Origin of the sequence: Rhodococcus sp. IEGM 1241, from assembly GCF_033142365.1 — a bacterium.
Classification (GTDB): domain Bacteria; phylum Actinomycetota; class Actinomycetes; order Mycobacteriales; family Mycobacteriaceae; genus Rhodococcus_F; species Rhodococcus_F erythropolis.
Map to the genome: position 1 here is coordinate 226,169 of NZ_JAWLSE010000005.1, position 56,400 is coordinate 282,568.

Below are 56,400 nucleotides of genomic sequence, written 5' to 3' on the forward strand. Positions count from 1 at the left end.
TTTTCACGCGGGCAGGGGGGTGACCTGTGCTGCGCACCGTGGGGGCCGCGTTTAGCCCGGGGGGGTTTTCTCCACCGCCCCACAGCAGGGTTAGGCGACTACTGCAGTCTCGATGGTGATCGGGGTGTTGGGTGCGCCGCCACCGGTTGCGCCCATGCCTCCGTCGTCGCCGTCGGCTGCGATCTTCTCGATCGTCGCCAGGCCGGCGTCGTCGATCTTTCCGAAGACCGTGTAGTTGGGCGGCAAGACCGAATCCTCGTAGACGAGGAAGAACTGGCTGCCGTTGCTGCCCGGTGCACCCGAGTTGGCCATTGCGAGCGTGCCGCGGGGGTAGACGGCAGGCAAGGAGAGCGCCGGATCGTTAGCGGAGTACGCAGTGGTCGGGTACTCGTTGTCGAATCCGTAGCCCGGTCCGCCCGTGCCCTTGCCCGAGGGATCGCCGCACTGCAGGATCTGAAGACCGGGTGTGGTGACCAGTCGATGGCACGGGGTGTCGTCGAAATACTTCTGCTCGGTCAAGCTCACGATGCTGTTGACCGTGCATGGGGCTTCTGCCCGGTTCAGTTCCATCCCGATCGGGCCGGCCGTAGTCGTGAGCGCGACGTTGACGGTTCCCTCGGTGGACACGCCCGTGGAGTTCGGCGGATTGACGGTCTTTGCAGCGCCCGCCGCGCTCGGGTACGAGCAGTCGACAGTCGCCGACGCCGGAGTCGGGACAGGCGGGAGTGCGTCGAACTGTGACATGTCGAGCGGCGGCATGGCAGCCGTTGTCGTCTTCGCCTTGGAGGTGCTGGACGGCGAGTCCGAGCTACCGGAATCACTGGAACAACCAGCCAGAAGCAGCGCTGCGGCGCTTGCAGCGGCAATAACTACAGGAAAGCGCATCACAGGATTACGTCGCATCAGTCGAGCCTTACTGTCTTGATGTCGGTGGTCAGATTCGGCTTGCCGTCACCCTCTGGTGTCGATCCGCCGGCCGCGACCTTGTCCAAAGTGGCGAGACCGGTCTCGTCGATCGTGCCGAAAACCGTGTACTGCGGCGGGAGTTGTGAGTCGCCGTAGACGAGGAAGAACTGGCTGCCGTTGCTACCGGGTGCCCCGGTGTTGGCCATCGCAACCGTGCCGCGCGCGTAGGTGACGGGCTCTTGCGCTGCCGGGTCGGTGGTGGCGTACGCCGTGGTGGGGAACTCGTTGTCGAATCCGTAGCCCGGTCCGCCGGTGCCGGTGCCCGACGGGTCACCGCACTGCAGAACCTGGAGCGAGGGGCTCGTCGTCATGCGGTGGCAGGTGGTGTCGTTGAAGTAATCCTGCTGCGCCAAGCTCACGAAGCTGTTGACCGTGCACGGAGACTTCGTTCCGTCGAGCGTGAGCCCGATGTTTCCCTGCGAGGTCTCGACGCTGATGCTCGGCGTCGCGTCCGGCGCGGTGGTGGGAATCCCGTCGGTACGAGGAGGGTTGTTGGCCTTGGACGCGGTAGCGCCGTCAGCCGGGTACGAGCAGGAAACCGTGTCGGCCAGCGGCGTCGACAGACCGGCCGGCATTGCGCCCGCGGTCTGCGGCGTGAGGCTCGAATCGTCGGCAGCAGTGTTGGTGGTGTTCGCGTCGTCGTCACTGCGATTGCTGAACCAGATGAGTCCACCGACGACACCGACTACGACGACCACGCCGAGCGCAGTTCCGGCTATCGTCATCTGCTTGCGCTTGCGGGCACGTTCTGCGCGACGTTCGAGCTGACGCTCGAGCTTGCGTTTCGCCGCCTCGCGGCGTTGCTCGTTACTCGGCACTGCTGTAGTCCTCCGTATCGCGGGTGGATCGTGGTCGGCCCGCCGAGCGACACCCTGGGGTCGGCTTCGGCAAGCGGCTCTACTCGTCGTCAGAGTCTCCCATTGCAACCTGAGAACTTACTGGCGGGGCAGCAGCTTAGGCTGTAACCGACAGCGTGTTGTTCGTTTCCACCCTTCGAAGAGGAGTTGCCCCCGTGCTCGTCACTGGTTTTCCGGCCGGGATGTTCCAAACCAACTGCTACATACTCGCTCAGGACGACGCGTGCGAATGCGTAGTCGTCGATCCGGGTCAGGATGCAGCCGAGCCGCTCTTCGAATATCTCGACTCCAAGGACATGTCGGTCAATGCAGTACTTCTGACCCACGGTCACCTCGATCATGTGTGGTCGGCCCGCGAGGTCTGTGAGCGGTACTCCGTGCCCGCCTACATCCATCCCGAGGATCGCTACATGCTCAGCGATCCGGCACGGGGGATCGGCCCGACGATGAAGGAATTCATTCAGGGCATGACGTTCGTGGAGCCGGACGAGGTGATCGAACTGAGCGACGGAGACAAGATCACCGAGGCCGGAATGACGTTCGTCGTGGACCACACGCCCGGGCACACGCAGGGATCGGTGGTGTTCCGCACCCAGGCGAACACCGAGAGCGGGCCCGTGGACTTGGCGTTCACAGGTGACACCCTGTTCCAGGGTTCCATCGGGCGCAGCGACCTGCCAGGCGGAAATCACGAGCAGTTGCTCGCTTCGATCGCCCGCAAGCTACTGGTACTCGGTGACGAGACCGTGGTCCTGCCCGGGCACGGTGGCAACAGTTCGATCGGCGCCGAGCGAAGCTCGAACCCGTTTCTCGTTGGACTCAGCGCACAGAAATAAGGAAAAGTACCTCTCGTGAGTAAAGCCAGCACCTTCTCTGCACCCAAGGGAATTCCGGACTACGTTCCGCCGCAGTCAGCCGAATTCGTCGCCGTTCGTGACGGTTTGACGCGCGCCGCCAGGTTGGCCGGGTACGGCCACATCGAATTGCCGATCTTCGAGGACACCGGCCTGTTCGCGCGCGGTGTCGGCGAGTCGACCGACGTCGTCAGCAAAGAGATGTACACGTTCGCCGATCGCGGTGACCGTTCGGTGACGTTGCGTCCCGAGGGAACCGCCGGTGTCATGCGTGCCGTCATCGAGCACAGCCTCGATCGTGGACAGTTGCCGGTCAAGGTCAGCTACGCGGGCCCGTTCTTCCGCTACGAGCGCCCGCAGGCCGGCCGCTACCGCCAGTTGCAGCAGGTCGGCGTCGAGGCCATCGGGATCGACGACCCCGCGCTCGACGCTGAGGTCATCGCGATCGCCGACGCCGGATTCCGGTCGTTGGGGCTCGACGGCTTCCGCCTCGAAATCACCTCTCTCGGCGATGACACCTGCCGACCGCAGTACCGCGAACTGCTGCAGGAGTTTCTCTTTGCACTTCCGCTCGACGAAGACACACGTCGACGCGCCGAGATCAACCCGCTTCGGGTGCTCGACGACAAGCGCCCAGATGTACGCGAGATGACGGCCGGCGCACCGCTCATGCTCGATCACCTCTCGGAGAGCTGCAAGGCGCACTTCGACGAGGTACTAGCGCACCTCGACGCATTGGGAGTTCCCTACGTCGTCAACCCGCGCATGGTCCGCGGCCTCGACTACTACACCAAGACGACCTTCGAATTCGTGCACGACGGACTGGGCGCGCAGTCCGGAATCGGTGGTGGTGGTCGTTACGACGGACTGATGGAACAGCTGGGCGGACAGCCGCTCTCGGGGATCGGGTTCGGAATCGGCGTCGACCGCACGGTTCTCGCGCTCGAGGCCGAGGGTAAGTCGGTTGCGCCACCGGCACGTGTCGACGTCTTCTGTGTACCGATGGGAGCCGAGGCGAAGGCGGCACTGGTGAAGATCGCACACCAGTTGCGTGCCAATGGGATTCGCGTCGACCTGGCGTACGGAAATCGTGGCGTCAAGGGCTCGATGAAAGCGGCCGATCGCTCGGGCGCCGCAGTCGCGTTGGTTCTCGGCGAGCGAGAGCTCGAAGAGGGCGTTGTCGTTGTCAAACAATTGGCGACAGGTGAGCAGGAGACGGTGCCGCTCGACCAAGTTGTCGACAAGCTCGGGGATCTCGTTGAGCACTGAGGCTGAACCGGTTTCGCTCGATCTGGTTCCCGTGGCGTTGATCGCGCCGCGGCTGAAGAAGTTCGCCGTTGTTGTTGTGGTCTTCGGTGTGGTCGTCGGGTTGATCGTCAGTGTGTTCTCGACGATGACGGTCGGAGTGATCGTCGGTGCCGTCATCGCGGTTCCGACGTCACTGGCGATTCTGATGACGCTGCGCCGGCATATCACCTTGTATGGCAACAGGATTCGAGCACAAGCTGGTTTTCGCACCAACGACGTCGATGTGGCCGAGGTGCTCACGGCGGCGTTGACGGTGCGATCCGGCCGGATCAGCGAGGTCAGCCTGACACTCGGTGACGGTCGGTCCACCGTGCGAATACCGCTCGCGCTCTACACGGCAGGGGGCGGGCGCGAATTGGAGATCCTTGCACTCCGCAAGCTCGCCGACGCCCTGGCGGCCAGTGAGTTGGTACCGGCTGCCGCGTTGTCCTCGGTGCTGATCGAACAGTTGCGTGCCGAAGCCCGCGGCGCCGGACTGGCCGAGCGTCCGCTCTACCGCGCCGTCGAACTCGTGACGGCGGAGGGACGAGTGCCGAGAACCACACTGACAGACCACGAAGTGGCCGGATTACTCGACTAGCGTGGAAACCGTTCTTACAGCGTTGTAGAACGGACAGTCGTGAAAACGGCAGGTGAGGAGTCGGCAATGAGTATTGCGCCCGTAACCGTCACGGTGACCGGAGCGTCGGGTCAGATCGCCTACGGCATGCTTTTCCGCATAGCTGCGGGGGAGATGCTCGGCGCTGACGTACCGATCAAACTTCGACTGCTCGAGATTCCCGCCGCCGTGTCCGCTGCCGAAGGCGTCGCGATGGAGCTCGAAGACGGCGCATTTCCCTTGCTGAGCTCCATCGACATCACCGACGATCCCGATGTCGCCTTCTCCGGCGCGAACGTCGGGATGCTGGTCGGTGCACGTCCGCGGAGCAAGGGGATGGAGCGCGCCGACTTGCTGAGCGCGAACGGCGCTATTTTCACAGCGCATGGGAAGGCGATCAACAACAACGCAGCCTCGGACGTCAAGGTGCTGGTCGTCGGAAACCCGGCCAACACCAACGCTCTCATCGCGATGAACAACGCGCCGGATGTACCCGATACTCGGTTCAGTGCGCTGACGCGCCTCGACCACAACCGAGCGATTGCGCAGGTGGTGAAGAAGACCGGCGTTCGTGCGTCGTCGGTGCGCAAGGTGTCCGTCTGGGGAAACCATTCGGCGACGCAGTACCCGGACCTGTCCCACGCGACCGTCGCGGGTGAGCCTGCGCTCGCGGTGATCAACGACCGAGACTGGGTGGAGAACGATTTCATCCCGACTGTGCAGGTACGAGGCACCGCCATCATTGCTGCGCGTGGATCGTCCTCTGCGGCAAGTGCGGCCAGCGCGTCGATCGACCACGTCCGCGACTGGGTGATCGGAACGGCCGAGGACGACTGGGTATCCATGGCCGTCTGTTCGGACGGTTCCTACGGGGTGCCCGAAGGATTGATCTCGTCCTTCCCGGTGACCTGTGCCGATGGTGAATTCGCTATCGTTCCGGATCTCGCGATCGACGACTTCTCACGCGAACGGATTGACCTGTCCGTCAGCGAATTGGAGCAGGAGCGTGCGGCGGTACGGGAGTTGGGCTTCGTTTGAGGTTGTAATGCCGCCCCGGCCGGGGAGTCCCGATCAGAGATCTCGGAACAGGTACTGATCGGGATTCTCGGCACCGAGCACGGGCGGTGACACCATCGGTAGATCGTCGACCATCGAGTTTTCGTCACCGGCGCTGACGAGATACCCCGGAGTCGTGCGTGACGACTCGTCGTCCCGCGTTCCGCGAGGACCGCCGCCCATCATGCCGCCCGGCGATATGCCGCTACTGCCGACCGCCGAAGATGGTGCACCCAGGCCGGGCGTTGCTACCGGAACCGGTTGAACTGCAGCAACTCCCGCTGCGCCTCTCATCGTTCCACCGGTAGTGCCGCTTCCACCCACCCATGCTCCGCCGGAGCTCGCTGTCGCACTGGGCGACGGCGACCCGCCGGCTGCGAGTGACGTCGATGAATTGCCTGCGCCCCACAGCTTGTCGACGCCGGTCGGAAGTCCGGCGCCTGCCTGCGCTGCCGCGGTCCGAACGGCATCGGTTCCTGAGTGCGCGGATAACGGTGCGTCGCCGGCATCGGTCGATCCAGACAGCTGCGATCCAGACAGCGGCGATGCCGACGCGGCTGATGCCGCCAGAGGTTGGGCGATCTGACGGGCGGCGTCGGCGAGCGCCTCCGGAGTGGCAAGGTTGGCGAGAGCCTCACCGATCGGTGGAGTCGGCACGGGGATCGACCCGGCAAGGGCGTTCATGGCAGCGGTGTGCCCGAGCATTTCCCCGCGAGTCTGTGTCACCGCCGCGACGGCTGCCTGCATGTGTTCGGCTGCGGAGGCAATCAGCATCGCCTGTCCTGGTGGTGTCCACGCGATCGGTGCAGCAGCTGCAACCGTGGTCGCGAAGGACTGCGCGATCGCCGCGAGATTCGCGTTGCCTCGCTGCACCGATTCCGCGGCGGCAGCAGCGGTTTTCGATATCGCGGTTCCGCGTTCGCTCAATTCTGCGCCGCTGTTCTGGGCGGATCGCGACAGTTCGGTCGCGGCTTCGCTGCCGGTGCTGTTCCAGGTCTGGCCCACCTCGGCGACCGCGCTTTGGGACAGTCCCATGGCTTGGTCGATGAGAGTGGACGCCTGGTTGAAGATGCCGACGGGATCGATGCCGGCAAAAGTGCCGGTGCCGAGGCTCTTCCCGAGTTCGATCAACGGCGCGAACAGATCTTCGATTCCGGGTAATGCCGGAACCGGTATGCCGGCGAGCATCGATTCGACCGTGTTGTTCGGCAATGCCGGGGCCGGAGCACCACCTTGAAGGAATTCGAGGACCGTCGTCGGGTCGTCTTCGGTGTTCATGCGATCGGTGTCGATGCGATCGCTGTTCACGCGGTCACGTCCGTCGATCCAGCGATGCCGGCCAGATCTGACGCGGTTGAAAGATCTGTGGTGTCGTAGGCCTGAGCGGCTGCACTCGCCGTTGCTGCGTTGCCGGCGTAGAAGGTCGCCAGTGCTGCAACATCTTTGGTGTGGGTTGCCTGGGCGCGCGCGAATGCCGCGAGAAACTCGATGCCGACAGGACCGACGGCTGGTGCGACTGCCGCGATGTTGGCGCCCAGATCGACGGCGGCGGCCTGCGCGATGTGTCCTGCAGCTTCGGCCGACGTCGAGCCGTACCTTCGGATGTCGTCAGTGACGACAGTCAATTCGCTCATCATTACCCCCCCAGTTGGTAAGCGTCGTGAGAACTGTATCGGAGAGAAGCGGCGCCGGAGGGGAGTGGACACGGCTCACCCTGCGCTTTCCGGACAACCTGGACGAAGTGGCAGAGATTACATTCTGATCCGGTGTTGGTATTGCGGGTGCGATCGATTTGGCACACTCGAACCATGCGAACCGCTTCGGACGTCATCCTCCGACTCACGTCCGATCCAGCTCGGTGTGGGCTGGTGATGGATTTCGACGGCGTGCTTGCACCTATCGTCGACGATCCGTCGGCCAGTGCGCTCCTGCCCGGTGCCGAGGAGGTGCTCGCGACTTTGTCGAGGCACTTCGGCGTGGTGGGCTTGCTCTCGGGACGGCCGGCGTCGTTCTTGCGAGAACGACTGAGTCTGGATTCGGTTGTTCTCATGGGTTCCTACGGCGTCGAGACCTGGACGGAGAACGGAATCGAAGTGCTTCCGGCCGTCGCTGCGTTCAGTGATGCCGTCGCCGAAGCAGAAGCCGAACTGCGTCGCCTGTTCGACTCTCAGTCAGTTCCTGGCATCCACGTCGAGAGCAAAGGCCTTGCGGTGGCTGTGCATTGGCGTCGGGCCGCGGATCGAGCGGTCGCGCAGCGCCTGGTGGAAGCAGCGACGACAGAAATCGCGAGCCGGACCGGGTTGCGGCGTGAGCCCGGCAAGTTGGTCGAAGAATTGCGTCCACCCGTTGAGGAGGACAAGGGGACAGGCCTCCTTCGCGCGATCGCCACCGCAGGCGTCGACGTCGTCGCGTACGCGGGCGACGACCGTGGTGACCTACCTGCCTTTGCTGCTGTCCTTGCCTCGGGTGGAGAAGCGTTGGTGGTCAAGGGCGATGACATTGCACCGGAAGTGGCTGCTGTCGACGGCGTCCAGTTCGACGGCCCGCCGGCATTCCTCGATTGGATGAAAGAGCTTGCCGCGCACCTGGAACGCTGACACGTGAGGTCAGTCTGCCAAGAACTCGACCAGCGCGCGGTTGACCTCTTCCGGATTGTCCTGTGTGCATTGATGTCCGACGCCGGTGATCACCACCCGGCGAGTCAGGTCCGGTAGTTGATCGCTCAGGGCGTCGTAGATTCGATCGAGTTGGCGCGGCATGTCAACCTCTCCCCGCATCAGGAGGGTCTCCTTTCGGGGTGCCGTATCCACCGGGCAGAGTGACGCGAACCCGCTTGTTCCCAGATCCAGCCAGGTCTGCCGTCCGGCGGCCAGCATGCAGTCTGCAACGTATCTGCGAGTTGCGGGATTTCGACTCGACCACCGGCCACTGTAAAAGGCAAAGGGACCCCACGGAATCCGTCGATACAAATGCGTGCCGATTTTGATTGCCGAGGCAGCGGCTCCACTCATTTCCCGGTGCTGGCCAGGGCTGCCGATCATGACGAGCTTGTCTACTCGATTCGCATGACGATGGGTGAACTCCTGCGCGATGTTTCCGCCGAACGAGTGTCCGACGATGCTTGCGCGATCGATTCCGAGCGAGTCGAGCATGACCTTCACGTCGTCGATCACAGTGTCGAGAGTGGCGCGGTGGCCTTCCTCGAGAATCGACAGCCCTTGACCGCGTAGGTCGGGCAGCACCAGGGAATAGGCGCCCGCGAGTTCCGCGACCTGGTCGTCGAACATTCGATGATCAACTCCGGCGCCATGCAGGAAGACCACGCATTTCCGATCGAGCGCCGGCGTGCGCCACACACGCATTTCGGTGCCCGGAGTGGAAATAGTCTGGGTTGTCAGAGTCTGCATCGCTGTCCGTTGCCTCAGTTCGTTGCCGAATCAGATGGAAGTGAGCCTATCCTAACTTCTATGGACCGCGGTTGTGGCAACAAGAAACTGGCCGCACCGGAACATCTCCGGTACGACCAGTCTTGGTGTTAGGTCAGGCGTCGCGCTTGTTGACGACGGCGATGCTGATTCCGAAAACCACCAGCACAAATGCTGCGAAGTAGAACAGGCTTCCCCAAGGGCCCCAATGGAAATTGGTGCTCGAACCCGAAGAGAGGAAGTGGTCGGCGTTGGCGAACGGGAGGAACGGTGTGACGTTTCTACCGAAGGATCCGAACATGCCGAACAGGCTCTCGATGAGCAGCGGCCAGAGCAGGAGCAATGCAATAGCGCCGGCAGATTGCCGGAGGAGTGCTCCGACGGCGATGGCAAGGACAACGCAGAGGAAGGCGAAGATCGGTACGCCGTAGACGGCGCGCCAGGCATCGGCGGTGTCGAGTGCCAGATTGGTGGAACCTTCAGAGCCTGCAGCAGCTTTGGTGATGAATACCGCGCCGAGCATGAGAACGAAGGACAGCGCCGCGCCGAAGGCGCCGATCAGGCCGGCTTTGGCGATCAGGACCGAAGCCCGGCTCGGGATGGCCTGGAAGGTGGTGCGGATGATGCCGAAGCGGTATTCGCTGGTAATCGCGAGGGCCGCCATGATCATCAGGACCATGACGCCGAAGCCGGAAACTCCCAGTCCCGCTTCATTGAACGTGGGGAGGAACTTCTCGAAATCAGGAGTTCCTGATGCGGCTTCGTCGTTGTACGCCTGAATGCTCGAACTCGACGAACGCCCGATCATCCAGGCGACGCCCAACCCTAGGACGATGATTGTGATCGTGCACCACAGCGGCGACTTGGTCGTGGTGATCTTGATACGTTCAGCACTGAGAACAGCCATTACAGTGCACCTCCCATAGCGTGCTGTGTGTTTGTGTGGTGGGCTCCGGCACCCGGATCGATACCGGATGCGTGGTACTGGACATCGTCTCCGGTCAACTTCATGAACGCATCCTCGAGCGATCCCTGCACAGACGCCAACTCGTGCAACACGATTCCCTGCGAACCAGCCAGACCGCCGATCACGTCAGTCGTCGAATCCACGACCACCAACACCGCCTCCGATCCTGAATGCTCCTCGCGGACAGTCAGTCCGTGGGCAGTTAATGCGGCATGGAGAGCGTCCAATTGTGGGCTGCGCACGCGCACCGTCGACTCCGACGAGCGATCCACGAACTCCGCCACCGTCGAATCCGAAATCAACCGACCCCGACCGATCACCACCAACTGCTCCGCCGTCAACGCCATCTCCGAGAGAAGGTGACTCGACACCAGCACCGTGCGGCCCTCGGCCGCCAACCGCTGCATGAACTTACGAATCCAGACGATGCCCTCCGGATCGAGACCGTTGACCGGCTCGTCGAACAACAACACCTTCGGATCACCCAACAACGCACCCGCCAACCCGAGACGCTGCGACATACCGAGCGAGAACCCGCCGGCCTTCTTGCCCGCCACCTCGGACAATCCGACCAACCCGAGTACCTCGTCGACGCGGGACTTCGGGATCCCATTCGAAGCGGCCATCCACTGCAGATGCGCCCGCGCACTGCGATTGGGGTGCACCCACTTCGCATCCAACAACGCGCCCACAGTCCGCAGCGGTGTCTTGAGCTCGCGGTACGGCTTGCCGTCGATCAACGCCGCACCCGACGTCGGCTGATCCAAACCCAGAATCATCCGCATCGTCGTCGACTTACCCGCACCGTTCGGGCCCAGAAAGCCCGTCACGATGCCCGGCTTGACCGTGAACGACAAATCGTCCACCGCTTTCGTCGGTCCGTAAACCTTGGTCAATCCCCTCAGTTCAATCATGAGGAGAACTGTGCCCTACGGCGCTGACCAGCACATCGGTCCGGAGGATGACATGGACCCTGAGATGTGGAGACGGCAGTTCAGGGAAAACCCTGTCCTCGACCGGAAGTCGGAACTGCCGCGGCATGAGGGTAGGGCGCGTCGAAGTCGCCGTCGAACAATCGCCAGTAGAAGTCGTTCATTCTCGCAGCGGCGGGCGCGTGCCGGGTCAAGATCGCGGCCACCTCCGGTGCCACATCACCTGGGACATGACCTGTGGCGCATCGTCGTACGTACTGGTTGCGGGCGACTGGTCCGCCGTGTTTCGGTCTCGGCACTCCGCAGACCTCGGTGACCAGCCAGTTGACCAGAAGCATGGCGGCGTAGTCGGCGTCATGGGTGGCATGGCGCCGGACGAAGTCATGTTCGGTAGTCGACAGGTCGAAGTGTGGGGATGTGGCCAGTCCGAAGTCGGTGAGATAGATCCGCTCCATATCTGTGCGCATGTTGCCGAAATGTCCGTCCATGTGCAGCAACTGTCGATCGCGTAAGAACGCCACGATCTCCGAAAACTGTCGCTCGACTTCGGCAGCTTTGGCGGCCGGGTTGTCATGCAGCCAATCCGAGATCGGGTGTGCGACGTACTCGCAGAACAGTACGAGGCTGCACGGCGCAGTGGCGAGTGCTTCGAGGCGGACCCGCGCTTCACTACTGGCGCAGGCGGTGGGAACGGAAGCGATGTCGGCGTGTTCGGGTGCAACCGGCGATCGACCGGGCAGCACCCGCCAGTGGTAAAGCATTGGGAACGACTGTGTTTCGCCGGCCAGAACGGCCTCGGTGACCATGACGTTCGCGGCCAGCTCTCGCCAGGCGTTGAAGCTCGGGCCCCCAATGCCGTACTGGCAGAACGTCGGCAAGTCGAAATGGTTGGAAGTAGAGCCCACGTCGGCGAGTTCCTGTTCGGTCAGTGGGATGCGTTTGGTGAATACCGGAACGCTGTCGAACCCGTTTTCGCAGACACCGACGAGTCCTGCGGCGCCGCCCACGCCTACGCTCGAGACTCGAGCGGTGTCGACCAGTCGGGCCAGTTCGACATCGTTCTGGGAAGACAGGAATGCTGATAGTTTCCGGTGGCGGTCAATCCTGACGTCCGTCATTCCGCGACTGTGCCACAGGCTCGTCCGGCTTCGATTTCGCGGAGCCGTCTGTCGAAGTCACCGATTCTGGCGGTGTCCTCGTAGTAGTCCTCCTGCTCGACGATTCTTCCCCACTTGGTTCGAACGAGAAGCACTGTTCGATTTTGATAGATGACGGCGCCGTCCGGGCCTAGGGCTCGGTCGTCGAATCGGACGAGCAGTGTCATGCGCCAGAGCGGACCACCGAAATACGCTTCGGTGACCGCGCCTTGAAGCCCCGCGTCGACAAATTCCTGGAGAAACGTCTCGATTTGGTCCCGTCCGGCATGCACTCCTGCCCACCGATGATCACCCTCGGCGAATCTGAGCACCGCGTGGTGGTGATAGGAATTCAACAGCGGCCGGTAGTTGCCGGAATTGAGTGCACGTACGTCGCGTCGGAACTTGAAGATGAGTGCTTTGCGCAGAAGTGATCGCGAGACGATCGCCGTTCCGAAGCCCGCCGCGAACCATCGTTTCATCTTCGAAGCTTGTCGTGGCATCGAATGCCCTGTCAACGAAATGCCGGGGTCTGCTGATATCTGACAGAGAATTGGATATTGACAGTGACTGTCACAATGGGTGAGACTCGCATTATCGAGAATGGCCGGATCTCGGCCGAGGCGGGAGGACGTTGCTGATGTCACTACGGGAGAGACAACGGTTGCAGGTGCGAGCAGACATTCAACGTGCGGCATTCGATCTGTTCGCGCGTGACGGTTTCGAGGATGTGACCACCGAGCAGATTGCGGCAGCAGCGGGGGTGTCGGCGAGTACGTACTTCCGGCACGTTCGTAACAAGGAGGATCTGCTGTTGGACCCGGTCAGGCAGGGCGGTGCCGGGATCGTGACACTGCTCGAGGATCGCCCGGCATCTGAGTCGGCTGATCTTGCGATCTCGCGGGCAATCCTCGAGCGTTCCAATGCTTTCGAGTCCGCGGAGATCGATCAGTGGCGAGCAGCGTTCCGCACCGCGCCGCACCTGATGGATCGAGTCGCGCTGATCGCGCCCGAGCATCGTGATCGGTTGGTGGAGTTGGTGGCACAACGAATGCAACTCGATCCTGAAAATGACAGCCGACCAGGACTACTCGTTCACTTGATGTTGGCGGCGGCGGAGTTCGGCTATCGGCAATGGATACGTAACCCCCAGAAGCGTGGGGCATCACTTCCCGTGTGCGTCGAGGGGGCACTCGACGCGGTTCAGGGATCCCGGTGGCGCACGCAGGATGACGATGACATGAAAGGTCGTGATCAGTGATGAACGAGAACTCTCGAAACTCCGAGCGCTCGGTAGTGGATGTGCCAGTGGTGGATGTGATCGTTGTGGGATCGGGGGCTGCCGGCATGTCGGCAGCCATCACTGCAGCCCGCAACGGACTCTCGACAATTCTCGTGGAGAAGTCGGAGTACTGGGGCGGTTCGTCGTCCCGGTCCGGGGGCGGAGTGTGGATTCCGGGAAACTCGATACTTCGCCGCGAGGCGCCGGCGGATGATATCGACTCTGCGCGAACATATCTGAAGAGCATTGTCGGAGAGGATGCAGACACCGACCGTATCGACACGTATATCGATCGAGGCCCGGAAGCCCTCGATTTCCTGATTCGGCACTCTGCACTCGAGCTCGAATGGGTGAAGGGTTACTCCGACTACTTTCCCGAGGCACCTGGCGGACTTGCAAGCGGCCGCTCGTGCGAGCCGCGCCCGTTCGACGCGCGAGCTCTGGGCGACGATCTCGCGACCCTTCATCCGCCGTACATGAAGGTGCCGCTCAACATGGTTGTCCAACAATCTGATTACCGTTGGCTGAGCACGGGGGTTCGGCATTGGCGGGGGCCGGTGCGAATGCTTCGGGTGGGAATGAGATCCCTGGTCGCAAAAGCTCGGAAGAAGAAGCTGATCGGGCTCGGGCCGGCGCTCATGGCGGAACTGATGCTCGGAGTTCGGGACGCCGGAGTGACGGTCGAGCTCGGAACGAGGCTTGTGGATTTGGTTACCGACAATGATCGTGTCGTGGGTGCGCGACTCGAGTCCGGGGGAGTGCGGAGAACCATGCACGCTCGATGCGGTGTCATCCTCGCATGCGGCGGGTTCGACAACAACGACGACATGCGAGGCGAGTACCAGCGCCGGCCGAGTAGTGCGCAGTGGACTCTCGGGGCACCGACCAATACCGGGGATGGTATCCGTGCCGCTCTGCGCGTCGACGCGGCAATTTCGTACATGGACGACGCGTGGTGGGCCCCGTCGATTCCGCTGCCCAAAGGCCCGTGGTTCGCCTTGGCGGAACGCTCGTTGCCTCGAAGCCTGATGGTCAACGCCAGCGGTCAGCGCTTCATGAACGAGTCGCTTCCCTACGTCGAAGCCGCGCACGCCATGTTCGGCGGAAAGTACGGCCGAGGTGAAGGACCCGCTGAAAACATCCCGGCTTGGCTGATCTTCGATCAGACGTACCGTGACCGTTACCTGTTCGCGGGAGTGCCGGCGCGCAGGCCGATACCTCGGTCGTGGATCGAATCGGGTGCGATCGTGCGAGCTGGATCGATTGCCGAACTCGCTGCCGAGATCGGAGTGCCGGGCGATGCGCTGTCCGCGACCATCACACGATTCAACAGTCACGCGCGCGACGGAGTCGATCGCGACTTCGGCCGTGGGACAAGCAGATACGACCACTACTACGGCGACTGCACCAACAAGCCCAACCCCAGCCTCGGAGAACTCACGAAGGGTCCGTTCTATGCCGCGAAGATGGTGCCCGGAGACCTGGGGACCAAAGGCGGCATCAACACGGACGCTCGCGCGCGAGCGTTGCGCGCCGACGGTTCGGTCATCGACGGGCTCTACGCAGCAGGTAATACCAGCTCGCCGGTTATGGGTCATACCTATGCCGGTCCAGGTGCAACTATCGGTCCCGCAATGGTTTTCGGATATCTGGCGGCGCTCGATGCGGTCGGACGATCCCATGACGGTCGTGAACTCGACAGCGAAGGCAGGAATAATGGTTTGGCAGATCGCCGCGGGTAGGGTTCCCTTGAGAGCGTGACCCACCTCAACATCGCCGACGTCGACTACTTCCTTCCTGATGGTCGACAACTGCTCAGCGGTGTCAGCTTTCGGGTCGGAAACGGTGCAAAAACTGCACTGATCGGGCCCAACGGGACTGGTAAGACGACATTGCTTCGCATTGTCGCCGGAGACGCCGTCGCTGACGAGGGCGCTGTCACTCGATCCGGAACACTGGGCGTGATGCGGCAATTCGTCGGCCAGGTTCGCGACGAGTCCACCGTGCGCGATCTTCTGTTGTCCGTCTCTCCGGCGCGGATCCGGGATGCAGCACTGGCGCTCGATACGGCAGAAAACGCGATGATCGAGCGCGACGAGGAATCAACTCAAATGAAATATTCGCACGCGCTGGCCGATTGGGCCGATGTGGGCGGCTACGAGACCGAAGACTTCTGGGACAAGGTCACTACTGCGGCTCTCGGTGTTCCTTATGACCGTGCGAAGTGGCGCGCGGCCAACTCGCTCAGCGGTGGCGAGCAGAAACGGTTGGTTCTCGAAGCACTGTTCGCTGGGCCCGACGACGCACTCCTGCTGGACGAGCCGGACAACTACCTCGATGTTCCGGGCAAGCGATGGCTGGAAAAGACGATCTCGGAATCGTCGAAAGTGGTTTTGTTCGTCAGCCACGACCGCGAACTGATCGCCAACGCGGCCACCCACATCGTGACGCTCGAGCCTGGAATCAGCGGCGCAACGTCGTGGACCCACGGCGCTGGGCTGGCCAGCTACCACCAGGCCCGCGAGGATCGCAACGCTCGATTCGAAGAACTGCGTCGACGCTGGGACGAGGAGCACGCGAAACTGCGTGCCCTGGTTCTGCGATTGCGTGAAAAGGCCAAGTTCAACGACGGCGTCGCTGCGCGGTATCATGCCTCGCAAACCAGGTTGGCGAAGTTCGAGGAGGCAGGGCCACCCGAAGCGATTCCACTTCAGCAGAAGGTGACAGTTCGGCTGGCGGGCGGGCGAACCGCCAAGCGCGCGTTGGTATGTCAGGATCTCGAGCTGACCGGATTGATGAAGCCTTTCGACACCGAGATCTGGTACGGAGATCGGGTTGCCGTGCTGGGCTCCAATGGATCCGGGAAGTCACATTTCCTTCGTCTCTTGGCGGGTGGTGGGACCGATCCGGGGACCGAGCATCTGCCCGTCGAGGCGCTCGACATCGCCCCGGTCGAGCACGGGGGTACTGCGACGCTGGGTGCCCGGGTACGTCCCGGATTGTTTGCGCAGACCCATTCCAGGCCTGATCTGACCGGGAACACGCTGCTCGAGATCCTGCACATGGGCGACGAACACCGAAACGGAATGGGGCGTGAAGCGGCGAGCCGCGCGCTCGACCGTTACGGATTGTCCCAAGCAGCCGAACAGAAGTACGACGACCTGTCCGGCGGACAGCAGGCGCGCCTGCAGATTCTGCTCCTCGAGCTTTCCGGCGCCACGATGTTGCTGCTCGACGAGCCGACCGACAACCTCGACCTTCATTCGGCTGACGCGCTCGAACAGGGCATCGCACAGTTTGCCGGCACCGTCATCTCGGTAACCCACGATCGTTGGTTCGCGCGCGGGTTCGACAGGTTCCTGGTATTCGGATCGGACGGGAACGTGTACGAGAGCGACTCTCCGGTGTGGGACGAGGCCAGGGTCGAACGAGCGCGCTGAGATCGAGTAGCCGCTTGCTATCTGGGGAGTGGAGGCAACTCGTTGATCATCGCGCGCAGGAGGCCCGGATCGCTGCGATCCGATCGAGGTGGGGGACAGCGCGAAAGATCGAGCAGTGTCGGGAAGCCCCACAGAACGCGACCTGGATCCACCCTGTCCACCGCCGAGTACCAGTGGGTGAGCGGCTCGGCGAGCGCCGCGTGAAGCTCGAAATGCCGTCGTCGGCGGCTGGGGTCTCCTTCGCGCTGCAGTCGAAGTTGCTTCGGTGACGGTATCGAGATGACGGTCAGATCCGCGAGACCCAGTTCGAGGCGCGTAAAAGCCGTCTCGACTGCCTCGAGCTCGTACTCGAATCGCTCCCGAGGTGCGGCGCCCACCGCGGCGAGACACCAGCTGTAGTGCAGTTTCAGCGGGTCGCTGTCGCAGAGCGCGATCCCGGTTCTCGATTCGAGTTCTTCCGCTTGCGACCATCGCTTCGAATTGACCGTTGCCCAGTAACTTGCCTGGACGTCGAGATCCGTGCCGTCCGGCTCGCGCCCCGTGGGCTGATACTCGGCGACGAATCCTTCCGCTGCGGTTTGTCCACCGAGTTGGGTTCGGCACCAGGTGGTCTTGCCGGCGGCGCTGGGTCCTTCTACTGCGACGATCACCAGTTCATTCTCCATAATGATTGGGGCGGTTGGTTTTTGCTCGTTGCCAGGACTCTCTTAACATTTGAATGGGGCTGTTTTGCGTTCCGACACGCCCGTTTCGGTGCGGTGGGTCACAAAATCGCAGTGACGGTTGCCACATAACGAACGGATAACGATCGGTATGGTTGAAGCTCGAATCAACTAGTTGACCTGTGGTTATTTCTTGAATCTCGACTGAATCTGGTACGGCAGTGCCGGAAAACTGCCCCGTGACCAATCCGTGACCATCGCCTACGGTCGTTGACAGCCCGAAACTACCGGGCAAACACCGACCCGCAACTGCGTGCTTCTGCCCCGCGGGTCCGGTACTCCCGAAACCTTCGCGGGGCAGGAGTGAAACAGGCGAGTCGATCGACGAGACGTGAAAGCGTCCGGGCCGACCTCGTCCGCGGTAGCGGAGAGGATTTACCCAATGACCAGCATCACCTTCAAGCGCGCCCTCGGCGCAGTTGCAACCGCAGGCGCAGTCGTCGCAATCCCGCTCGCCATGAGCACCGGCACCGCTTCGGCAGCCGGCCACGACTGGTCCGGAGTCGCAAACTGCGAGTCCTCCGGTAACTGGGCCGCCAACACCGGAAACGGCTTCTACGGCGGACTGCAGTTCACGCAGAGCACCTGGAACGCGTTCGGTGGATCGGGCAACGCTGCCAACGCCAGCCAGTCTGAGCAGATCCGTGTCGCCGAGAACGTTCTCGCAGGCCAGGGCGTCGGCGCATGGCCCGTCTGCGGTCAGTACCTGACCACCGGCACCACCGCAGGCAACTACGAGGCCGCAGCAGCCCCCGTCACCGCTGAGGCTTCCGTCGAGTCGGCTCCGGCAGCAAGCACCGGAAGCGGCAACTACGTGGTCAAGGCAGGCGACACCCTGTCGAAGATCGCTGCTGCACACGGCATCTCGCTCGAGAACCTCGCCAGCCAGGTCCCGAACATCAACCTGATCTTCCCGGGACAGTCCCTCTCGGTCTAGTCTCGTGGCCGTTTAGGTCCTCATTGCGTCGAAATTGTCCGGAGCTGATGCAGCCCCGGACAATTTCGGCGTTTCTGCGTTCGCAATGAGCTCTGCCGCTCCCGTGTGGATGGGATCAAGATCCTGGCGCCACCCCAGAATGTGCAGTGCCGACCCGGCGATGACGGCGGCGTCGGGGATCGGGGTGCCTTCGAGTGCGTCGGCTCGCGCGCTGATCACGCTTTCCACCAGGCGAAACGGAAGCTCGGCCAGGTGAGTTGATGCTGGATCGTCAATCGCGTCGAGCACTGCCTGGGCGAGGGCCCTGTATTGCTCGCGAAGCCGATCGCGATCGGCTCGGAACGACATGAACCTGTCGCTTCTCAGTTCCGGTAAGAGATAGAGGACGCCGAGGTTCCACCGTCCGGTGATCAGTTGGGCCGCGTCGATGTACGAAAGCGCGTACAGCTTCACCTCGGGTGAGGTGCCGAGTGGCCTGAGATTCTCCGCGAAGTCGAGCGCCGGAGTCACGGTGTCGGCGAGCAGTGCAACCAGGATGTCGTCCTTGGTGGCGAAATGGTTGTACAGCGACGCCTGACGCATTCCGACTGCTTCGGCGATGTGGCGTGTCGACGTCGCGGCGAAGCCTCGGGTGGTGAACAGTTCAGCGGCTGCATCCAAGATCTCCGCCCGGGCAGTCCCACCCGGGCGTCGGCGAGCGGTCAGGCGGGGTCGTCCGGGGCCGGCGTTGGTCACGCCTTCCATAGTGGCAGGCTCTGGCCTTACATGCGGGGTGGCCGTCGCTGTGAGCATTCGGTCACGTGCTCGAAACGTACTCAACGAGCCTGTTACAGAATCAGGCGAATCGTATACGCGGGCGTCACCTGCGGCGAGTGGATTTCGCGAAAACTATCAATCGACAGTTATTCGCCTCTGAATCGCTTCGCCGAAGGAGTACGCCGTTGAGTGCAACCACCCCGGCTGCGCAGCCCACCACCGCATCCGCACTCGCCTCTTCGCCTCACGACGACGGTGACCTCGCGGAGTTCGGCTACGAGCAGCAGCTGCATCGATCGCTGGGAAAGTTCGCGTCGTTCGCCGCGGGCTTCTCCTTCGTTTCCATCCTGACCACGATCTTCCAATTGTTCGGCCTCGGTTTCGGTTTCGCGGGTCCGGCGTTCTTCTGGACCTGGCCTGTCGTATTCATCGGTCAATTCATGGTGGCCCTCAACTTCGCGGAACTTGCTGCCAGATATCCGATTTCGGGTGCCATCTACCAGTGGTCGCGGCGGATGGGTGGCGAAATCGTCGGCTGGTTCGCGGGTTGGTTCATGATTCTCGCTCAGATCGTCACCGCGTCGGCCGCCGCGATCGCCTTGCAGGTCGTGCTCCCGAATGTGTGGAGCGGGTTCCAGATCATCGGTGAGGACAGTGCACTCACCTCCTCGAGCGGTGCTGCCAATGCCGTGCTGCTCGGATCGGTACTTCTGGTTCTGACCACCTTCATCAACTGCATCGGCGTCAACTGGATGTCGCGTATCAACAACATAGGCGTGACCTGCGAAATCGTCGGTGTCATCGCGGTGATCGGGATGTTCTTCACCCACGCTCAGCGCGGACCGGACGTCGTCCTCGACACCGGCAGTGCCGGCGGTCAGCCCGGATACGCCTGGGCGTGGATCATGTCCGGACTGATGGCTGCCTACGTCATGGTCGGCTTCGGTTCGGCAGGCGAACTGGCCGAGGAGACCCGCAACCCCCGACGCGTCGCACCTCGTACGATCCGCCTTGCACTCTCCGCTTCCGCGCTCGGCGGCGGCTTGATGATCCTCGGCGCGTTGATGGCAGCGCCCTCACTGACCGACGGACGCCTGGCCACGGAAGGTTTGCCGTACGTACTGACCTCCATTCTGAGTTCGCCGTGGGGCACGGTCTTGTTGATCGACGTCTCGATCGCAGTGTTCGTGTGCACCTTGGCCATTCAGACTGCTGCTTCACGGCTGATGTTCTCCATGGCCCGCGACGGGCGGCTTCCTGCCTCGCAGGTACTGGCAAAGGTCAACCCCCGCACCGGAACACCTATCGCGCCGTCCGTCCTCATCGGTCTGGTCTGCATTGCCGTCCTGGCCGTCAACGTAGGCAACTCGGCAATTTTCGCAACCCTGTCCAGCGTATGCATCATCTTGATCTACTTGGCCTACCTCATGGTGACGGTGCCGCTGCTGGTTCAGCGTCTCAAGGGATGGCCTCGCACGGCAGTCGGCCCCAAGTTCGACGCCGAAGGCAAAAAGCTTTTCTCCCTGGGCATCTGGGGAGTTCCGGTCAACATCGCCGCGGTTGTGTACGGCGCGCTGATGGTGATCAACCTGTCCTGGCCACGAGCCGAGATCTTCAACCCCACCGGGGAGTACCCCATTCTGCAGTGGGCCGCGCCCATCACGGTAGCGCTGGTCGTGGGGCTGGGAGTCGCTTGCTTCCCACGTGGCCGCGCCACCCCGAATCCCGTCACGATCGGAGCCTGACCATGAGTACTCAGACCACCGCCGGAGCGCGCGAGCATGCCCGGTCCCAGGCCGGAACGATCACCGATTCCATGCCGGTGTTGCCGGCCACTCGCTGGCCGAACCCGCCCGAGGACGTCGCTCCCGAACGTCTGACCTGGGCTGAAACAGTGCCGGGTGGGCGATACACGACCAAGGTTCTCGCCCGTGGAACCCGATTACGACTTCGCGACATCGTCGGCAGCGCCTGTGCAAACATCTTGCTCTACCGCGCCGACGCCCCCTGGGAGCGTCTCAACGTCGCCGATACCGTCAAGGTGCCATGGCAGGCCTATCTCGGTGTCGGGCACCCGTTGCTCTCCGATCAGGGGCGAGTACTCGCGACGGTGGTCGCCGACACGTCGGGTCACCACGACGCGTTCTGCGGAGCGACGTCACGCGCTACCAACGAGGCGAAGTACGGGCAGGGTTCGCTGCACAGTGCCTCACCCGCCGGTCGTGAACTGTTCACCGTCGCTGCCGCGAAGAACGGACTCGGGCCGCAGGACATTGCGCCGCCGTTGTCCTTCTTCCATGGTGTCCGCGTCGAGGCGGACGGCGCTCTCACCAGTACGGGTTCCGCCGGCGCCGGCGCGACGGTCGACCTTCTGATCCACCTGCCGGTCATCGTGATGATCGCCAACACCGCGCACCCACTCGATCCGGCGCTGGAGTTTCCCACCACGTCCCTCGAAGTGCTCGCGTGGAACGCGGCCGACGAACTCGGCAGCCTTGACGATCTCGGGCCGGAATACCAACGCGCAGTGCTCAATACCGAAGACGCCTGGACGGCTTCGAACCTGGAGGAGATCGCATGACCACCACCTTGGATGTCCCCGCCCTCGTTCCCGGAACGGTGATCCTCGACGAGATTGCTGACGCGTTCGGGCCGTGGTCCGCAGTTGTCCGCGCCGGCGACATCCTCACCATCGTCGATCTGCACGGAAACCAAGCCGTCGACACACTCGTCTACGCCAGTGACGATCACAGCGTTCGGTACTCGGCAGCAGCGACGGTCACAGCGCAGCAGAATCTGTTTCTGACCACAGGATCCGTGCTCCGCAGTGACGACGGAACTCCGCTCATGACCCTGGTCGCGGACGAGGTCGGAAACCACGACACCGTCGGCGGCGCGTGCTCACAGGAATCGAACACCCTGCGATACGGCCACCACACCAAGCACCAGCACGCGTGCGTCGAGAACTTCCTCGTCGAGGGCGCAAAATGGGGGCTCGGGAAGCGGGACCTGGTGTCCAACATCAATTTCTTCATGAACGTCCCGGTCGACCCCGACGGCACACTCGGAATCGTCGACGGAATGTCTGCGCCAGGCAAGCGGCTCGCGTTGCGTGCCGAACGCGACGCGCTCGTCCTCGTGTCCAACTGCCCGCAGATCAACAACCCGTGCAACGGCTTCGATCCGACGGCCGTCCGCATGATCGTCACACGGCCGGAGGCAGACGAATGAACGCAAAACTGACCATCGTGCGTCCCGGAATGTTGACGACGGTTCAGGACTATCCAGGGCGCGTCGGGTACTGGCAGATCGGTGTCCCACCGTCGGGCCCGATGGACGACCTGTCGTTTCGGTTGGGAAACACCGCACTCGGAAATCCCGAAGGCGCACCCGGCATCGAATGCGCGATGGCCGGACCTGCGATGACGTTCGACGAGGACACCACGGTGTGCGTCACGGGCGCTCCGGTGTCTGTGACCGTCGACGGCATCGCCCACGGTCAGTGGCGTCCTGTTTTCGTCCCCGCTGGAGCGGTGCTCGACGTCGGGACGCTCAGCGGCCCAGGACTGCGCATCTACGTACTCGTACAGGGCGGAATCGAGACCGACGACTATCTCGGCAGTGCGTCGACCTTCACCCTGGGCAGGTTCGGTGGACACGAAGGTAGGACTTTGCGGGCGGGGGACGTTCTCAAACTCGGACAGGCGACCGGCGCAGCGGGAGGTGTTCCCGCCGAGCATGTTCCGGCGATACACACGTGCTGGGAACTTGCGGTGACCGAGGGCCCGCACGGGGCGCCGGAGTTCTTCACCCGCTCCGACATCGACACGCTGTACGCGACCGAGTACGAGGTCCACTTCAACTCCGACCGCACCGGAGTCCGGTTGATCGGTCCGAAACCTGACTGGGCCAGAACCACCGGCGGCGAAGCGGGACTTCACCCTTCGAACATCCACGACAACGCGTATTCGATCGGTGCGCTCGACTTCACCGGCGACACGCCCATCCTCCTCGGACCCGACGGACCGAGCCTCGGCGGCTTCGTCTGCCCGATCACGGTGGTGTCTGCTGATCGCTGGAAGCTCGGACAGTTGGCTCCCGGGAACAAGATTCGCTTCGTGCCGGTCCGCGCCGAACGGGCAGCCTCCCGGCGTGACCTCGGAGTATCGCGTCGAGCGTCCAATTCGGTTGTTCATTCCTCCGGTGGTGACGGCGACGACGGCGTCATAGCCCGCCGTGACGGCGACACCGCGGTCACGTACCGGCGCTCAGGCGATGACAATGTGTTGGTCGAATACGGCGACATGAATCTCGACCTGGCGTTACGTGCGCGTGCACATGCACTGCATCAGCGACTCGAAGCCGAGAAGCCGGCCGGACTACTCGATCTCACCCCGGGAATCCGTAGCCTGCAGGTCCGCGTCGACCCGGACGTGCTGCCCGTCGGCAAACTGATGGGAATGCTCGCCGAGGCGGAGGACACCTTGCCCGCTGCCAACGAACTTGTTGTGCCCAGTCGCACTGTGCGGATGCCACTGTCGTGGGACGACCCGGCTACGCGCGAAGCGATCCAGCGGTACATGCACGGAGTGCGCGCGGACGCGCCGTGGTGCCCGTGGAACATCGAGTTCATCCGCCGGATGAACGGTCTCGAATCCGTGAACGACGTATTCGACACCGTTTTCGGCGCCGAATACATGGTGCTCGGACTCGGCGACGTCTACCTCGGAGCTCCGGTCGCGACGCCGCTCGACCCACGTCATCGCCTTGTCACGACCAAGTACAACCCCGCCCGTACCTGGACCCCCGAAAACGCCGTCGGGATCGGTGGGGCTTACCTCTGCATCTACGGCATGGAAGGCCCAGGTGGGTACCAGTTCGTTGGACGTACGACGCAGGTGTGGAATCACCGCCACCCCGCGAAGTCGGGCCCGTTCGAGGAGGGCACTCCGTGGTTGCTGCGATTCTTCGACCGGATCTCCTGGTACCCCGTCGAGCCGGAAGAGCTGATGGATCTGCGCGCGGACACTGCGGCCGGCCGCGGCGGGGGAGTCGAGATCGAGGACGGCAGCTTCTCGCTGGCCGAGCATCAGGAGTTTCTCGCGTCGAACTCGCGCTCGATCGAGGAGTTCCGCGCGATGCAGTCCGTCGCATTCGGAGCCGAGCGTCAGCGCTGGTCCGACGCAGGAGAGTTCGCGCTACCCGGTTGATGGTCGAGTGAGCACCCTTTTCTTCGAGTGAGCACCGCTTCCAGCGTGTCGGAAGCGGTGCTCACTCAGCAGTAACGGTGTTCAGTCCGCGGTGGTTGTCATCATTGGTCATTCATGGGTTGGTCATTGTGGAGGTCGACGAGGTGAGCGACACTCAGCCATGCGATTCGTGACACTGCCCCAAGGAAGCCTGGACGCCGACGAGTACGGCAGCCGGAACATCACCATGATGCAGCTCGCCCGTTCGGTGGACGGTGGAGAATTCAGGAGTCACTTCGCGTGGTGTCGGCCGAACAGCCTGTTGGGGAAGCACTCTGCGAACCTCTGGCAGCTGTACGCCGTCGTGGACGGTTCGGGCTGGGTAGCCGAAGACGACGGTCGACGGGTCTCGATGGCGTCAGGCGAGGCAGTGTTGTGGAGCCCTGGCGAGATCCACGAGTCCGGTTCGGATGACGGGATGCTTGTGGTGATAGTGCAAAGCGGCGCTCCGTTCACCGGGCTCGTCAGCGAGTCAGCGCGCGATTGAACAGATCGATGAACGGGCGAGGCGACGGGGTCCCGGTGGGCCGGAAAGGCGCAGAATCCCTCGACGCGGATACCCACTCGGTTCTGCTCACCCGCGACAAGTCGAGCTGATATCGGGTGTCGGCGGCGAGTCGGTGCAGGAAGAGTGTTCCGGTTCGCCCGTTTCCTTCCCGAAACGGGTGGGCATGATTGAGCGTCGAGTACACCGATGCGAGCGCGAACGACGCAGCGCCGTGATCGAGCGCTACCCAATCGACGGCGGCGATGATCTCTTCCACCTCGGACAGGTAGTTCCGAATCGCCGAGACCGGAGCAAACGTTGCCGCACCTTTCCTGATGTCGACGGTTCTGATGTGTCCGGCCCACTGGTACAGATCTTGGAAAACGTGCTGGTGAAGTAGGAGAAGTTCGGCTGTGTCTCGCGTGTGCGGTACGAGGTCGCCGCCGAGATGCGCCTCACCCAGACGAAGCGCGGTCGCCGCGAACTCGAGTGATTGCAGTGCGGCGGGATCTCGCACGTCGAAATTGTTCTCGAGCACCGATGTACCGCGATAGACGTACGGCGCTGATCTTCGCCAGCGGATCCGCGGGGGAATTGGTGACGACAGGCCGACGGCTCGCGCCAATTCCTGCTCGAAATACTCACGCCGAGAGAGCATCCCGATCATGACGGCCTCGAGTTCCGCGATCTGCTCGTTACTCGGATCCCAGCCTTCGAGGCGCTCCGCCGCCAGAACCTGTTCGAGCGCAGTGCGATTCACGGGTCGATGTCGGGTAGCGCCGACGCGGACGCGGCATATTCGAGTCGTCGTTGCACACCTGCGACCTCGCGCACTGCATTGCTCAGCAAGCTCCGCGAGAGCGGAGTGAGTTCGGAGATCACGACTTCGTCGGTCGGTGGCCGACCTGCCGCGAACTGATCGGTCTGGTGGCGGACACGAATCTGCTGCAACACCTCGAAAGATTCGATCAGTACCTGGGCGTCGTCGTCGAGTAGGAAACCGCTTCCCGCTGCAGCCTTGAGACGTTCGAGTGTCGAACTCGTGCGGGCGCCCACGGAAATCCCCGCCCATCGAGCGATGTTCACGATCGGTTGGACGGCGCTGGCTTTGAGGTCGACGGTTCCGGTCCGACGCGTCATCACGTCCTTGAACGAATGGAGCTTTGCCTTGTCTCCGACCGCTTCGCGAAGGAGCAGTCGCATGACGGCCGGGTGCAGTCGCAGTTGATCCAACGCCGCAGGGCGAGGATCCAACGCCGGATCGCCTGCGACGACGCGGGCATCCGCCAGCATCGACAACATGACCAGGGCTTGGTCCTGGTACGGATTGGATACCCATTTCCGCAGCGCAGTGCGCCATTGTGGGAGCGTCCGAGCAAACCTGGCCTGGGTCGCGACGGCGTTCTTGGTGTCGCGAGGGAACCCGCAGAGATCGAGGATGTCGTGGATGGTCTTCGCGGCGTCGGCTCCCTCGTGATGAGATTCGCCGCCCCACACCAGCGCACTGTCGATATCCGAAGAGGGGAGCGCTTCACGCCTGGCGACGCTGCCGAGCGACAGCCACGCGAAATCCGGTCGCTCGTCTCCGCCCACCACCAATTCGATGGCTCGCCTGACCGTCACGTCGATCAGCACGGCCAGCGTCGCGCCGATGTCGAGCGGTGAGACCCGTGAGGCCACCAATTCCGTCACCAGAACAGGGACCGCGCGGGCTGTTTCGACGAGGTGGGCGTCGTCCTGTGCTGTGGCGAGCGCTGCGCGCAGTTCGAAACCCTGATTGGTGGCCGAAGTCAGGAGGTCGCTGAGTTCGAGCACACCCATCAGTGCGCCTGCCTCGGTCACGACCGGGAGATGGCGCAATCCGTACTCGAGCATGTCGGTCACGGCGTCGGCGCCCAATCGATCCGGATCGACTGTCACTGCTGACGGCGTCATCACTGTTGATACCGGCTGATTGCTGTCGATACCACCGACTACCACGCGAGCGCGTAGGTCACCTTCGGTGAAGATTCCGAAACCGCTTGTCTCCGTCGGGATCACAACAGCACGGCGGCCCGCATCGGTCATCAACTTCGCGGCCTCGCGGATGGTTGCCTGGCCGTCGCAGACAATTGCGGGCCCGCGCAACAGGTCTCGCACCCGGCGCATGGCGGGACTCTGGATGCCTTGCCCCGCCGAGTGCCCCGTCATGGGGTCATTGTCGCAGGTGTGTCCGTTTCAGGCAGCGGAGGGTGAGATGTCAGAGACCGCCGAGTCGCGAGAGTACGTCGAGAGCGGAATCCGTAGTACGCCAGAGTGCGTCGATCTCCTGTTCTGCGCCGGGACGTGTCTGCGGATTCTGGAGGGCGAATCCGTTGGCCAGTGTGATGGTGTTGTATCCGCTGTCGGCGGCGCGGAGCAGCAGTTCCGAGGGCTGCGAGTTTCCGGCCAATCGGTCGAGTCCTTCGCCGACGAAGTAGAACCGCCAGAGCGGCCCCAGATCGGCGTCGTACTCGGCCTTGGTGAGGGTCACGATCGAACCACCCTTGACGGCAATGGAATCGACGATCTTGTAGAAATCCGTGACATCCTCCGCAGTGGTTCCGGACGTGGCGACGGCGTGAGCGAGGTCGACGGTGAGATGCGCGTTGTAGCCGGCCATGGCAACCCGTGCTGGACTGGCGTCGCACTGACGTGTCAGGGCGAAGTAGTTGGTCCACGCCGGATCGGTGGGAGTACCGGTGAACTCCGCATGGACGTTCACCAGGTACCTGCGCAGCAATTCGAAGCTGACGGAATGGGCCCACTCGTCATCGGCGAAGGCCGCAGGGTCTCGCTGCAGCGGCATCACCGCCTCGTGTTCGACAGCGTCGAGGCCGATGGAGAACAAGCCTCGCCAATCGTGGTGTGAGACGAGGATCGACGTGATCTCACGATGACGTTCGACAGCGGTCTCGAGCCGAGGCAGTCCGGCACCGTTCAGCGTCGTGACGTCGCTGAGTTCGGCAATCCGGCCCACCTCGGCATTGCTCAACTGGCTGCCGCAAGCCGTCGAAAGACTCTCGCCCGGATCTGCGAGTGCAGAACCGGGCGAGAGGAAAGCGGCGGTGATGCCGAGCGCGAGCGTCAACGGATACAGCCGCATCGGTTTCATCGGCTCAGACTAGGCGCCCATTTCACAAATGTCCGGATTGGCGATCAGCTGAGAACCGCGTCGGCCTCGATCTCGATGAGCAGAGCGGGGTCGATCAGCGAGCTGACCTCGAGGATGGTCGTGGCGGGACGAATCTCGCCGAACACTTCACCGTGCGCGAGAGCGGCCTGCTCCCACTGCGTCATGTCGCGCAGGTACATGCGAGTGCGGATGACGTCGTCGAGCGAGGCGCCGGCCTCGGCAAGTGCTGCCTTGATAGTTTCGAGCGCTGCGCGGGTCTGATCTGTGAGGGTCTCACCAGGAGCGGTGGTGCCAGAGACTGCGATCTGGTTACCGATGCGCACGGCACGGGAGTAACCGATCTTGGGTTCCCATTCGGAACCGGAGGAAATATTGATTCTGTTCGACATGCACCGAATTCTGCCAACAACTTCCCGGCCGTGGTGAGGCACGGTCGGGTATTCGCTCCATCTTGACATACCTTAGAACAAGTGTTCGACTTGGGGCCATGAGGTGGTCGGGTCAGGCATTGGATGCAGATGACGGAGCGCTACCCGGACTCGAACGGGCCGGGTTGGTTCGCTCCGTGCAGACTCCCGAGTTCGAGGGAATCACGTTTCACGAGGTGCTCTGCAAGAGCGCGCTCAACAAGATGCCCGAAGAGTCGACGTTGCCGTTCAGCTTCACCGTCAACGCTTTTCGTGGTTGCTCGCACGCATGCCGATATTGCTTCGCGAGACCGAGTCACGAGTACCTCGACCTCGACGCCGGCGCGGATTTCGATTCCCAAGTGGTCGTGAAGACGAACATTGCCGCGGTGCTCCGCAAGGAATTGGCGCGAAAGTCCTGGAAACGGGAGGCAGTGGCACTGGGTACCAACACTGATCCTTATCAGCGAGCGGAGGGCCGATACCGCTTGATGCCCGGCATTATTCGCGCGTTGACCGAATCGGGAACTCCCTTCTCGATCTTGACGAAGGGAACTCTGCTCCGACGGGACCTGCCGCTGTTGAAGATGGCGGCGGCGCAGGTCGACGTCGGAATCGGAGTGTCGTTGGCGATCAACGACGCTGCACTTCAGAAGCAGATCGAGCCTGGTACCCCGTCACCGCGGGCGCGTCTCGAGATGATCCGGGCCATCACCGACGCGGGATTCTCGTGCAATGTCATGGTGGCGCCGGTCATTCCGTTCCTCACCGATTCCACCAGTCACCTCGACGGTCTGTTCGAGGCACTGTCCGAAGCCGGTGCGACGAGTGTGACGGTCTTCCCGATGCACCTGCGGGGGAGTACTCGGGGTTGGTTCATGAATTGGCTTGCTCAGGAACATCCGGCACTCATCCGTCGCTACCGCGAGCTGTACGGGCGGGGTGCGTATGTCACTCCCGAATACAAGCGTTGGCTCGCAAGCCGTGTCGAGCCATTGGTCGAGCGTCATGGGTTGGGTGGTCGTTCGGAGCATCGAGATGTCAGTGCGGCTGGCAGTGAACCGCGTGAGGCGCCTCGGGAACTGGTGGGTGCGGGAGCAGCTCTCACTTTGTTCTGACGGCCGCGGGCGCGTAAATCGGAGGCGCCCCGGACGTTTGCCGGGCTACATTCGCCTGGTGCTACTCACACTGACGTCCACCCCGACCCCGCAGACTCCTGATGCGACCGCGTTGAGCTACCTGCTGCACAAACATCCCGACCGCGTGCAAACCTTCGACTTGGCGATCGGCACCGCCACGGTTCTGTACCCGGAGGCCTCGGCCGAAAAGACCACGGTGGCAGTGATTGTGGACGTCGACCCCATCGAACTTGTGCAGAGTAGGTATCGACGAGGCAAGAGTGGCGACAACTTTTCGCTGGGGGAGTACGTCAACGATCGGCCGTATGCGGCGTCGTCCATACTCTCGGTTGCTCTGTCGAAGCTGTTTCGCACCGCGTTGACGGGAACTTGCAAGTCGCACCCGGAACTCGTCGGAGCCGAACTCGCGTTGACCGTCGCGATTCCGGTGGTTCCGTGTGGCGGCGATGCGGAATTGCCTCGTCGGCTGTTCGAGCCGCTGGGCTGGGACGTGACCGCGATACCGGTGCAGCTTGATCCGCACCTACCGATGTGGGGAAACTCCGACTTCGTGTCGCTGACACTGACCGGGGAACACACGGTGCAGAGTGCCCTACGGCACCTCTACGTGCTGTTGCCCGTCCTCGACGATGTGAAGCACTACTGGGTGGGACCTGACGAGGCAGACAAATTGATCCGCGTCGCTGGAGAGTGGTTGGCGTCGCATCCGGATTCCGCGCTGATCATGTCCCGCTACCTGGCTCGTCGACGCGACCTGGTCGAATCGGTGGTCGATCGACTGATTCCCGAACAAGCTGAGGCGCAGATCGAAGCCCCGAGACCGGATCCGCCGCTGGCACGCCTTCGCGTCGACGCAGTTTTGGCGACGCTTCAGCGACTGCACGTGAGAACAATTGTCGATATCGGTTGTGGCGAAGGTAAATTGCTCGAGGCGCTGATGCCGCACGCTCGATTCGACAAACTTGTCGGCGTCGATGTGAGCGCGCGCGAACTGACACGGGCGCAACGCAGATTGAAGTTCACCGAAATGTCCGACGTCCAGCGTGAACGTGTGTCTTTGATGCAGTCGTCCGCGACGTACCGCGACGCACGCTTGAAAGGCTTCGACGCAGCCGTGCTGATGGAGGTGGTCGAGCACGTCGACACGGCGCGCCTGCCGGCGCTGGTCAGATCGGTCTTCGTGGACGCAGCACCGCAGTATGTGCTGCTGACTACTCCGAATGCCGACTACAACGTGCTGTATCCGGCATTGGCCGCGGGAGAGTTCAGGCACCCCGATCACAGGTTCGAGTTCTCACGGACCCAATTCGACGACTGGGCAACCGAAACGGCCCGAGTCCACGGCTATTGCGTGGAGTTCGAATTTATCGGAGCAATTGATCCGGTCCTCGGCGGGCCGACACAGATGGCAATCTTCACGAAGGAGGCACGAACGTCATGACGGTGTACGAGATTCCAGATCTCGCCCTGGTAGTACTCATCGGCGTCAGTGGCTCGGGAAAGTCGACCTTTGCGGCGCGCCACTTCGGTGAGTACGAAACCCTCTCGAGTGACACATTCAGAGGGTGGGTCAGTGACGATCCGAACTCACAGGAGTCGACGTCCGATGCTTTCGAAGTGCTGGAGTTCGTCGCGGCCAAGCGTTTGCGACGCGGACGCCTCACGGTGGTCGACGCGACCAACGTCCAGCCCGCTGCGCGCAAGCGACTCGTTGCGTTGGCTCGCGAGCACGACATACTGCCGGTGGCAGTCGTGCTCGAAGTTCCGGAATCGGTCTGCTCTGCACGAAACGACGCTCGCTCTGACCGGACGTTCGGACGCGACGTGATTCGCCGCCAGCACCAACAGTTGACTCGCTCGCTCCGCGGGTTGGGTAAGGAAGGTTTCCGTTCGGTTCACATCCTCAGAGGTGAGGACGCGGTTTCCGAAGCCACATTCTTGCGCCACCCGCTCCGCAGCGATCTGCGTGTCGAGCGTGGTCCGTTCGACGTCATCGGTGACATCCACGGATGTCGAAGTGAGCTCGAGAAGCTCCTCGTGAAACTCGGCTACACCGTCGACTTCGGGACGGATGGCAGAGCTGTCGATGCGGTGCCGCCGGACGGGCGAACTGCCGTCTTCCTCGGTGACTACGTGGATCGAGGTCCGGATTCGGTCGGTGTGCTGCGTCTGGTCATGGGGATGGTCGCGGCGGGACATGCGATAGCGGTTCCGGGTAACCACGAGAACAAACTCGTCAAGGCGCTGCGCGGTAAGAAGGTCACGCCGAGTCACGGACTCGCCGAGACCCTCGAGCAGATGGCCACCGAGTCGGCGGAGTTCCGCGAAAGCGTCGTCGACTTCTGTGACGGTCTCGTCGCGCACCTCGTCCTGGACGACGGCAAACTCGTTGTCGCGCACGCCGGTCTCAAGGAGGACTACCACAACAGGGCGTCCGGCCGAGTGCGAAGCTTTGCGCTCTATGGTGAAACAACCGGTGAGACGGACGAATTCGGCCTGCCCGTTCGATACCCGTGGGCGCAGGACTACCGAGGATCAGCCATGGTCCTCTACGGTCACACTCCGGTGCACGAGGTGGAATGGATCAACAACACCGCGTGCCTCGACACCGGGTGCGTCTTCGGTGGATCCCTCACCGCTCTTCGATACCCGGAACGAGAGATCGTGTCGGTTCCGGCGGAGCAGGTTTGGTACGAGCCGGTGGTACCGCTGGCACCGCCGACTCGTGATCCGGATGTGCTCGATCTCGCCGACGTCCTCGAAACAACAGGCGTCGACACCGAACTGCGCGGTCGAGTGTCCGTTCGCACCGACAACGCTGCCGGCGCCTTGGAAGTGATGAGCCGATTCGCGGTCGCGCCGCAATGGCTGAGGTACCTACCGCCGACCATGGCGCCCTGCGCGACGGCCCAATCCGATGACTATCTGGAACACCCGTCGACCGCGTTCGACGCATACCGGGCCGGCGGAATCGGAACAGTGATCTGCGAAGAGAAGCACATGGGTTCGCGGGCAGTGGTGCTCGTGTGCCGTGATCGATCGGTTGCTCAGTCCCGCTTCGACGCACCGGATGCGCTCACCGGGATGGTGCACACCCGCACCGGCCGCCAATTCTTCGACGACGACCTGACTCAGCAGTTGATCGACGACATCGCCGCCGCAGTCACCTCCGCTGGGTTGTGGGAAGAGCTGGGCACCGACTGGCTGCTCCTCGACTGCGAACTGTTGCCGTGGAACGTCAAAGCGGAAGGTCTGCTGCGCTCGCAGTACGCGTCGGTCGCGGCGGCCGGGCGATCAGACCTCACAGCTCGCGAGGCCGTGTTGGCGCAGGCCGGGTCGCGGGGCCTGGACGTGGCGGAGATGTTCGAACAGACAACTGTTCGGGCCGCCAGTATCGAGCGCTTCGGCGAGGCGTACCGACGGTACGTGTGGCCGACGAACGGACTGGACGGCGTCACCATCGCGCCGTTCCAGATTCTGGCGGCCGAGGGCAAGTCGTACGGGGAACGGGATCACGAATGGCACCTGGGTATTTCGGACCGCCTGGCCGCGGCCGACCCGAGTCGATTTACCACTACACGTCGCCTGGTGGTCGATCTCGGTTCCGAAGACTCGGTGTCCGAAGCGACGAAGTGGTGGGAGTCGCTCACCGGTGACGGTGGTGAGGGGATGGTCGTCAAACCGCTGGCGAATCAGATTCACGGACCGCGGGGGTACAACGCGAAGGCTCAGCCGGGGATCAAGGTTCGCGGCCGGGAGTACCTGCGATTGATCTACGGTGCCGACTACCTCGAACCGTCGACGCTTGCGAGATTGCGTAACCGCAACCTCGGACACAAGCAGTCGATGGCGCTGCGCGAGTACGCGCTCGGCATGGAGGCGGTATCCAGGCTCGTCGACCGTGAACCATTGTGGCGAGCGCACCAGGCCGTGTTCGCAGTGTTGGCTCTCGAATCGGAGCCGGTCGACCCGCGGTTGTGACGGCCGGTGCCCGGGCTCGGATTGATACCGTCGGGTATGGGTGTGATTGCGCGCTTGGACGGTTTCAACCGACGCCATCCGTGGAGTCACAACGATCACTACGGCCGGTGGGTTCTACGTAATCTGCGCGGAGTCAGGTCGGGTCGCGCTCTCGACGTGGGGAGCGGGACCGGCAATCTGATCGACCTCTTGCGGCGGCGGTTCGACGTGGTGGTCGGTGTGGAACCTGACCTGACGACGTCTGCCGCCGTGCGCGCAAGGTTTGTCGACGACGAGAACGTGATCATCGAAGCACGGCGGATCGAGGACTTTGCATCCGAGGCGAAGTACGACGCGATCACAGTCGTCGCGGCGTTGCATCATCTTCCACTCGAAGAGTCGATGAAGCGGCTGAGCGGCCTGCTCGAACCGGGCGGCCGGCTCGTCGTGGTCGGGTGTTATCGATCGACCACAGCCACCGACGCACTCCTGTCGGTGTTGGCGACCGTGTGCAATCCCGTCGTCGGCGTCGTCAAGCATCGACGGGTTGCCTCCGAGCCACTGAAGGCGATGACGGCTCCCATCGCGGAACCGGGTGAGTCGATGGCCGACGTCCGGCGCGCGGCCGCGTTGTGTTTGCCAGGTAGCCGGATCAGGAGACGACTGTTCTGGCGATACACCCTGATCTACGACGCGACCGTCGCTGCCGCGTCGGTGGGGGAGTGAGTAGACCGCTGCAGTTCGCGGGGAAATGCGCGTCGGCCGAACCCGACTATCACCAACGAACCGATCATCAGAGTGGCCCCGATGCCCGCCAGGTGCGAGAGCCCGCCACTGTCGACGACGGCCGCACCGAGCAGAGCACCCGTTGCAATCGCGATCTGGAACACGACGACGTAGATGGCCGAGGCACGGTCGGTCCCGATCGGGACAGCGCGCAGAACCGAGGACTGGAGGCAGATCGGAACGGTGGTGAACGCCGCACCCCACAAGATCGTGGCGACAACTGCGAACGCTCCCATCGACGGCGCCAAGAGCCAGAAGATGGCCAGCGCGCCTGCCACCGTCGCGATCGAGATGAGCGTGAAGAGACGCGGTCGGCGGTCGTAGTACTTGCCGGCGACCCACACTCCGACTGCGCCGGCGGCGCCGTAGACCAGAAGCATCGCGGTACGGATGCCACCGGACGAGCCGAGGCTTTCCTCCACCAGAAGTGTGAAGAACGTGTACGAAGCGAACTGCCCCAGGGCGGCAAACAGCGTTGCCGCGCAGATGACGGCGAGTGCCCGTTTCATCGCCGGTGTCGGCTTCGGTTTGTCTCGCTTGCTCCGATGGTGTTGATCGACCGGCATTTCGGGCAACGCACGATGCAGTGAGAAAGCAATGACCACTGCCACCAGCCCGATTGCCGCCGACGCAGTCCGCCAACCCCAGGATTGGCCGATCGCCGAAGACAGTGGACCTCCGAGAACAAAAGCGAGAGACGTACCGGCATACACCATCGCGATTGCCTTGCCCTGTTGTCCGCGCGGAACCAGAGTGGCTGCGACCGGGGCAACGACAGCCCAGAACACTCCGTGCGTCGCAGCGCAGAGCAATCGTCCGATCACCAGCATCGGATAGTTGACGGCCAATGCTGCGACCAGTTGCGACACCGCGAGGGTGGCCACCGTCAGAACGACGACGCGTCGGCGCGGCCAGGTTTTGACCGCTCCGATCAGCGGAAGCGTCAAGGCCGCGACACCGTATGCGTAGAAGGTCAGCAGTAGGCCGACACGCCCTTCGGTGACGTCGAGGTCCGTCGAGATTTCGCTGAGCAGTCCGACGGGGAGCATTTCGGCCGTCACGTAGGCGAAGGCTGCTCCGGCCAGTGTCATCAGCCGTAGCGTGGTTGCCTTCGGCAGTCGAGCAGTCATGTTGTGTAACGATACATGTATCGATACACACCTGCGCAATGGATATTTTGCACTCGCTATGCTGATGCTCATGGCCATACGTGCGCAGCGTTCGAGTCGACCGACGATGGCCGACGTCGCCAAGGCCGCAGGCGTGTCGGTGATGTCGGTGTCGTACTCCTTCGCACAGCCCGAGCGCGTGTCTGAATCAACGCGAGCCAAGGTGTTCGCCGCCGCCGAAGAGCTCGAGTACGCGGGCCCTAACCGGGCGGCGCAGTCCTTGCGGAGCGGGAAATTCAACAACATCGCGGTCGTCTTCAGCGAGAAGCTGACGTATGCCTTCGAAGACGCAGTAGCTCGGCGATTCCTCTCGGGAGTCGCCGAAGCGTGCCTGGATGCGAACGCCGGATTGATGATGCTGCCGAACTCGGGGAAACCGGGAGACGTCGACAGAGTTCGCGACGCGGCAGTAGACGGCTTTGTCGTCTGGACCACCGTCTTCGACGATCCCATCCTCGACGCGATTGTCGGCACCGGAAAACCCGCATGCATCCAGGGTGGGCCATTGCACGAGGGTGTGGATCTCGTCGGGATGGACGATGTTGCCGGCGCCGTTGCGATCGCGGCAGTCGGGTTGTCCGGGGCGCAGCGGCCCGCGGTGATCAGCCTTCCGTGGGATCGTGAGCGTCGGTCCGAGATTCGGATGGACGTGTTTTCAAGTGAAGCGTTCTTTCCGGTGTCCCGCCATCGGCTCGAGGGCTACGAGCGCGCCGTCCGCGACGCGGGCCTCGATTGGCCCTCGGTGCGGGTGGGGGTGGTCACCGTCAACGAGCGGAGCGAGGGTGCGCGGATGGCTCGGTCCCTTCTCGACGTTCCCGAGAGCCGAAGGCCCGATGTCATCTTGGCGATGAGTGACGAACTGGCTCTGGGGGTTCTGGACGCGACCCGTGAACTCGGCCTCGCGCTGCCCGACGATGTCGCAGTCGTCGGATGGGACGACACAACAGCCGCATCGGACGCCGGCTTGACCACAGTTCGCCAGTCCCTGTTCGATCAAGGGCGCAATGCAGCTCGCGTGGTTCTCGGGCTGGACGATGCGGTGGAGCCGGTCGAGTGGTCGGTGCGTCGGCGAACTTCGACACGATGATCACGCCGGTAGTGGTCGACGCTCTGCGTCTTCGGTGGTTCGTTCCTCCGGAACTCCTCGTGACGACACAAATGCCCGTCACGCGTGGACCGCTTTCGACGAGAATGCCTCCACTACCGGAGTGGTTCGCCGTCTACGGCTGATGTCGATGGAGTCCGACATGCTGCCCGACCCGAAGTTTCCGCACGGCCCGAACTGGGGTTGGGCATCGAGGCAATTCGTGTCCGGGTCCGAGCGGTTCTACGAGTTGGCCCGCGCGCCTCGCGCGTTGCGCTCGTATCAGCTGACCGATCGTCAATACGGGCCGCTGCGCGAGGACTTCCTCCTGGTCAACCTCGAGACGGCTGCTTGATCGTTGGGACCTGACACCGTTTTCATTCAGTGGACACAGACTCCAGCTGATCGGAACCAGTGTCTGCTCGACGAAACCGGTGCCAGGTGCTTCGACTAGCGCGCTCTGCCGACCACGTTCAGTGCGTATTTACCGGGCGGCGCCCCGACATGCTTGACGAAGTGCCGCGACAGGTGGGATTGATCGTGGAATCCGACGTCGACGGCCACGTCCGCCAATTCGCGCCCGGCGAGGATTGCGCGTCGCGCCAGATCGATTCGACGTCCCGTCACGTACTTGTGAGGCGGAAGCCCGAAATGCTTCGCGAAGTTCTTGATCAGATACGTGGGGTTCCGCTGCAGGATGTTCGACGCTTCCCGCATCGTGATTCCCGTTGTGAGTCGCGCATCGAGCAGGTCCCGAAGTTGATCGGCAACGCGTTCGTCAACGGTCGGCGTGTGACGGGATCGACCTGTGGCCGGCGTGAGGATCTGGTTCAATCTTTCAGCGAGGAACCCCAGGCGACTTTCGGCCTCGAGTGATTCGCCGTGTGGGCCGAGTGCAGAGTGCAGTTGATCGATGCGGTGGCGCAGCAGAGGGTCTCGAATCTCGGGGCTGTCCACCGCGGGGCCTATGAGGACCTCGCCGAGAACTGACGTGTCGAGGTAAAGGATTCGTTGACGAAATCCGGCCTCGGTGACCGGAACTCCGTCGTGTGCGATACCTGGCGGCAACAGAGTCACGATCTCGGGTGCCTCGCCATGAGCGCGATGATCGAGGTCGTATGCAATCGTGCCGCGGTCGACGAGCATCAGAGACCACTGATCGTGCGTGTGTTTGGGATAGGCGTGTCCGACGAAATCGGCATGGAAGACCTCGGTGATTCCCGCGAGGCCCGGTGCCCACGCGGTGATCTGTGCGCCGCGGGGATCCATGTCAGAAACGTACAAGACGCAGCTGCCTCGGGTGACGAAGAGTGGCGGGGTCGTCATCGCGATGGTGTCGCGCCCGAGGGAGGAACAACATGAACAGTTCGGCAACAGCGGTATCGCTCCGCGAGAAGTTCGGTCAGTTCGCCGAGCACTGGTCGCCCAAGAAGATTGCGGTCCTCAATGATTACGAGATCAAGATCGTCAAGATCAAAGGTGAATTCGTCTGGCACTCCCACACCGACACCGACGAAATGTTCCTGGTGACGAAGGGGCAGATTCGAATCCAACTCCGAAACGGAGATGTTCCACTGGGGCCCGGTGAACTGTTCGTGGTACCTCGCGGAGTCGAACATTGCCCGATCGCCGAGGAAGAAGCGGAGGTGATGTTGATCGAACCCGTCGGCGTGGTGAATACCGGGAACGTCGGAGGACCGCGAACTGCAGTGCTCGAGGACTTTTCGTAGTTACCGGCTCTTCCAATCCAGGGGATTGGTACGCAACGGCAGGGCCATTCCCGATCTCCAGAGCGTCGCCGCGCGAGAGTGCGGACGGAGCTCGACCTCGCGCCGCATCGATTGCGCGAACTCGTCGGTGAACCCTGTTCGCGGGTACTCCGCGATTGTTGCATCAACAGTTGCTCGCGGAATTTCGGGCGCACGCCGACCGGCAACGTCGAAATGCGCTGCGGCATGCAGTAGATAGGCGTCAGCGCCCGCGCCGCGGTCGACGGTCAGATCCATGTGCAGACGGATCGCTTCGCCGATTCGCTGTACCGACCTCTCCGAAGTTCCCACTCTGGTCGCGAGTTCTTCTGCGTCTGCGGCACTGATGTAGGTGAAACACCCGTGCTCGGCCGATCCTTTTGCGCCCAGTCCGACATCGTGAAGGGCGCACGCAGTGAAGAGATCTTCGGGGTCGTACTCGATCGCATCGATCTGCGCGAAGGCGTCGGCCCAGATCCAGCAGCGCAGGCTGTGGTTCAAGACCGCGGGGGAGAGGGTTCCTCTGGCGTGATCGAGCGCTTCGCTGCACAGCTTGGTGTCGGGGAGTGGGCGTTTGCGCAGTTCGGGTGTGCGAGTGGGGTAGCGGCCGAGCCGCAGCCGGAGCATCGACGGCGTGCTCATGGCCTGCGCAGCAGCCGCGCGGGTCATGAGCTGTATCTGCTCGAGGGTGGTCAGCTCACCAGGGCGCATCGAATTCCTGTCTGAGGTAGGGGACAGCTGGATATGAATCTAGTTGCCAGGTCTGATCCTTCGTTCGATATGAATATCTGTCGACGACGGAAACAAGGAATTATCCGAACAATATCGATCCGTTCGCACCAATCAACGGTTGAACCAATTCGGAAATCTCACCGCTCGCAACAATCAAGTTTCATCACGCAAAGACGGCGGGGCTGGCTCAGATGACGCCGAACCCGACGATCCCCGGGACTTCCGACGGGACGATGCGATGGAGCATGACCTTGTTGTTCTCGTTGCCGCCGACGGTCGTCAGAGTGCCGCCGTCGTTGACCAGAACGACGTTGACGTGTTGGCCGAAGGGGCTCGAGTCGCCGTACAGGATCGTGTCGCCGACCTTGGGCTGGTAGTCCTGACCGTAGGGGACAAACGCGTCGACGGACTCGTAATACTCCTGCAGCGTGTACACCCCGGGGATGCGCCACGACCCTGAGTTGGGGTTCGAGAACGGCGTGCCGATCTGGTTCATCGACCAGCTCACGAAATCGGCACACCACGATTCCTCGACGCCCTCGGCGTACTTGGTGCCGGGACTCCCTGACTCCCACTCTTGCTCGAGGACGCCCAGTAGCGCACTCTGCTGAGCGCTGAGAATGCCGTGGTCGACGGCCGGGAACGAATCGAGATTCTCGCCGGCAAGAGCGTCGTCGCCGCGCGCGAACCACCACAGTGCGCCGGCGACAGCTAGGACCACCACAACGCCGAATACGCCCAGAACAGCGAGAGTGCGTCTGGGCGTATTCGGTGCGTGCGACATCACGCCACGATAGTCAATTACTCGAGCGGGGGTGCCGAGCGATCGATCGTCGTCGCGAGTGGCTTCTCCTTGACGAAGAGCAACAGGACAACTGCCACGATGACCAAGGGGACGAGGTACAGGAAGATCGGCGCCAGCGCGTCGTTGTATGCACCGACGATGATCTCGCGAACCTGGCTGGGCAACTTCCAGAGGATTCCCGGGGTCAAGGAGTTCTCGTCACCACCGACCGCGCCGCCATTCGCGGGGAGTCGCTCGGCCAGGAGATTGGTCAGACGCGAGGCGAACAGGCTGCCCACGATCGCGCTGCCCAACGACGCACCGATCTGACGGAAGAAGTTGTTCGACGCGGTGGCCGTTCCCACTTCGGCCGCGGGGAAGGTGTTCTGCACGATCAAGATCAAGATCTGCATGACGAGGCCGAGGCCGATACCCATGAGTGCGATGTAGCAACCGAAGACCAGCAGTGAGGTCGACGGCGTCAGACGTGAGAGCAGGACCAGAGCGACTGCGACGATGGATGTTCCGACGATGGGGAAGATCTTGTAGCGGCCGGTCTTGCTGACGAGCTGACCGGATCCGATGGAGGCGACCAGCAGGCCTGCCATCATCGGAATCATCATCAGTCCTGCTTCGGTGGCGTTCTTGCCTGTCACCATCTGGATGTAGGTCGGCAGGTAGGCGAGCGCACCGAACATCGCGATGCCGATGATCAGACCCGCGACGGTGGTCAACACGAAGTTTCGCTGAGCGAACAGGTGCATCGGAATTACCGGTTCGTCAGCACGCTTCTCGACGAAGACAAACGCCACTGCGGTCACGATGCAGCCGATGATCAACCCGATGATGACGCCTGACCCCCAGGCGTAGGTGTTGCCGCCCCAGGTGGTGAACAGGATCAGACAGGTTGCGGCCGTTGCGACGAGGACCATTCCCAGATAGTCGATGCGAGGTTTGCCGAGGTTCGGCTTCCGCAGGTGAAGGAATGCCATTGCGCTCGCGATTGCGAGGAGCCCGAGGGGGATGTTGATCCAGAATGCCCAGCGCCAGCCGATGCCCTCGGTGAACCATCCACCGAGAAGGGGGCCGGCAACCGAAGCCAGTGCGAACACGCCGCCCATCGCACCCATGTACCGGCCGCGTTGCCTGGCCGGGACGACGTCGGCGATGATCGCCTGGGACAGCAGGATCAATCCGCCGCCGCCGAGTCCTTGCACGGCTCGACCAGCGATGAGTGTGGTCATGTCGTGGGACAGACCGCCGATCACCGAACCGACGATGAAAATGCTGATGGCGCCGATGAAGAGGCCCTTGCGCCCGATCAGGTCACCGAGTTTTCCGTACACCGGCATCATGACGGTCGAGGCGAGGATGTATGCCGTCGTCACCCAGACCATGTGGTTGACGCCGTTCAATTCGCCCACGATGGTCGGGAGCGCGGTGCTGAAGATCATCTGGTCGAGCGATGCCAGAAGCATCGTGATCATAAGCCCGACAAAAACGAGGATGATCGACCGTTTGTCCGGCGCGGCCTCGGTATCGGTATGCGTGCCGTCGGGCTCGACGGTCGCAGCTTCTCGAGTGGACATGTAGTTCCTTAGTTGAGTGACAGCTGGTGCGAGAGAGTGTGGATCAGCTCTCGGACCTGAGTATTCGAGCCATCAGGAGTAGCGCCGGATCAAGCAAGTCGGTTCTGGGGCTTGCCCGTTCACTGTTCTGCCATTTTCGGAAGACGTAACGCATCGCGGCGCCTGCGGTGATGACCGTTGCCGTGGCTTCGTCGGCAGCGGCTGTATCCGAGTGCAGGCGGCGATACTCGGTTCTGTGCGACAACTCCCGCGTGAGGATCCGGGTGAGCGTGTCTTCAAGATCGTGGAAGGTGGCCAGATGTTGTTGCAACAGCGTGGGATGACGTTCGAACAATTCGCGTCGATGCGCGAGCAGATCGGGTCGCTCGTCGACGATCTGCATCGCCGCCTCGAAGACCGCGAGGGCGCCGCGCAGCGGATCGTCCGGGTGCTCGCCGATGAGCGTGAGCATGGTTGCCTCACTTGGCACGACGAGCATGAGCCCACCGATCGCCGCGTCCTTGGTGGGGAAGTAGTTGAAGAACGTGCGGGTCGACAGATTGCAGGCCTCGCAGATCTTCTCGACGGTCACTTCGTCATAGCCCAGGTCGAGGACGAGTTCGACGGCAGTGTGCTCGATCAGCTGCCTCGTCGCAATTCGTTTTCGTTCGCGCAATCCGAGAGTTTCGGTTCCCATTTCATCCATAATTGCACAGAGTGCAAAGTTTCATCGAATGCAATATTTCGCCCAAGAATGCCTCATGAAATGCAAAAATGGGGATCGGGTGCCTGGTGGATAGGATGAACCGCGTGGAAGAAACCTTGCCCCCTTGCCCCGAATGCGCCGGCGAATACACCTACGAGATGGGCGCGTTGATGGTCTGCCCGTCCTGCGCGCACGAGTGGGCGCCGACCGATAGTGCCGGCGAGGACTCGGGTGTGGTGAAACTGGGTGTGGTGAAAGATGCCGTAGGCAACATCCTTGCGGACGGAGACACGGTGACGGTCGTCAAGACACTCAAGGTGAAGGGCAGTCCGACCGGCATCAAGTCAGGTACGAAAGTGCGCAACATCCGCCTTGTCCAGGGCGTTGGCGACCACGACATCGACTGCAAGGTCGACGGCATCGGACCGATGCAATTGAAGTCGAGTGTCGTCAAGAAGGTGTGACCGGACAGCGATAGATGTCGGCTCGAAATCCTGTTCAGTTTCGACGGTTCGATAGCCACAATCGAGGAGATCTTCGACCGCTCGAACGAATGGACCGAACTGTGCCGAACTCGATCTGCCTGACGCCCGCACTCGATAACACCACACTCGATACAGACGAGAAGTGGGAACGCATCGTCGATGCGCTGACACGCAGGGGATTCCTCGGCGCCGGGCTCGGTGTCGCGGCCGCGACCTTGCTGGCAGCGTGCAGCAGCGACGAAAACGGCTCGGCGCCAAGTGGTCTCGTCACAGTGCAGGATGAGACGGGCAGTGTCGAGATTCCGTCGGATCCGCAGCGAATGGTCATCGCCCACGTCAGCGCCATGGCGACGGTCCTCGACCTCGGTGTGCCGCCGGAGAAGATCGTCGGCGGCTTCTTCGGTCTCGAAGGGGTGGGCGGCGACGCGGTGTTGCGCACGATGCCGGAGGCGGCGAACATCCCGAACCTCGGCACGGCGGGAACGTGGAACAAGGAAGCGATCATCGGCGCGTCGCCGGATCTGATCGTCATGCTCCTGACCGCCGGAAATGCTTATGCGGCAAAGTCCTACGACGAACTCTCTGCGACCGGTGTTCCAGTGTTCGCCGGCTTCAACGGGTACCTCACGTGGGACGAGATGAAGAAGTTGGTCACCTCGATGGGCGTCGCGGTCCGACGGGAAGAAGCTGCTGCGGAATTGAACGCGAGAACGGAAGAGCGCCTCCTCACAATCAAGGATCGGCTCTCGGCCCTCGGCTCGCTACCGTCGGTGACGCTGCTGCGTACCGGCGAAAACGGTGTCGTCTACAACCAGGTCGACGCTCTTCTCGATGCTCTCGGTTTCCCGGGCGATCGAGCTACATCGGAGGAGTTCACCCGCACACTCACAGCGGAGCAACTCGATCAGGTGACCAGCGACGTGATCATCGTGGGTGCATTCCAGGACCAGCAGGACGTCCGCGCGCAGTTGGCAATGAACCCGCTCTGGGAGCGTCTTCCCGCTGTCCGCTCGGGGAACGTCCATTACGTCGACGACAGCCTGTGGGGCTCGGGCTATTCTCCTCGCGCCACCGAGCTGCGACTCGACGACATCGAGCGGATCTTCAGCTGACGCCACGCACGCATTCGGCTGGAGCTTCGGCCCCGGTAGGTCTCTCTACCGGTAGGGATCATCTGCTGAGCGGTAGATGAGTACGATGCCGTTCTGCGCTGGGTTGTTGCAAGTGAAGAGCACCTCACCGGCGGGGACGATGCCACAGTTCCAATCGCCGTAGGTGGTTCCGTCCAACGGTTTGTCGTACAGCATCGGGTAGGTCGCTTGCATCATCTTCATCGCTTCGACGCAGGTGGAGCCCCCACTCTTGATCAATACGTCGCGAGCCTTCCCGTCCTCGGCGGTCACCGTTCCACATGAGCCGCCCGTCGAACCGCCCGAGTTCGTGGGAGCTTCGTTGTACGCGCTTACCTCACAGGAATTGATCGAATTTTCCTGGGCCGATTCGAATGTCTCCCCGCTGTGGGGGAAGAACCAAACAAGGGACCGGTACATCCATGTGCCCTCGCAATCCCCGAGGTCGAACGCGACCACCGTCGCTTTCTCCGCGGATGCGGCTGCCACGCTGGAGGCGGACGTCACGTTCAGAGCGAGACCCGTGCCGTTTGCCTGCTCGCCGCCCCAGTTCTGCCACTCGATGTTGCTGACGGAGCCTGAGGCGCTACCGCCGTTGTACACCGTTTCAGGACGGACTTCTCCGTATCCGTTTTGCGAAGGTCCCCACACGCGTCCGAGGACCGGCTCCGACCTTTGGGGGACATTCGATGTGGGCGTTGGCTGCGCCTGTGGAGCCAATGCCTCCACATATCGGTAGTCGAACCCGTGAGTGGAGAAGGAAAATCCTCGTGTCGAGGTGTCGGACCGACATGACACTCCGGTTTCTTGGACGTTGCAGGAGAAGCCGTCGGTCGAGAGCGTCTGACCGTAGGGAAGAACCGGCGTCGTGCCATCCGTGCGCCAGAACAGTGCCTGGCTGAGCCTCGCGAACCGAGGATCGTCTGTCCTGTTGACCAGGATGGCATTTGGTCGGACGAGGTTGTCCGACCCGTGATCCGCCACGAGTGGGGCATCTTCGACGTCGATATCCGTGCTGGTTTTCGGCTGGCACCCCGCCATCTGAGTATCGGCCCCGCTCTGCGCGCTTGCCGTCAGAATTGCGCAACGCCACAGACCGCTCGGCGTCGTGAAGAAATATCCGGCCTGCCCACCCGAGGTGTATTGGAAACCTGCCGGATCGACCATTGCAGGAACGAGAGTCGTTGCGTCTCTATCCGGCGCCGCTTCCGCAGGTGTGGATGTCGCTGATGCCGACAACGCATCCTTGTCCGGGCCGGTCGGAGTGACCTGGTTCGCGCAAGATGCAGTTGTGAGCGCGGCCCAGACAACTAGTAGTGCTCCTATTGATCGTCCGCGGACGGGCACACGTGGCCTCATTTCATCAGTGCGTGTGGCGGATATTCAATTGCAGTAGAAACAAACTCGCTCACGAAGAACCTGGCCTCGTAACCTATCGGCAGATTGTCACGGTGGGTATCGGCTGTTCAGTCGACAGTGTCCGCGGGGGGCGAGCGGCATTGAAAGCATCGAGCAACAGCGCCAGGTAACTACCGTCGTGTCACCTCGACTTATCGGTGCATTACCTCGAGAATCATGACCATGGACAAAATCAGGTTCTTCGAGCTGGTCACCGAATGGTTCGAGGTACTCGGTGTTGTCGCCATGGTTCTCGGGTTCGTGTTCGCATTCGTGATCGCGGGGCGCGCATGGAGTCGAACGCGGGACGGTAGTTCGGCGTTTCGTACTCTGCGCGAGACCATGGGCGCGGTCATCCTTCTCGGCCTCGAGATCCTTGTCGCCGCTGATCTGGTGAAGACGGTGACGTCGTCGCCGTCGCTGACAGACGCCGCAGTTCTGGGCATGATCGTTCTTATTCGGACCGTGCTGAGCCTGTCGATTCAGATCGAGATCGACGGGGTACTTCCGTGGCGCAAGGCGTTGGTGTCAAGTCCGGAACTCCTGGTACGCGCAGCGCGCGGATCAGGAGGCCGCACGACGCCCGACGCGTCGAGTTCGTAGCGATAGCCGTTGCGAGTGAAAGGTCGGGCAGATGACAGCAGTGCGTACCGAGCATCTCACGGTCGACGAAAGGCGGGCGCGCGGCCGTCAGGCGCGTAGAGATACGCCATTGGCCGCGCTCGCGGATCTGGCAGAGAGTGACCGTGATCCGATATCACTGCTCGAGTTGCAGGCGAAGTCGCGGGTACAGGACCTGGTGCCCATCCGATACGGGCGGATGTCGGCATCGCGGTTCTCGTTCTTCCGCGGCGCTGCTCTGGTGATGGCCGACGATTTGTCACGCAGTCAGGATTCGGGTCTTGCCAGCCAACTCTGCGGCGACGCGCACCTGAGCAACTTCGGTATCTATGCGACGCCCGAGCGAAAGCTCGCGTTCGACATCAACGACTTCGACGAAACGTACCCGGGACCGTTCGAATGGGACGTGAAACGACTGGCCGCAAGTTTGGTGATCGCCGCAAAGGACAACGGATTTTCGGGCAAGGAGCGGAAGAAGATCGTTCGCGGATGCGCGGCCGAGTATCGGGAAACCATGATCACCCAGGCAGGATTGGGAAATCTTGCAGTCTGGTACTCGCACATCGCACCCGAGGACGGGCTCGAGGCTCTCCAGATCGACCTGAAGAAGCGCATGCTTGCTCGCACACAAGCGACGCTGGACAAGGCTCGTCGCCGCGACAGTGTGCAGGCGGCAGGCAAGTTCACCGAAATCGTCGACGGCCGGCGGCAATTCATCAGTGATCCGCCGCTGATCGTGCCCGCGAACGAGTTGTTCGCAGGGACCGATCTCACGCAGATCGAGGAGTTGCTACGTCAGCGCGTTCGGTCGTATCGGAGCACGCTGCAGTGGGACCGTCGGGTGTTGCTCGAAAGCTTCGAGATGACGCACATTGCGCGGAAGGTTGTCGGTGTCGGGAGCGTCGGAACACGCGCATGGATGATCCTCATGAAAGGCGTCGACGACGACGATCCGTTGATCCTGCAGGTCAAGGAAGCGCAACCCTCGGTATTGTCCGGCTACGTCGATGGTCCGACCTTCAAGAACGAAGGGGAACGCGTCGTCAACGGGCAACGCTTGATGCAAGCGACAAGCGACATCTTTCTCGGCTGGGAACGAGGGCCGGGGCTCGACGAGGGTGAGCACGATTTCTACATTCGTCAACTGCGTGACGGTAAAGGGTCGGCAGTCATCGAAGAGATGGTGCCGCAGGGGCTGGAACTCTACGGGCGCCTGTGCGCCAGGGTCCTTGCCTACGCACACGCTCGCTCGTCCGATCGGATAGCGATCGCCGAATATCTCGGTGACGGAACCGAATTCGATTTCGCGATCGGGGAGTTCGCGGCTGCCTACGCCAAGCGCAATGCTCGCGATCACGCCGCTCTGCTGACCGCGATCGACGACGGTCGCGTGTCAGCAGAGCGGGGAGTGTGACGACTCAGGCGAACGCGCCGTCGAGCCAACCCTGCCACGCTGCCGTTGCTGATCCACCGTCAGCACCCTCTGCGAAGAGGTGATGGGCCGCGTCGACGGTGCCGCCGAAAGCATTTCGGCCGTAGAACCGCAGCAATGCGTCCTGGGTGCGCAAGCCGATGAACCAGTCGTTGATGTAGTCGACAATCGCGTCGACGGTTCCGATTCCGGGGACTTCCACCGACGCGGAGTCACCGACAGCGGCGCCCGAGGTGATTCCGAGGGCGCTGCGAAGCGTTCCCATCGCTTGCGGCGCGGACGAGGATTCCGGGCCTTCAGCCGAGACATAGGCGGTGGGCCTGCCGGCGAAGTACCGCACGTACTGGCCGAGACTGTGCAGGTAGAAGTCCGTGTGCTTGCTCGCGCCGTCGTACTGGTTGTCCCAGTCCTCGGCAAACACTCCGGCGTGGACGTAGCGGACAACGGCGGTGCTCTCGTCGCGGGCCTCGACGACGTATTCGAGGTTGTTGAACCAGCCGTCGGGGCCTTGCATGTGGATGGCGAGTTCGCGGGGTGGCTCCCACGTGGCGATGATCGGGCTGTCCGGGCGGCTGCCGTCGGCGGGGATCTCGAGAGGGGAGGGGAACATCCAGCCGGCCGTTTCGGCCGAGATGGCGGCCCAGATCTGCTCGGGGGTTCCTGGGACGACCACCTCGCGGCGGATTTCGAATTTCTCGGACATTGCTACTTCTCCGTTTCGGGCGCGTCGATCGCTTGGGTTGTGATGGTTTGGGGTGTGGTGAGGCTGGGATGCAGGGCGACAACGAGGCGGTGTTTGCGTCCGCCTTCGGAATTGCCGTCGTGATACTTGGCGACGAGTGAGTTGATCGACTCCCCGAGTTCGCCGGCGAAGGCGGCGCGGTCGGCCGCCGTGGCAAAGGTGATGTCGCTGTCGATGGCAAAGGACGCCAACGGTTTTCCGGCCGCAGTTGCGCCGGCGATCAGTTCGCCGACCTCTCGGACGATCCGCGCTGCGAGACTGACGAGCCAGCGCGCCGAGAGTTGATCGGGGAACCGGCCCGGGTCCGGGGCGAGCGCCGACATGGCGGCAGGGGATATGACGTACGACGCGGCGCTGGCCTGCATGATTCGCTCGGTCATGTTGCCTCGCTTGCGTTCCTCGACGAGCTCGACAAGTCCGTGGTCTTCGAGAGTGCGCAGGTGATAGTTCACCTTCTGGCGTGTCAGCCCGATCCGGGGCGCCAGCGAGGATGCCGATCCCGGCACCGCCAATTCGGCCAGAATCCGTTGCCGAATCGGATCGAGCGACGCCTCGGCAGCTCCGGGGCGATCGATGACTGCTACGTCCAACATGAGAAAACCATCCCACCGACAACTGAATCTGTCAAGACAGAAAAAATTGTCGGTGGGATGGTTTCGGAGGTTCGCTATCGCTTGAGGTCGGGCGGGTTGTTCAGATCCCGCGCCGAGTACGTGTCACACGACGAAATCTGGCCGGTCTGGTATCCGGTCTTGAACCACGCCTGCCGCTGTGCGGAGGAGCCGTGTGTCCAGCCTTCGGGGTTGACCCGACCGGTCGTGGACTTCTGGATGCGGTCGTCGCCCACCGATGACGCCGCCGAGAGGGCGTCTCGAATATCGCTCTCGGACAAGGGCTTCAGGAATGGTTGACCGGTCGCTTCGTCGGGAATCGTGTCCGCAAAATGTGCCCAGACGCCGGCGTAGCAATCGGCCTGGAGTTCGGTGCGAACCGCACCCGACTGCTCACCCTGCGGGTCGGCCTGCGCGCGGCCGATGTCGCCGAGCTGATTCTGGATGTGATGTCCGAACTCGTGCGCGACCACGTACTCCTGTGCGAGCGGTCCGGCGCTGGAACCGAAACGGTCGACGAGTAGTTGGAAGAAACTCGTGTCGAAGTACGCCGTTTGGTCCGCCGGGCAGTAGAACGGACCGACGTCACTCGACGCCTGGCCGCAACCGGTGTTGACCGAACCGCTGAACAAGACAACTTCGGGACGCACGTACGCCGTGCCGGTCTGCTTCACCAACTGCTGTTCCCAAACGTCGTCGAGGCTTCCGACGGTCAGCGTTACTCGGCAGTTCACATCGGCGTTGGCCTGAGCGCCGGTGCACTCGTCGACCGACGACAGTCCGGTCGACGAACTCGAAGTCTCGGTGGACGTGCCCAGTAATGAGCCGGGATCGCCGCCGAACAACAGCGCCAGGATCAGAACGATAATGCCGCCCGCGCCACCGCCGATCGCGATTTTGCCGCCGCGGCCACCGCCACCCCCGCCGCCTTGAACCTGAACGCGTCCCGCTTCGCCGCGGGCCCCCTCGTTGAAGGTCATCTATGTCCGCTTTCTGCTGTCGTGAACAAGTGCTTGCCGTCACTTCTGGAGATAGCTTCGCATGCGATGCGGGTCCGCGTTTCCGCTCTGCGCAGTTCGCTCCGTAGGATCGCAGGCAAAGTAGTCGGTCGTCGGTTATTGGAAGTAGTTCGAAAGGAATCCCGTGCTGCGCACACATCTCGCCGGTTCATTGCGACCCGAGCAGGCAGAGCAGACCGTAACGCTCACCGGTTGGGTAGCCAGGCGTCGTGATCACGGCGGAGTGATCTTCATTGATCTCCGTGATGCATCCGGAGTTGCGCAGGTAGTTTTCCGGGCAGGTGACGTGGCCGAGCAGGCGCACCGTCTGCGCGCGGAATACTGCGTTCGCGTGACCGGAACGGTCGAGGTTCGCCCCGAGGGCAACCAGAACTTCGAGATCCCCACCGGAGCAATCGAGGTCAACGCCACTGAACTCGAGGTTCTCAACGAAAGCGCACCGCTGCCGTTCCAGCTCGACGATCAGGTCGGCGAAGAAGCGCGCCTCAAGTACCGCTACCTCGACCTGCGTCGTGAAGGCCCCGGCTCCGCAATTCGCTTGCGCTCCAAGGTAAGTGCTGCAGCGCGCGGCGTTCTCGCGCATCACGAGTTCGTCGAGGTCGAGACTCCGACGCTCACGCGCTCGACGCCCGAGGGTGCCCGTGACTTCCTGGTGCCGTCGCGCCTTCAGCCCGGTAGCTTCTACGCACTGCCGCAGAGCCCGCAGCTGTTCAAGCAGCTCCTCATGGTCGGCGGCATCGAGCGCTACTACCAGATCGCACGTTGCTACCGCGACGAGGATTTCCGCGCCGATCGCCAGCCCGAGTTCACTCAGCTCGACATCGAGATGGCTTTCGTCAACCAGGACGACATCATCCTGCTCGCCGAGGAAATCCTGACGGCGCTCTGGAAGCTCGTCGGCCACGAGATCAAGACGCCGATCGACCGCATGACCTACACCGAGGCAATGCGTCGTTACGGCAGCGACAAGCCGGACCTGCGTTTCGACATCGAACTCGTCGAGTGCATGGACTTCTTCAAGGACACGACGTTCCGCGTGTTCCAGGCGGAGTACGTCGGCGCCGTCGTGATGCCCGGCGGTGCAAGCCAGCCGCGCAAGCAACTCGACGCCTGGCAGGAATGGGCCAAGCAGCGTGGGGCCAAGGGTCTGGCGTACGTGTTGGTCGGTGAAGACGGCACTCTCGGTGGACCTGTTGCCAAGAACCTGACCGACGCCGAGCGTGAGGGCCTGGCCGCCCACGTCGGAGCTCAGCCGGGAGACTGCGTCTTCTTCGCAGCTGGTGCAACGAAGCCGATGCGCGCCCTCCTCGGCGCTGCCCGTGGTGAGATCGCCCGCAAGAAGGACCTCATCGATCCTGACGCGTGGGCGTTCGTGTGGATCGTCGACGCTCCGATGTTCGAGCCGACCGCCGACGCCACTGCATCCGGTGACGTCGCTCTCGGCCACTCCGCGTGGACCGCCGTGCACCACGCGTTCACGTCGCCGAAGCCGGAGTTCTTCGACACGTTCGACACCGATCCGGATTCCGCTCTCGCCTACGCGTACGACATCGTCTGCAACGGCAACGAGATCGGCGGCGGCAGTATTCGTATCCACCGCAAGGACATTCAGGAACGAGTGTTCAAGGTGATGGGTATCTCCGAGGAAGAGGCGCAGGAGCAGTTCGGCTTCCTCCTCGACGCCTTCGCCTTCGGTGCGCCGCCGCACGGCGGAATCGCATTCGGCTGGGACCGCATCACCGCGCTCCTCGCCGGCATGGATTCCATCCGTGAGGTCATCGCGTTCCCGAAGTCCGGCGGCGGCGTCGACCCGCTGACGGATGCTCCGGCACCGATCTCGGCTCAGCAGCGCAAGGAATCGGGTATCGACGCGAAGCCCGAGAAGAAGTCAGAGGACAAGAAGTCCGAAGGCGACACCGGCGAAGCCAAGTAGAGCCGACACCGGATCGCCATGCTGCATTTGCGGGTGATCTGCCCGACCGAGCGCACCGAGCAAGTTCTCGGTGCGCTCGCGTCGCAGCGGGGCGCGACACACATCGTCGTGATGCGCGACGTCGCGGTTCATCCTGCCGGCGACATGGTGGAGGCCGACGTCGCCCGTGAGGCGGCAAACGACGTCGTCGATGCCCTGAACGAACTCGGCGTCGCCGAGGACGGCGGAATGACGCTCGTACCGGTCGAGACGGTGTTGTCGGCGGCGGCGCGCAAAGCCGAGCGTGACGTGCCTGGTGATCCCGCGGATTCCGTCGTGTGGGAGGAATTGCTGTCCCGCACTCGCGAAGAGTCGACTCTCAACGGATTGTTCGTCGCGTTCCTGACCATTGCGTGTCTGCTGGCCGCGATCGGCGTCGTGACCGACTCTCAGATCACGATCGTCGGCGCCATGGTCGTCGGTCCGGAGTTCGGTCCGCTGGCTGCTTTGGCAGTCGCACTCGTACGGCGGGATCGACGGTTGCGTCGGCGTTCGATTCTCGCGCTTGCCGTCGGATTCCCCATCGCGATGGGCGTGACGCTTGCCGCAACGTTCGTGGTGAAGTTCTTCGGATGGATGGACGTCGTCAGTCTCGAGTCACTCCACGAGGTCGATTTCGTATACAAGGTCGGGCCCATTTCGTTTGTCGTCGCGCTTCTTGCCGGTGCGGCTGGGATGCTGGCACTCGTCTCGTCGAAGTCCGCTGCCTTGGTCGGGGTGTTCATCTCTGTCACCACGGTTCCTGCCGCCGGTTTCGCGGTGGTTGCGGCAGCAAACGGAGAATGGCGGATCGCCGGGTTGTCGTCTCTGCAACTGGCTGTCAACCTGCTCGGGATCGTCACTGCCTGCGTGCTTGTTCTCTGGCTCAGAACCCGGGCCGACGAGGAATTCGAAGCAGCGTTGAAAGGCATTTCTCGATTTGTCGACGAGGACAAGACTCCATGACGTCGCAGGTTCGGAGTTCTGCTCACCGACAGCAAAATTCTCGAGAGAACTGTGTGCCGGTGTGGCGATTGGGGACTTTTGTCATCGCCGCAGGTAGTCGGCAATTTCTGTTGCTGTGAGGCCTTGAATTCTCCGCTGCGAGCGGACGAGCTGGGCATGATCGGAGTCACTAACGGGTAAGTTGGTCGGTGATGACCGCATTACTGGCAGACCCCGTTTCCGAAGTCGTCGCAGCTGCTGAGCAGTTGCTGACACGCCGCACAGGGGCACCCGTAACCCTGGTGGATCCAGTCGATCTCGGGGGGAGTGGCCGCACCGTCGTGCTACGCGTACGTGTCGCCGAGAACCCGTTCTCGCTGCCTCGAACGCTGGTGATCAAGCAGGTCCGCGACAACTTCCAGGGAGCCACCAAAACCGCGATTGCGCTCCCCGCCGCGTCCGAAGGTGACTTCGACGTCGAGACCGCTTTCCTTCGTGAAGCGGTGTCGTATCAGTTCGCCAACGCGCTTGCCAAGGACGCACGCCCCGGCGCCGAACTGTTGGCGTCCGACCTCGATGCTCGCCTCTTGATCCTGAGTGATCTCGGCGACGCCACCGCAATCAGCGTCCGACTCGAAGACTCCGACCCGGACACCGTCACTCACACGCTGATGGCCATGGCGCAGGCCATGGGGCGCATGCACGCCGCGACCGTCGGCCGTGAGGACGACTTCACCGCACTGCTGCGTCGAGCCGAGGTCGCCCATTGCTCCGATGAAGTGGCGGATCAGGTGGGACGCGCAGTGGCCGGTGTTCCCGCGATGTTGGTGGAAAGTCTCGGCATCGATGTGAGTTCGGACATTCTCGAGCAGGTTCAGCACGCGCAGACACTGTTCAGTGGCGGTCGATTCCGTGCCTTCAGTCCGTCGGACCTGTGCCCAGACAACATCATCGTCAACGACGACGGCGTGCAGTTCCTCGACTACGAGTGGGGTGGCTACCGGGACGCCCTCCTCGACATCACCTACGCGTTGGTGTCGTTCCCCGGTTGCCTGTGCAACATCGACCTGACCGAAGAGCGGGCGTCGGCGATGGTCGATGCCTGGCGGGCCGAGGTCGTCGGGATGTGGCCGGCCCTGGCCGACGAGGCCGAATTGGGGCGCAGGATCGTCGAGGCCCAACTCATCTGGGTCTGGCTCAGCACCTATCTGTACCTGCCCGAGGATCATTCACGTATCGCCGCTGTCCGCGAGCACTATCTCTCGATTCCACGGGCCGACGCACTGGTGGGACGCTGGGCAAGACTCGCGCGTTCGGCGAAGCTCGCCGGCAACGACGCCGTCGAGGCACACGCCCGCGACGTCGTGGCGGCGCTGCGCACCGAGTTCAGTTGAGTTTCTGACTGATCACACGCAGAAGGGCGCCCGTGCATGCAGCACGAGCGCCCTTTTTCGGTCGAGTCCGCTCAGTTGTCGGAGACCAGATCGTTCTCGGACAGGTCCGTCGCCGCGAGCGCCGTCGCCAGATCAGGATGGCGGAACGTCGACGTCACCTGGTCGGCCACGACTCGGAAAGCCGAGGCCAGGGTCGCGGACTTGTCCGGTTCGGCCGCCCACGTTGCGGTCTGTTCGACGACGACCACGCCATGGTGGACGTACATCTTCCCGGGGACGAGCGTGATGCCGGCGTTGGTGGCCCACTCGCGCAGGGCAGCGAGTCCCTGGCTCGCGCCCTTGGGGCCGCCTACCTCGATGTCGTCACTCGACAACTGCAGAAGCGTGTCGATGTCTTGGGAGTTGAGTGCATCGTGCCACGCGAGGACGGTGGCGATCTCGGAGGTGCTCATGGCGACAACGCTATTACAGCGCCTTTGCCGAGGACGTGAGGGCTGGCGGAACTGCGGGTTGTGTCAAGCGTCGGTGGTCTCTAGTAGCGTCGATTCGTGAGCGATTGGCAAGCGGAAGACAGTGTGGGGGCGAAAGACGGCGTGGTGGCGGAAGACGGCCTGTTCGAGGCAACTCCGGAGGAATCCGCGATCGTCGACGAACCCGATGTCGTGTCTGTCGCCGAGCGCGCATTGTCCTCGGTGCCGCCTGGTGCTCCTCTGGCTGTCCGCATGCGCCCCCTCACTCTCGGTGAAGTTGTCGGTCAACAGCACCTGCTCGGCCCTGGTGCTCCGCTGCGCAGAATGGTCGAGGGGTCCGGCGCTGCATCGGTACTTCTGTACGGACCTCCCGGCACCGGCAAGACCACGCTCGCGTCGTTGATCTCGGGCGCTACCGGCCGTCGGTTCGAGGCATTGTCTGCCCTGTCCGCCGGCGTCAAGGAAGTCCGCGGTGTCATCGAACTTGCCCGCCGTCGTCTGCTGAACGGCGAACAGACCGTCTTGTTCATCGACGAGGTCCATCGTTTCTCCAAGACCCAGCAGGACGCCTTGCTCGCCGCGGTCGAGAACCGGATCGTGCTCCTGGTCGGCGCGACCACCGAGAACCCGTCCTTCTCGGTCGTCTCCGCGCTGTTGTCGCGCTCGTTGGTCCTGCAACTGCAATCGCTCACCGCTGCGGATGTCCAGGAACTGCTCGAGCGTGCGGTCGCCGACGAGCGCGGGTTCGGGGGAGCGATCGCGATCGACGACGACGCGATGGAACACCTCGTTCGTCTGGCGGCCGGTGACGCACGCCGAGCCCTGACGGCACTCGAGGCCGCTGCCGGAGCTGCACTGGACACGGCCGGTGACTCTTCGGGCCCGGTGGTGCTCGACCTGGCGACCGTCGAGGCCAGTGTCGACAAGGCCGCGGTTCGGTACGACCGTGCCGGAGATCAGCACTACGACGTCATCAGCGCTTTCATCAAGAGCATTCGCGGCTCCGACGTCGATGCCGCCCTGCACTACCTCGCCCGGATGCTGACCGCGGGCGAAGACCCTCGTTTCATCGCGAGGCGTCTGGTGGTTCATGCCAGCGAGGACATCGGCATGGCGGACCCGATGGCGCTGCAGACTGCCACCGCCGCTGCCCAGGCAGTGCAGCTGATCGGTATGCCGGAGGCTCGTCTGGCGCTGGCACAGGCCACCATTCATCTGGCGACGGCTCCCAAATCGGGTGCGGTCATCGCCGCTCTCGGTGCAGCCATGGCCGACGTGGCCGCCGGAAAATCCGGACTGGTACCGCCGCATCTGCGTGACGGGCACTACAAGGGTGCCGAGCAATTGGGCAACGCAGTCGGATACAAGTACCCGCACGACACACGTGATGGTGTTCTGCGGCAACAGTATCCACCGGACGATCTGGTGGGTGTCGACTATTACCAGCCCACCGCACACGGCAACGAGCGAGAGATCGCCGATCGGGTGAGCAAACTCCGCCGAATCGTTCGTGGCTGACGCCTGCCAGGTTCCACCGGTCGACGCGTTAGTCTGGACACCCATAGCTCGACGCTCTTGAAGGTAAGGACCGGTTAGTGCAAACCCACGAGATCCGCAGGCGATTCCTCGACCACTTCGTCAAGGCCGGCCACACCGAGGTGCCCAGCGCCTCGCTGATTCTCGACGACCCGAACCTTCTGTTCGTCAACGCGGGCATGGTTCCGTTCGTGCCGTTCTTCCTCGGGCAGCAGACGCCGTCCTATTCGCGCGCGACGTCTGTGCAGAAGTGTGTCCGCACCCTGGACATCGAAGAGGTCGGCATCACCACCCGCCACAACACCTTCTTCCAGATGGCGGGCAACTTCTCCTTCGGTGACTACTTCAAGAAGGAAGCCATCTCCCACGCCTGGCAGTTGCTGACAGGTTCGGTCGAGGACGGCGGATACGGCATCGATCCCACGCGCTTGTGGGCAACCGTCTATCTCGACGACGA

At 62.8% G+C, this 56,400-nt stretch carries 56 protein-coding genes (1 of these 56 running past the window's edge); 30 read left to right on the forward strand and 26 right to left on the reverse strand.

Annotated features, from left to right (window positions below; translation table 11 throughout):
* Positions 1–90 precede the first annotated feature (90 nt).
* Positions 91–903 (reverse strand): peptidylprolyl isomerase, encoded by an 813-nt coding sequence (locus tag R4P70_RS22425; protein ID WP_019748307.1) that lies wholly within the window; start codon positions 901–903, stop codon positions 91–93.
* Complete coding sequence (locus R4P70_RS22430) at positions 903–1,784, reverse strand: peptidylprolyl isomerase (protein WP_047888380.1); 882 nt, start codon at positions 1,782–1,784, stop codon at positions 903–905. The genes R4P70_RS22425 and R4P70_RS22430 overlap by 1 nt, the downstream gene beginning before the upstream one ends.
* A 194-nt stretch (positions 1,785–1,978) precedes the next feature.
* Between R4P70_RS22430 and R4P70_RS22435 the strand changes: the two genes are divergently transcribed.
* The 4 genes from R4P70_RS22435 (at position 1,979) to R4P70_RS22450 (ending at position 5,621) form a co-directional block, all read left to right on the forward strand.
* On the forward strand, positions 1,979–2,659 hold the full coding sequence (locus tag R4P70_RS22435) for an MBL fold metallo-hydrolase (protein WP_019748309.1): 681 nt from the start codon (positions 1,979–1,981) through the stop codon (positions 2,657–2,659).
* A 15-nt stretch (positions 2,660–2,674) separates the two neighbouring features.
* The gene (gene hisS / locus R4P70_RS22440) at positions 2,675–3,946 is read left to right on the forward strand and encodes a histidine--tRNA ligase (RefSeq protein WP_019748310.1); all 1,272 of its coding nucleotides are present in this window, start codon (positions 2,675–2,677) and stop codon (positions 3,944–3,946) included.
* Entirely contained in the window at positions 3,936–4,565 is a 630-nt protein-coding gene (locus R4P70_RS22445; protein ID WP_047888379.1) for a hypothetical protein, read from the forward strand. The genes hisS and R4P70_RS22445 overlap by 11 nt, the downstream gene beginning before the upstream one ends.
* Positions 4,566–4,631: 66 nt before the next feature.
* Entirely contained in the window at positions 4,632–5,621 is a 990-nt protein-coding gene (locus tag R4P70_RS22450) for a malate dehydrogenase (protein WP_019748312.1), read from the forward strand.
* Positions 5,622–5,654: 33 nt separating this feature from the next.
* Here R4P70_RS22450 and R4P70_RS22455 read toward each other — a convergent pair whose 3' ends face one another.
* Together R4P70_RS22455 and R4P70_RS22460 are read right to left on the reverse strand one after the other, a co-directional pair.
* Positions 5,655–6,947 carry a hypothetical protein gene (locus tag R4P70_RS22455; RefSeq protein WP_092765554.1) on the reverse strand — a complete coding sequence of 431 codons (1,293 nt, stop codon included), beginning with the start codon at positions 6,945–6,947 and terminating at the stop codon, positions 5,655–5,657.
* On the reverse strand, positions 6,944–7,273 hold the full coding sequence (locus R4P70_RS22460; RefSeq protein ID WP_029255293.1) for a type VII secretion target: 330 nt from the start codon (positions 7,271–7,273) through the stop codon (positions 6,944–6,946). Before R4P70_RS22460 ends, R4P70_RS22455 begins: the two co-directional genes overlap by 4 nt.
* Before the next feature lie 174 nt (positions 7,274–7,447).
* Here R4P70_RS22460 and otsB point away from each other — a divergent pair, with 174 nt between their 5' ends.
* Positions 7,448–8,236: a trehalose-phosphatase gene (otsB, locus tag R4P70_RS22465; protein WP_019748315.1), complete on the forward strand. Its 789-nt coding sequence runs from the start codon at positions 7,448–7,450 to the stop codon at positions 8,234–8,236.
* Between the two features lie 9 nt (positions 8,237–8,245).
* Here the strand turns inward: otsB and R4P70_RS22470 are convergent, their stop codons facing one another.
* The 5 genes from R4P70_RS22470 to R4P70_RS22490 all read right to left on the reverse strand — a co-directional run bounded on the left by R4P70_RS22470 (position 8,246) and on the right by R4P70_RS22490 (position 12,581).
* A complete protein-coding gene (locus R4P70_RS22470; protein WP_080910860.1) occupies positions 8,246–9,046 on the reverse strand; it encodes an alpha/beta fold hydrolase in 801 nt (266 codons plus the stop codon).
* Between the two features lie 133 nt (positions 9,047–9,179).
* Entirely contained in the window at positions 9,180–9,971 is a 792-nt protein-coding gene (locus R4P70_RS22475; RefSeq protein ID WP_317831852.1) for an ABC transporter permease, read from the reverse strand.
* Entirely contained in the window at positions 9,971–10,945 is a 975-nt protein-coding gene (locus tag R4P70_RS22480; protein ID WP_046378519.1) for an ABC transporter ATP-binding protein, read from the reverse strand. The genes R4P70_RS22475 and R4P70_RS22480 overlap by 1 nt, the downstream gene beginning before the upstream one ends.
* Positions 10,946–11,025: 80 nt before the next feature.
* Positions 11,026–12,081, reverse strand: coding sequence for a serine/threonine protein kinase (locus tag R4P70_RS22485; protein WP_019748319.1), 1,056 nt, complete (start codon positions 12,079–12,081; stop codon positions 11,026–11,028).
* Positions 12,078–12,581, reverse strand: a complete 504-nt coding sequence (locus tag R4P70_RS22490) for a hypothetical protein (protein ID WP_223257837.1) — start codon at positions 12,579–12,581, stop codon at positions 12,078–12,080. Before R4P70_RS22490 ends, R4P70_RS22485 begins: the two co-directional genes overlap by 4 nt.
* Positions 12,582–12,739: 158 nt before the next feature.
* Between R4P70_RS22490 and R4P70_RS22495 the strand changes: the two genes are divergently transcribed.
* From R4P70_RS22495 to R4P70_RS22505, 3 genes are read left to right on the forward strand one after another with little or no spacing between them, the layout of a single operon-like run.
* On the forward strand, positions 12,740–13,360 hold the full coding sequence (locus tag R4P70_RS22495) for a TetR/AcrR family transcriptional regulator (protein WP_020969546.1): 621 nt from the start codon (positions 12,740–12,742) through the stop codon (positions 13,358–13,360).
* Positions 13,360–15,123, forward strand: a complete 1,764-nt coding sequence (gene kstD, locus R4P70_RS22500; RefSeq protein WP_020969547.1) for a 3-oxosteroid 1-dehydrogenase — start codon at positions 13,360–13,362, stop codon at positions 15,121–15,123. Before R4P70_RS22495 ends, kstD begins: the two co-directional genes overlap by 1 nt.
* Positions 15,124–15,138: 15 nt before the next feature.
* Positions 15,139–16,821, forward strand: a complete 1,683-nt coding sequence (locus R4P70_RS22505) for an ATP-binding cassette domain-containing protein (protein WP_317831856.1) — start codon at positions 15,139–15,141, stop codon at positions 16,819–16,821.
* A 17-nt stretch (positions 16,822–16,838) separates the two neighbouring features.
* Here the strand turns inward: R4P70_RS22505 and R4P70_RS22510 are convergent, their stop codons facing one another.
* Positions 16,839–17,486 carry a hypothetical protein gene (locus R4P70_RS22510; RefSeq protein ID WP_030245609.1) on the reverse strand — a complete coding sequence of 216 codons (648 nt, stop codon included), beginning with the start codon at positions 17,484–17,486 and terminating at the stop codon, positions 16,839–16,841.
* Positions 17,487–17,925: 439 nt separating this feature from the next.
* Between R4P70_RS22510 and R4P70_RS22515 the strand changes: the two genes are divergently transcribed.
* Entirely contained in the window at positions 17,926–18,480 is a 555-nt protein-coding gene (locus R4P70_RS22515) for a transglycosylase family protein (RefSeq protein ID WP_019748325.1), read from the forward strand.
* Positions 18,481–18,492: 12 nt separating this feature from the next.
* Here the strand turns inward: R4P70_RS22515 and R4P70_RS22520 are convergent, their stop codons facing one another.
* The gene (locus R4P70_RS22520) at positions 18,493–19,224 is read right to left on the reverse strand and encodes a TetR/AcrR family transcriptional regulator (protein WP_317831862.1); all 732 of its coding nucleotides are present in this window, start codon (positions 19,222–19,224) and stop codon (positions 18,493–18,495) included.
* 197 nt (positions 19,225–19,421) lie between these two features.
* Here R4P70_RS22520 and R4P70_RS22525 point away from each other — a divergent pair, with 197 nt between their 5' ends.
* From R4P70_RS22525 to R4P70_RS22545, 5 genes are all read left to right on the forward strand, one after another.
* A complete protein-coding gene (locus R4P70_RS22525; protein ID WP_020907661.1) occupies positions 19,422–20,981 on the forward strand; it encodes an amino acid permease in 1,560 nt (519 codons plus the stop codon).
* Between the two features lie 2 nt (positions 20,982–20,983).
* Positions 20,984–21,817 carry an urea amidolyase associated protein UAAP1 gene (locus tag R4P70_RS22530; protein WP_019748328.1) on the forward strand — a complete coding sequence of 278 codons (834 nt, stop codon included), beginning with the start codon at positions 20,984–20,986 and terminating at the stop codon, positions 21,815–21,817.
* The gene (locus R4P70_RS22535) at positions 21,814–22,467 is read left to right on the forward strand and encodes an urea amidolyase associated protein UAAP2 (protein ID WP_019748329.1); all 654 of its coding nucleotides are present in this window, start codon (positions 21,814–21,816) and stop codon (positions 22,465–22,467) included. The genes R4P70_RS22530 and R4P70_RS22535 overlap by 4 nt, the downstream gene beginning before the upstream one ends.
* A complete protein-coding gene (locus tag R4P70_RS22540; RefSeq protein WP_019748330.1) occupies positions 22,464–24,446 on the forward strand; it encodes a 5-oxoprolinase/urea amidolyase family protein in 1,983 nt (660 codons plus the stop codon). The genes R4P70_RS22535 and R4P70_RS22540 overlap by 4 nt, the downstream gene beginning before the upstream one ends.
* A 160-nt stretch (positions 24,447–24,606) precedes the next feature.
* Positions 24,607–24,972 carry an AraC family ligand binding domain-containing protein gene (locus R4P70_RS22545; protein ID WP_317831866.1) on the forward strand — a complete coding sequence of 122 codons (366 nt, stop codon included), beginning with the start codon at positions 24,607–24,609 and terminating at the stop codon, positions 24,970–24,972.
* Here R4P70_RS22545 and R4P70_RS22550 read toward each other — a convergent pair.
* Genes R4P70_RS22550 through R4P70_RS22565 form a run of 4 tightly spaced genes read right to left on the reverse strand, consistent with a single transcriptional unit; the run spans position 24,950 to position 28,515 of the window.
* Positions 24,950–25,732 (reverse strand): Fic/DOC family protein, encoded by a 783-nt coding sequence (locus R4P70_RS22550; RefSeq protein WP_021344194.1) that lies wholly within the window; start codon positions 25,730–25,732, stop codon positions 24,950–24,952. The genes R4P70_RS22545 and R4P70_RS22550 overlap by 23 nt on opposite strands.
* The gene (locus R4P70_RS22555; protein ID WP_223257836.1) at positions 25,729–27,162 is read right to left on the reverse strand and encodes a putative nucleotidyltransferase substrate binding domain-containing protein; all 1,434 of its coding nucleotides are present in this window, start codon (positions 27,160–27,162) and stop codon (positions 25,729–25,731) included. Before R4P70_RS22555 ends, R4P70_RS22550 begins: the two co-directional genes overlap by 4 nt.
* A gap of 49 nt (positions 27,163–27,211) precedes the next feature.
* Positions 27,212–28,096 carry a DUF5995 family protein gene (locus tag R4P70_RS22560; protein WP_020969555.1) on the reverse strand — a complete coding sequence of 295 codons (885 nt, stop codon included), beginning with the start codon at positions 28,094–28,096 and terminating at the stop codon, positions 27,212–27,214.
* A 53-nt stretch (positions 28,097–28,149) separates the two neighbouring features.
* Positions 28,150–28,515 (reverse strand): RidA family protein, encoded by a 366-nt coding sequence (locus tag R4P70_RS22565; RefSeq protein ID WP_019748335.1) that lies wholly within the window; start codon positions 28,513–28,515, stop codon positions 28,150–28,152.
* A 98-nt stretch (positions 28,516–28,613) separates the two neighbouring features.
* Here R4P70_RS22565 and R4P70_RS22570 point away from each other — a divergent pair, with 98 nt between their 5' ends.
* The 4 genes from R4P70_RS22570 to R4P70_RS22585 are packed head-to-tail and all read left to right on the forward strand — an operon-like array spanning position 28,614 to position 34,358.
* Positions 28,614–29,651 (forward strand): Rv2578c family radical SAM protein, encoded by a 1,038-nt coding sequence (locus R4P70_RS22570; protein ID WP_003944842.1) that lies wholly within the window; start codon positions 28,614–28,616, stop codon positions 29,649–29,651.
* A gap of 37 nt (positions 29,652–29,688) precedes the next feature.
* Positions 29,689–31,113, forward strand: a complete 1,425-nt coding sequence (locus tag R4P70_RS22575; protein WP_019748337.1) for a 3' terminal RNA ribose 2'-O-methyltransferase Hen1 — start codon at positions 29,689–29,691, stop codon at positions 31,111–31,113.
* A complete protein-coding gene (locus tag R4P70_RS22580; protein ID WP_317831872.1) occupies positions 31,110–33,653 on the forward strand; it encodes a polynucleotide kinase-phosphatase in 2,544 nt (847 codons plus the stop codon). The genes R4P70_RS22575 and R4P70_RS22580 overlap by 4 nt, the downstream gene beginning before the upstream one ends.
* A 36-nt stretch (positions 33,654–33,689) precedes the next feature.
* Positions 33,690–34,358, forward strand: coding sequence for a class I SAM-dependent methyltransferase (locus R4P70_RS22585; protein ID WP_317831874.1), 669 nt, complete (start codon positions 33,690–33,692; stop codon positions 34,356–34,358).
* On the opposite strand, the gene R4P70_RS22590 is transcribed toward R4P70_RS22585, so the two are convergent.
* A complete protein-coding gene (locus tag R4P70_RS22590) occupies positions 34,319–35,548 on the reverse strand; it encodes an MFS transporter (protein WP_317831876.1) in 1,230 nt (409 codons plus the stop codon). The genes R4P70_RS22585 and R4P70_RS22590 overlap by 40 nt on opposite strands.
* A gap of 70 nt (positions 35,549–35,618) precedes the next feature.
* Here R4P70_RS22590 and R4P70_RS22595 point away from each other — a divergent pair, with 70 nt between their 5' ends.
* Both R4P70_RS22595 and R4P70_RS22600 read left to right on the forward strand, forming a co-directional pair.
* Complete coding sequence (locus R4P70_RS22595) at positions 35,619–36,674, forward strand: LacI family DNA-binding transcriptional regulator (RefSeq protein WP_232253454.1); 1,056 nt, start codon at positions 35,619–35,621, stop codon at positions 36,672–36,674.
* 34 nt (positions 36,675–36,708) lie between these two features.
* On the forward strand, positions 36,709–37,026 hold the full coding sequence (locus R4P70_RS22600) for a hypothetical protein (RefSeq protein ID WP_317831880.1): 318 nt from the start codon (positions 36,709–36,711) through the stop codon (positions 37,024–37,026).
* Positions 37,027–37,121: 95 nt separating this feature from the next.
* On the opposite strand, the gene R4P70_RS22605 is transcribed toward R4P70_RS22600, so the two are convergent.
* The gene (locus tag R4P70_RS22605) at positions 37,122–37,940 is read right to left on the reverse strand and encodes an AraC family transcriptional regulator (RefSeq protein ID WP_317831882.1); all 819 of its coding nucleotides are present in this window, start codon (positions 37,938–37,940) and stop codon (positions 37,122–37,124) included.
* An 89-nt stretch (positions 37,941–38,029) separates the two neighbouring features.
* On the opposite strand from R4P70_RS22605, the gene R4P70_RS22610 reads away from it, so the two are divergent.
* The gene (locus R4P70_RS22610) at positions 38,030–38,401 is read left to right on the forward strand and encodes a cupin domain-containing protein (protein WP_317831885.1); all 372 of its coding nucleotides are present in this window, start codon (positions 38,030–38,032) and stop codon (positions 38,399–38,401) included.
* Here the strand turns inward: R4P70_RS22610 and R4P70_RS22615 are convergent, their stop codons facing one another.
* The 4 genes from R4P70_RS22615 to R4P70_RS22630 all read right to left on the reverse strand — a co-directional run bounded on the left by R4P70_RS22615 (position 38,402) and on the right by R4P70_RS22630 (position 42,200).
* Entirely contained in the window at positions 38,402–39,130 is a 729-nt protein-coding gene (locus R4P70_RS22615) for an HD domain-containing protein (RefSeq protein WP_317831887.1), read from the reverse strand.
* Positions 39,131–39,338: 208 nt separating this feature from the next.
* Positions 39,339–39,935 carry a CHAP domain-containing protein gene (locus R4P70_RS22620; protein ID WP_317831889.1) on the reverse strand — a complete coding sequence of 199 codons (597 nt, stop codon included), beginning with the start codon at positions 39,933–39,935 and terminating at the stop codon, positions 39,339–39,341.
* A gap of 17 nt (positions 39,936–39,952) precedes the next feature.
* A complete protein-coding gene (locus R4P70_RS22625; RefSeq protein WP_317831891.1) occupies positions 39,953–41,524 on the reverse strand; it encodes an MDR family MFS transporter in 1,572 nt (523 codons plus the stop codon).
* A 43-nt stretch (positions 41,525–41,567) separates the two neighbouring features.
* Positions 41,568–42,200, reverse strand: coding sequence for a TetR/AcrR family transcriptional regulator (locus R4P70_RS22630; RefSeq protein ID WP_024487257.1), 633 nt, complete (start codon positions 42,198–42,200; stop codon positions 41,568–41,570).
* Between the two features lie 104 nt (positions 42,201–42,304).
* Between R4P70_RS22630 and R4P70_RS22635 the strand changes: the two genes are divergently transcribed.
* Entirely contained in the window at positions 42,305–42,673 is a 369-nt protein-coding gene (locus R4P70_RS22635) for a zinc ribbon domain-containing protein YjdM (RefSeq protein WP_167343323.1), read from the forward strand.
* A gap of 101 nt (positions 42,674–42,774) precedes the next feature.
* Complete coding sequence (locus R4P70_RS22640; RefSeq protein ID WP_317831895.1) at positions 42,775–43,806, forward strand: ABC transporter substrate-binding protein; 1,032 nt, start codon at positions 42,775–42,777, stop codon at positions 43,804–43,806.
* Between the two features lie 45 nt (positions 43,807–43,851).
* Here the strand turns inward: R4P70_RS22640 and R4P70_RS22645 are convergent, their stop codons facing one another.
* Positions 43,852–44,991, reverse strand: a complete 1,140-nt coding sequence (locus tag R4P70_RS22645; protein WP_317831897.1) for a hypothetical protein — start codon at positions 44,989–44,991, stop codon at positions 43,852–43,854.
* Between the two features lie 414 nt (positions 44,992–45,405).
* Between R4P70_RS22645 and R4P70_RS22650 the strand changes: the two genes are divergently transcribed.
* Both R4P70_RS22650 and R4P70_RS22655 read left to right on the forward strand, forming a co-directional pair.
* A complete protein-coding gene (locus tag R4P70_RS22650; RefSeq protein WP_007728052.1) occupies positions 45,406–45,825 on the forward strand; it encodes a DUF1622 domain-containing protein in 420 nt (139 codons plus the stop codon).
* 31 nt (positions 45,826–45,856) lie between these two features.
* On the forward strand, positions 45,857–47,257 hold the full coding sequence (locus tag R4P70_RS22655) for a DUF2252 domain-containing protein (RefSeq protein WP_317831899.1): 1,401 nt from the start codon (positions 45,857–45,859) through the stop codon (positions 47,255–47,257).
* 4 nt (positions 47,258–47,261) lie between these two features.
* Here R4P70_RS22655 and R4P70_RS22660 read toward each other — a convergent pair whose 3' ends face one another.
* The 3 genes from R4P70_RS22660 to R4P70_RS22670 all read right to left on the reverse strand — a co-directional run bounded on the left by R4P70_RS22660 (position 47,262) and on the right by R4P70_RS22670 (position 49,608).
* Positions 47,262–47,978: an SRPBCC domain-containing protein gene (locus R4P70_RS22660; RefSeq protein WP_315873160.1), complete on the reverse strand. Its 717-nt coding sequence runs from the start codon at positions 47,976–47,978 to the stop codon at positions 47,262–47,264.
* Between the two features lie 2 nt (positions 47,979–47,980).
* Positions 47,981–48,610 carry an ArsR/SmtB family transcription factor gene (locus R4P70_RS22665; RefSeq protein WP_007728048.1) on the reverse strand — a complete coding sequence of 210 codons (630 nt, stop codon included), beginning with the start codon at positions 48,608–48,610 and terminating at the stop codon, positions 47,981–47,983.
* Between the two features lie 74 nt (positions 48,611–48,684).
* Positions 48,685–49,608 carry a neutral zinc metallopeptidase gene (locus R4P70_RS22670; RefSeq protein ID WP_042448761.1) on the reverse strand — a complete coding sequence of 308 codons (924 nt, stop codon included), beginning with the start codon at positions 49,606–49,608 and terminating at the stop codon, positions 48,685–48,687.
* Positions 49,609–49,771: 163 nt separating this feature from the next.
* Between R4P70_RS22670 and aspS the strand changes: the two genes are divergently transcribed.
* From aspS to R4P70_RS22685, 3 genes are all read left to right on the forward strand, one after another.
* Positions 49,772–51,580, forward strand: a complete 1,809-nt coding sequence (gene aspS, locus R4P70_RS22675) for an aspartate--tRNA ligase (RefSeq protein ID WP_003944808.1) — start codon at positions 49,772–49,774, stop codon at positions 51,578–51,580.
* A gap of 18 nt (positions 51,581–51,598) precedes the next feature.
* Positions 51,599–52,564, forward strand: a complete 966-nt coding sequence (locus tag R4P70_RS22680) for a DUF389 domain-containing protein (RefSeq protein ID WP_007728045.1) — start codon at positions 51,599–51,601, stop codon at positions 52,562–52,564.
* Positions 52,565–52,755: 191 nt separating this feature from the next.
* Positions 52,756–53,937, forward strand: coding sequence for a kinase (locus tag R4P70_RS22685; RefSeq protein WP_024487255.1), 1,182 nt, complete (start codon positions 52,756–52,758; stop codon positions 53,935–53,937).
* 71 nt (positions 53,938–54,008) lie between these two features.
* On the opposite strand, the gene R4P70_RS22690 is transcribed toward R4P70_RS22685, so the two are convergent.
* Entirely contained in the window at positions 54,009–54,389 is a 381-nt protein-coding gene (locus R4P70_RS22690; protein WP_019748359.1) for a nuclear transport factor 2 family protein, read from the reverse strand.
* A 96-nt stretch (positions 54,390–54,485) separates the two neighbouring features.
* Between R4P70_RS22690 and R4P70_RS22695 the strand changes: the two genes are divergently transcribed.
* Positions 54,486–55,925 carry a replication-associated recombination protein A gene (locus R4P70_RS22695; protein ID WP_019748360.1) on the forward strand — a complete coding sequence of 480 codons (1,440 nt, stop codon included), beginning with the start codon at positions 54,486–54,488 and terminating at the stop codon, positions 55,923–55,925.
* 77 nt (positions 55,926–56,002) lie between these two features.
* On the forward strand, positions 56,003–56,400 hold the beginning of the coding sequence (gene alaS, locus R4P70_RS22700) for an alanine--tRNA ligase (RefSeq protein WP_019748361.1). Its footprint extends 2,275 nt past the window's final position; only the first 398 of its 2,673 coding nucleotides appear in the window; it begins with the start codon at positions 56,003–56,005; its stop codon lies off the right edge, out of view.

Bases quoted from the DNA above. Each gene is read 5' to 3' on its own strand.
- R4P70_RS22425 (WP_019748307.1), bottom strand. From the start codon at position 903: ATGCGACGTAATCCTGTGATGCGCTTTCCTGTAGTTATTGCCGCTGCA.
- R4P70_RS22450 (WP_019748312.1), top strand. From the start codon at position 4,632: ATGAGTATTGCGCCCGTAACCGTCACGGTGACCGGAGCGTCGGGTCAG.
- R4P70_RS22460 (WP_029255293.1), bottom strand. From the start codon at position 7,273: ATGAGCGAATTGACTGTCGTCACTGACGACATCCGAAGGTACGGCTCG.
- otsB (WP_019748315.1), top strand. From the start codon at position 7,448: ATGCGAACCGCTTCGGACGTCATCCTCCGACTCACGTCCGATCCAGCT.
- R4P70_RS22470 (WP_080910860.1), bottom strand. From the start codon at position 9,046: ATGCAGACTCTGACAACCCAGACTATTTCCACTCCGGGCACCGAAATG.
- R4P70_RS22475 (WP_317831852.1), bottom strand. From the start codon at position 9,971: ATGGCTGTTCTCAGTGCTGAACGTATCAAGATCACCACGACCAAGTCG.
- R4P70_RS22480 (WP_046378519.1), bottom strand. From the start codon at position 10,945: ATGATTGAACTGAGGGGATTGACCAAGGTTTACGGACCGACGAAAGCG.
- R4P70_RS22485 (WP_019748319.1), bottom strand. From the start codon at position 12,081: ATGACGGACGTCAGGATTGACCGCCACCGGAAACTATCAGCATTCCTG.
- R4P70_RS22490 (WP_223257837.1), bottom strand. From the start codon at position 12,581: ATGAAACGATGGTTCGCGGCGGGCTTCGGAACGGCGATCGTCTCGCGA.
- R4P70_RS22495 (WP_020969546.1), top strand. From the start codon at position 12,740: ATGTCACTACGGGAGAGACAACGGTTGCAGGTGCGAGCAGACATTCAA.
- kstD (WP_020969547.1), top strand. From the start codon at position 13,360: ATGAACGAGAACTCTCGAAACTCCGAGCGCTCGGTAGTGGATGTGCCA.
- R4P70_RS22510 (WP_030245609.1), bottom strand. From the start codon at position 17,486: ATGGAGAATGAACTGGTGATCGTCGCAGTAGAAGGACCCAGCGCCGCC.
- R4P70_RS22515 (WP_019748325.1), top strand. From the start codon at position 17,926: ATGACCAGCATCACCTTCAAGCGCGCCCTCGGCGCAGTTGCAACCGCA.
- R4P70_RS22520 (WP_317831862.1), bottom strand. From the start codon at position 19,224: ATGGAAGGCGTGACCAACGCCGGCCCCGGACGACCCCGCCTGACCGCT.
- R4P70_RS22530 (WP_019748328.1), top strand. From the start codon at position 20,984: ATGAGTACTCAGACCACCGCCGGAGCGCGCGAGCATGCCCGGTCCCAG.
- R4P70_RS22535 (WP_019748329.1), top strand. From the start codon at position 21,814: ATGACCACCACCTTGGATGTCCCCGCCCTCGTTCCCGGAACGGTGATC.
- R4P70_RS22540 (WP_019748330.1), top strand. From the start codon at position 22,464: ATGAACGCAAAACTGACCATCGTGCGTCCCGGAATGTTGACGACGGTT.
- R4P70_RS22545 (WP_317831866.1), top strand. From the start codon at position 24,607: ATGCGATTCGTGACACTGCCCCAAGGAAGCCTGGACGCCGACGAGTAC.
- R4P70_RS22555 (WP_223257836.1), bottom strand. From the start codon at position 27,162: ATGACGGGGCACTCGGCGGGGCAAGGCATCCAGAGTCCCGCCATGCGC.
- R4P70_RS22560 (WP_020969555.1), bottom strand. From the start codon at position 28,096: ATGCGGCTGTATCCGTTGACGCTCGCGCTCGGCATCACCGCCGCTTTC.
- R4P70_RS22565 (WP_019748335.1), bottom strand. From the start codon at position 28,515: ATGTCGAACAGAATCAATATTTCCTCCGGTTCCGAATGGGAACCCAAG.
- R4P70_RS22570 (WP_003944842.1), top strand. From the start codon at position 28,614: ATGAGGTGGTCGGGTCAGGCATTGGATGCAGATGACGGAGCGCTACCC.
- R4P70_RS22580 (WP_317831872.1), top strand. From the start codon at position 31,110: ATGACGGTGTACGAGATTCCAGATCTCGCCCTGGTAGTACTCATCGGC.
- R4P70_RS22585 (WP_317831874.1), top strand. From the start codon at position 33,690: ATGGGTGTGATTGCGCGCTTGGACGGTTTCAACCGACGCCATCCGTGG.
- R4P70_RS22590 (WP_317831876.1), bottom strand. From the start codon at position 35,548: ATGACTGCTCGACTGCCGAAGGCAACCACGCTACGGCTGATGACACTG.
- R4P70_RS22595 (WP_232253454.1), top strand. From the start codon at position 35,619: ATGGCCATACGTGCGCAGCGTTCGAGTCGACCGACGATGGCCGACGTC.
- R4P70_RS22605 (WP_317831882.1), bottom strand. From the start codon at position 37,940: ATGGATCCCCGCGGCGCACAGATCACCGCGTGGGCACCGGGCCTCGCG.
- R4P70_RS22610 (WP_317831885.1), top strand. From the start codon at position 38,030: ATGAACAGTTCGGCAACAGCGGTATCGCTCCGCGAGAAGTTCGGTCAG.
- R4P70_RS22615 (WP_317831887.1), bottom strand. From the start codon at position 39,130: ATGCGCCCTGGTGAGCTGACCACCCTCGAGCAGATACAGCTCATGACC.
- R4P70_RS22620 (WP_317831889.1), bottom strand. From the start codon at position 39,935: ATGTCGCACGCACCGAATACGCCCAGACGCACTCTCGCTGTTCTGGGC.
- R4P70_RS22625 (WP_317831891.1), bottom strand. From the start codon at position 41,524: ATGTCCACTCGAGAAGCTGCGACCGTCGAGCCCGACGGCACGCATACC.
- R4P70_RS22630 (WP_024487257.1), bottom strand. From the start codon at position 42,200: ATGGGAACCGAAACTCTCGGATTGCGCGAACGAAAACGAATTGCGACG.
- R4P70_RS22635 (WP_167343323.1), top strand. From the start codon at position 42,305: ATGAACCGCGTGGAAGAAACCTTGCCCCCTTGCCCCGAATGCGCCGGC.
- R4P70_RS22645 (WP_317831897.1), bottom strand. From the start codon at position 44,991: ATGGTCGATCCGGCAGGTTTCCAATACACCTCGGGTGGGCAGGCCGGA.
- R4P70_RS22650 (WP_007728052.1), top strand. From the start codon at position 45,406: ATGGACAAAATCAGGTTCTTCGAGCTGGTCACCGAATGGTTCGAGGTA.
- R4P70_RS22655 (WP_317831899.1), top strand. From the start codon at position 45,857: ATGACAGCAGTGCGTACCGAGCATCTCACGGTCGACGAAAGGCGGGCG.
- R4P70_RS22660 (WP_315873160.1), bottom strand. From the start codon at position 47,978: ATGTCCGAGAAATTCGAAATCCGCCGCGAGGTGGTCGTCCCAGGAACC.
- R4P70_RS22665 (WP_007728048.1), bottom strand. From the start codon at position 48,610: ATGTTGGACGTAGCAGTCATCGATCGCCCCGGAGCTGCCGAGGCGTCG.
- R4P70_RS22670 (WP_042448761.1), bottom strand. From the start codon at position 49,608: ATGACCTTCAACGAGGGGGCCCGCGGCGAAGCGGGACGCGTTCAGGTT.
- R4P70_RS22680 (WP_007728045.1), top strand. From the start codon at position 51,599: ATGCTGCATTTGCGGGTGATCTGCCCGACCGAGCGCACCGAGCAAGTT.
- R4P70_RS22685 (WP_024487255.1), top strand. From the start codon at position 52,756: ATGACCGCATTACTGGCAGACCCCGTTTCCGAAGTCGTCGCAGCTGCT.
- R4P70_RS22690 (WP_019748359.1), bottom strand. From the start codon at position 54,389: ATGAGCACCTCCGAGATCGCCACCGTCCTCGCGTGGCACGATGCACTC.